This is a genomic window from Vibrio sp. MM46 (assembly GCF_027587135.1).
Taxonomy (GTDB): domain Bacteria; phylum Pseudomonadota; class Gammaproteobacteria; order Enterobacterales; family Vibrionaceae; genus Vibrio; species Vibrio harveyi.
In genome coordinates this window covers 1-57,671 of record NZ_JAPPTO010000028.1, presented here as the reverse complement: position 1 = coordinate 57,671, position 57,671 = coordinate 1, and the positions used below count along the sequence as shown (strand labels likewise).

The window sequence follows — 57,671 nt, the reverse complement described above, 5'->3', positions numbered from 1 at the left end:
TTATCAAGCTCTGAGCCTAACTCTCCTTGAAGCATGATCCAGGTATAGATTTCTGGCTCTTGGTTTCTTAATTGATGAATCAACCCCGGTGCTAATCGATAAAACGATAAGTAAACCTGCTTGAGCTCAGCAATTTGGCGCTCAATGAGCTTGAGATACTCCAATTCACGACTTGGATAACCACGTTTATGAATTTGGACTCTTTGCCTAATTAAGAATCCGAGGCTCTCTGAGGCGATAGAAAGCTTTTCGTTGCAAAAGGTCAGCCATGTTGCTGGCAGTTGGGAAAGGTCGCTCACTGCACGTTCGGCTTTCGCCAACGCACCTTCAACGTCTTGATTGGTTATAGGTGCCTTTAGGTGCTCGACACCGATTCTTTGTCGCATCTACTTATCCATTGTTAGCGTACGAGAACGCGATAGCAGTCAGCTAGTAGCAATTAGTTAGTAATGATTAGTTATTAACAATCAGCTCGTTGTGCTCAGTTAATTGCTATCGTTCCACCTTGAATTTTTTGTGCTTTTTCTGCTTGAGAGGTGACGTACTTAGCCTTTGTGGTGATACGACCATCGCGCCCGCTATAGCGAGTTTCTGTCTCTCCGCTTTTAACGATCAGCTCCTGTTCTGTCTCAATCACCATCTTTTTGGCTCTTAATACAAATTCGTCAGAATCATCCAAAATGGAAAAGAATATGTCCGTCACAAATGGCAAGCTTAAGTCTTCGTTCAGGAATTCAATTCGACAACTTAACTGGTTATCGATGGCCATTTGTAACTCAGAACGACGAAAGCCACGCCCTAACCTTGCGGTAAGTGGCTGGTTAAATGGATTTCCATCAAAATTAACTCGAACACTGCCTGTGGATTCGTTGATGGCGACTATGGTTCCAAAGCGCGAAAAGCAAGCCGGAGTATCGGCTTGCTGTTTCGTGATAGTTTCTGTAGTAAGTGGTTGTTTTTCCATCATTAGTTAATCGCTACGTTACCACCCTTCACGACGACTTTATCGCTGCCCTCAATGGTGATTGAAGAGCCAGACAGCTTGATTGAGCCATCACTGTTCATCACTAATGAAGAGCCGCCTGTTTTCAACACAATCTTGTCACCACTGATGATTTGCGTCGCACCGTCGGCTTTGTATGATGTGTTACCTTTGACCGATACCGTTAAATTGCCGCCTACGGTTTGATTGTCATCGGCACCGATGTCCGAACTCTTAGACGCCCCTACCGTCAGGTTACTGTTTTCACCCACGTCCAAATCGTCGTTTTTACCGATCTTAGTTGTGCGGTTATCGCCAATTTCTAAATCAGAGTTATTCTTTACATACTGAGTTTCGTTGGCGTTGTAAGTGACGGTTACATCTTGCTCTACGGTCTCGGTAAATGTGCTGTTTACTTGCGTAGTCTTATGACCATCAATGGTTTCTTTGTGGTCACCATGCACTTCGTTGGTTTGATGACGCGCTACCTTTAAGAACTCATCCTGACCGATATCGCGGTAACGGTTGTTGAGTACTTTAGTCGACATATCTTTTTGAGCATGAATGTAGACTTCTTCTTGGTTTGCTTCGTCTTCAAAACTCAGCTCGTTGTAGCCTGTCCCCTTGTGTGTTTGGGTACGGAACGTAGTACGCGTTTTGTTCTCAGGTAGCGCATAAGGAGGGAAATGCAGACCGTTGTACACAGCCCCAGTCACTAACGGACGATCTGGGTCACCCTCAAGGAACGTGACGACCACTTCATGACCAATACGCGGCAAATACACAGCCCCCCAAGTTGGCGCTGCCATCGATTGACTTACACGAATCCAACAGCTTGAGTGCTCATCGTTATCACCATAGCGATCCCAATGGAACTGAACTTTAATTCGTCCGAGTTTATCGGTGTAGATCTCCTCACCAGCAGGACCAACCACAACAGCGGTTTGTGGACCATCAACAACAGGTGCAGCCAATTTAGGCGCTCTAAATACCACATCGCGTGGAATACAAGAGAACTGGTTGTAGTAAGTGGTTGGCATACCACTCGTTTCGTCTTCATGCACCTGTGGATCTTGCCCTGTGTGCATGACAGATAACATGAGGTAGTCACGGTTGATTTCAGCGCGAGGATGTTCACTGACATTAAAGCTGTAACCAGATGCTAAACGCATCACATCACTGCTCGCTTCAACCTGTTGATTATCAACAATATGTTCAGACATCCATTCCGTCGTTCTTACCTGCCCCATCGCAGGGTCCACGTAACGACCTGGGTAATCAAACTGCTTCAAGTCTTGGTCAAGATCGCCCGCATGCGTCATCTCTTGCGGGATCTTTGGTTGCTCATAGTTATAATCCGTGTACGTAACCTGACCCGTTCGCACCCGGTTAACTAACTCTAGATCGGAGATGTGCTCACGATCGGCAACGCCACCACCATCAGCATGATAAACAATCGGTCCAATGTAAGAAGCATTGATTGGCGAAGTCACCAAAGGTGCAATCGCATCATTACTATCCACTATTACCATGGTGTGATTTGCATCAGTATGGTCGAAGTAGTACCACATACCGTGCTCAGCCATCATGCGCTGAACGAAATGCAAGTCCGATTCACGATATTGAAGAACGTATTCTTTGGGAGGATATATGCCTGAAAGCTCGAAGCGATAATCGGTGACAGCCCCATCATCCAGCACTTCAGTAATAATATCTTGCGCAGACTTCTGCTGGAAAATTCGACAATCTTGACGCTGAGATAAAAACCAAGCTTGCGGCACCAAAACCAATTGGTATCGAGAGAAACGGCGCCCAGTCCCCAAATAGCGAACTTCATTCACGACACCGTTAAATACACGTGCAGCACCAACACCTTGTCCATAAAGGGTTAATGTGCCCGCTTTTCGTATTAACGCATCAAAAGAGATATCTGGATCAAGTGAAAGTAATGAGAGACTGATGTGAAAAGGTTTCGAAAGCTCTTCATTCACTTGAAAACTTTCTACTCGAAATTCATGCCCACATCCAGGCACTTCAAATTTAAATTCTACGTCATTCACCATATCTTTTACCTGATACAAATAATCGGATTAGGGCCAACAATTGTTGGCCCTGAATCTTTACGCAAAGAGCAATTAAGCTTCGCGTGGAGCACGCCAGTCGTCGTTACCCGCTGTACCACAGTTTTCGTGAGTCACTTCAATTGCACGGTAAGTGAACTTAAGTACTTCTTCTGTCACACGGTCTGCGGTTGCTGCGTCTTGACAGTGGTTCATACGAGTTTGGATATCTACAAGTAGCGCATCAATCAGTTTGATTGAGTAGTAGTGCTCTTGCTTACCTTGAACTGAAGTGCGGTAGAAACGAATCACACATTCAGGAAGTTTTTCACCAGATACTAGTGCGTTGAATAGTAGTGGAGAAGAACGGTCTTGAACTTTAGTTACAACAAGTGGGCGGTGTACACGCTGACCAGTTGGCTGACCGCTTTGTGGGTCACGTGGAACAGTTAGCACGTGATCAAGCTCTTGCACTAGGAACTCATCAACGTGAGCTTCTTGCCATGTGTTACCTACAGAGTCCGCAGAGTAAGTATCTTTTGTAATGTGACCTTGAGTTTCACCGTTGATAGACATATATGCTGGAGTTGGCATCGCTATTTCCTTTTCTAAAATCTGTTTTGTTTAATCACCAAATCGCTTATCACCGCGACTACTTGGTATATTCAAACTCCATGCCAACTAAAATAAACAATAAAATACAATAACTTACAAGAAATCAGCCATTATTTACCTATTTGTTAAGTACAATTTATTGGTTGAAAAACCAAAAAATTGGATTCAAATAATAATAAATTGTTTCGAATATAAAAAGTGGAAATAACCATATAACAACAAGACAATAAAGTTAATAAACCTAGCCTTTTGGTTATATTCACTATTAATTAATTCAAAATAACAAAGTATGATTCGCCACGATAAATATTACCACTAATACTCTCATTAAAATCACCAATAAACGCTAGTTAAAACATCTTGATAAAAAAAGAGCATTGTCACTTTTAGTATAATAGCCATTACATCTTTTCCTCTAAAGAATTAAATGGTCATGATAAATATAAACCTTTCTTCATTAATTCAGCGTCTACACCCGATAGCAAAAGTTGCACTAGAAGACGCAGCTGCACTTGCAGTTTCTGAAAAAGCAAACGAAGTTCAAATTGAGCACTATTTATTGAGTCTATTAGAAAGACCAAATAGTGATTTTGACGTCTTATTAAGTCATTTTGATTGTTCAGAGAACTTATTAAGACAATCGGTTCTATCTACTCTCGATACCAACGCCAAAGGGAATGGCAGCAAACCCGTTTTTTCTGCTTTATTAATTGAATGGTTACAAGAAAGCTGGCTGGTTTCTTCTTTAGATCTGTCTGAAACACAAATCCGCTCCGGTGCTCTGCTCCTTACTCTTGTTAGCAACCCTCTACGTTACGGTCAACACGGTTACGCCTCTATCCTTGAAGCCCTAAATCCTGATAGTCTCAAACGCAACTTTGCAGAGCTAACGAGCCACTCTATCGAAGCGCAAGTCGCCACGTCAGAAAACACTCAAGCTCGTGAAGATGGCTCAGCACTGAGCAAGTTCACGACCGACTTCACTGGTAAAGCACGCAAAGGCGAAATCGATCCAGTATTCTGCCGTGACCAAGAGATCCGCCAAATTGTGGACATTCTTGCCCGTCGTCGCAAAAACAACCCTATTGCGGTTGGTGAGCCTGGCGTTGGTAAAACAGCCGTCGTTGAAGGACTAGCACTTAAGATCGTGCAAGGCGATGTGCCTGACAACCTAAAAGGTGTCGAGCTTTATGGCTTGGATATGGGACTTCTACAAGCCGGGGCAAGCGTAAAAGGTGAATTCGAGAAACGCCTAAACGCTGTATTGGATGAAGTGAAAAACTCGCCAACCCCTATCATTCTTTTCATCGATGAAGCACACACACTTGTTGGTGGTGGTAACCAAGCAGGCGGCAGCGATGCTGCAAACTTGCTAAAGCCTGCACTAGCCCGTGGTGAAGTCAAGACAATCGCAGCAACAACCTGGTCGGAATACAAAAAGTACTTCGAGAAAGATCCTGCCCTTGCGCGTCGTTTCCAACTTGTGAAACTCGACGAGCCTTCTCCGGAACAAGCGGCATTGATCATCCGTGGTTTGCGCCCTGCTTACGAAAAATCACACAATGTATATGTTCGCGATGATGCCATCACCGCAGCTGCAGCGCTCTCAGCTCGTTACATTTCGGGTCGCCAACTGCCAGATAAAGCCATTGATGTTCTAGATACAGCATGCGCGCGTGTGAACATCAGTCTAAATGCCATTCCTGCGTCTGTAGAAACACTTCAACAAGAGCTTGCTGCACAACAGCGCGAGCTCGAAGCCCTTGAGCGAGATGCGCTACAACAAACAGGCGATAAACACAGTCTTGCTAATATTCCAGACCTAAAACTGGCAATGGAAGCAACAAAAGAAGAATTAGCAGAACAAGAAGCACAATGGCACAAAGAGAAAGAGCAAATCGAAGAAATGATTGCACTACGTTCTCGTTTACATGAGTTAGTGTCTGGTGAAACCGACGAAGAACAGCAGATTACTGATGAAGAATCAGAACATGAGCAAGACATTTCTCCATGCGCAGAAATGGATGAAGAAGCGGTTCGCATTGCAATTTCAGCCTGCCAAGAACAGCTAGACGCAATCCGCAATGACAACCCACTGGTTCACTTTGAAGTGGGTCCAGATGAAGTCAGCCACGTGATCTCGGACTGGACTGGTATCCCAATGGGTAAGATGCTTCAAGACGAAGCAGAAACCACTCTTAAACTAAAAGAAAGCCTAACACAAAGCATCAAAGGTCAAGAATACGCTATCGATGCACTGTCTGAAGGTATCCAAACTGCAAAAGCCGGTCTAGGAAACCCAGACGCACCGACAGGTGTATTCCTGCTCGTTGGTCCAAGCGGTGTGGGTAAAACCGAAACCGCTCGTGCAATTGCCGACCAAATGTTTGGTGGTGAGCGCTTCATGACGACCATCAACATGTCTGAGTTTCAAGAGAAGCACACGGTATCTCGCCTAATCGGTTCACCTCCGGGTTATGTAGGCTACGGTGAAGGAGGCATGCTCACAGAAGCCGTTCGTCAACGTCCATACTCAGTTGTACTGCTTGATGAAGTTGAAAAAGCCGATCCAGAAGTATTGAACCTGTTCTACCAAGTGTTCGATAAAGGCACACTGAACGACGGTGAAGGTCGTACTATCGACTTCAAGAACACGCTAATCATCATGACTAGCAACCTTGCAACGCATGAGATTGAATCTTTGGTTCATCAATCAAAAGACATTGATGCCAACATCATCGCAGAGGCTATTCGCCCTACTTTGAACCAGCATTTCAAACCAGCGCTATTGGCACGTATGTCGGTACTCCCGTTTGTGCCTCTGTCTGACGAGGCAATGACAGAAATCATCCACCACAAACTCAACAAAGTCTCTCAGCGTCTACAGAGTCATCATAAGTTGTCTTTGAGCTACGAAGATAACTTGGTTGAGTTCGTACTTGGTAACTGTCGTCTTGCTGAAACAGGCGCGCGTAACATTGATGCGGTCATCAACCGTCAACTACTGCCTCAGCTATCGACTCAGCTACTAGTGCATGACAAGGATGATTCACATACGCAAATCGAAGTGTCTGTCGATGAGCAAGGAACACTAACCTATGCGTTCAGCTAACCATAGCGAACTTAGCAGCGCCCTACTTGCGATCAGTCAATCTTTGGCTGATCGCAGCCAGCTTACCCAAACCTTAGATGCCGTGTTGACTGCTGCGAGACAAATGACCCTCGCAAAGCACGGCATCATTTTTGTTTTGGATCAGACTGGCCAGGCGTTAATTCCAAGTACCGCTCACCATAACGATAAAACGATTGTTTCCCACCCTTGGGAGGCATTGCAGATAGATTCCGCTAGTGAGAACGACCCATTTAACTTTGCCATTCGCAATGGTGAGGTGGTGTTGATTAACGAGTTGTATAAGTACAACGGCTATGACTGTGACAGTATCTATCAAACTGAGCAGACGCTGGGATTAAAAAGCGAGAATTTACTGGCTTGGCCGCTGATCGACAGCGCAAGTAAGACCATTGGACTCTTGGTCTTGCTCGATTTGAGCGTTATCGACAACGAAGCCGCACTCACCGAGTTCTGTCGCATGGCCGCAAGCAATATTCGCCAAGCGGTTTGGTTAGAGCAATATGGGCAAGTGATCAAAAGCCTGAGTGCCGATAACCAAGCACTGCTTCGTGAGAACACTCAACTCAAAAAGCGTACCCAAAAAACCTATCAGGGTCCTATTGCAGAGAGCGAAGAAATGCTCAATGTCTTGAATCGACTTGATAAGGTGTTATCCCTTCCTGTCGATGTGTTATTGCGTGGTGAAACGGGCGCTGGTAAAGAAGTGATCGCGAAATACATTCACGAAAACTCTAACCGAGCAGAGCAGCCTTTGATCGTTCAGAACTGTGCCGCAATCCCAGAGCAATTATTAGAATCGGAACTCTTCGGTCATAAGAAAGGCTCATTCACTGGTGCAGATAAAGACAAAGTCGGTCTGTTTGAAGCAGCCAATGGTGGTACGCTTTTCTTAGATGAGATCGGCGATATGCCAATGCTACTGCAAGCAAAGCTTTTGCGTGTGCTACAAGAGCGTAAGGTTCGCCCTATCGGTGCTAGCAAAGAGATTGAGGTAGACGTTCGCGTAATCGCGGCCACCCACTGTAATCTCATGCAGCGAATCAAAGATGGTGGCTTCCGTGCCGATTTGTTCTATCGTTTGAATGTATTCCCGATTACCTTACCAGCACTGAGAGCACGTCAGTCGGACATTATTCCACTTGCGGAACATTTTGTTCAGCACACGACTAACACGTTAGGTTTACCACAGGCACCAGGCTTAAGTGCCAACGTCCGTAAACAGCTTCTTGCGTACCCATACCCGGGTAACGTGCGCGAGCTTAAAAACATCATCGAACGCTCAGTGCTACTGTCAGATTTTGAAACCATCACTCACATTGAGTTTGGTGAACAAATACTAGAAGATGTGCCAAGCTTCGAAGTTAATGCTGTCTCCCCTGTTACCGAGCAACCTGGACAGCCAGTTCAAGAACCAAGGCGTTCTGATTCTGACGATGGCTTGATGGGTCTTAAGGAAGTGGTCAGTCAGTACGAGCGCACAGTGATCATCGACTGCTTAAATGCCTGCAACTGGCACACCAAGAAAGCCGCCGAACAGTTGGCTCTACCAATGAGTACCCTCAACCACAAAATGAAAAAATACGATATTTCTGCAGCGGGTTGATTGGAGAAGCGAAAACTCCTACTTCAGTTTTCATTGATAAGAAAAGAAAAACCGCCCGAAGGCGGTTTTTTATTTGTTGAGAATCGACGCTTCAATTATGGTTGCCAAGTATGGGTCTCTAATCCAAGTTACCAAACGTTCTGTACGCTCGTCTGGTTTCAGTTTTGCCCAGTTGATGTACATATCTTTATCAACTTTATAGCTTGGGTCTTCACAATCAGAAAAATAAGATAATTCATCTACATTTTTGTACTGCCTGCCTAACGACATCTCAAAGCTTCCAAGTTTGAACGGCGTCTTTTCCGCTGTATTGCGTTGTGTTAGAGAGGACACCTTTAGAACTGCTTCTTGGAATCTACCAGATGTCGAAACAACGGGGCCAAATGGTCGAAGTCCCTTGATTTCTTGCCCGTTCAGCGCTTTAAATGCGAACTCGAATCGAGACGCGTAGACGACCTTACCACCGAAATCTTCTTCCATGTCTATGTTGGATAGAGCCTCAGAGACAAAATCTGCGCTTATATTTTTGTTAATCACATCGCTGTCATCTAGCATCCATTTAGAACCGTCCTTCTTTAGTATCCCAATATAAGTAAGGTTACTTAGATGCTCAGGACCAGAGGTAGTTTCAGATCCAAATACGGCTTCATTATCAAAAGTGGTTGAGAGCTTTAGTGAAACTGGAACACTCTGCCATTCAAGATTTTGACCCTGATACGACTCTTTTCTGTGCTTGCCACCAATGAGCATAACTTCCATAGCGAATGACTTATTCGAAGTCCAATCAAAGCCTTTTAGCTCATCTGCAGTAGTGAACATACTGTCCTCGTTCATAAACTGTCGTTTATTCCCGTAGTTGACCGCAATCGCACTGTGCTTAATGTCATCGATAACAGGCTTTGTCGGGCCTTTATGAACTTTACTATGTAAGACAAAATCTAGCGTTAACAAATCTTTCTCTGACACACTATTTCCGTTCGCCAAAAAGCCCGATTTAGCAGAGAGTGTATAGTTATGGTTTGTATCAACCCCTACAGGAATCTGTCTAGGTGACGTAATAAATCGTCCGACTGTCTTGTCCACTCGTACTGGTAGCTTATAGTTGCTTCCAGAGAGAGTGAACTCATAGGTCATATTTTTGAAGCCACCGCTGTTTACATATTCTTTGAGTACATCTTGTTGGGAGTCAATTTTTATCACCGGCCCAAAAATCGGACCGAGAGCAACTTTAGATAAGTAGCCGCTATAATCGACTAAATCATGCTTGGCGATCAAAGGCTTCACTCCAGAGAAGACATCATCACCAAAGTAAAAATACGGCTCAAACTCACAACCAATAAGGACTTTGCTATCTGCTTTTTCCGCCTCAAAAAATTCGGCCAACTCACCTTTGGGGTCTACACTAAATTCCTCGTGTTTCATCGGTTTGAACATCAAATTAAACTTAGGCCCACTGGTATTAAGTAAACCGTCAGTGCGCTGATAAGACATCTCACACTGAAACACATTTGACGTCATCTGTTTTAGACTTTGTTTACCTAACACCATTTGCCACTTCAAACGGTGGAAAGGCGATAATCGCACCTTTTTATTTGCTTTTAATCGTGCCTTCTCCCACTCATCAAAGGTGACCCATTTAGAGTTGTCATGAGGCTCAGAGACTAATAACCTAACGAACCCTAGGTCCTCTTCTGATAATTTTTTAGACTCAACATTAAACTGTGTCGCAAACTCCACTAAGCCTCGTTGTTGATCACGATTATAGAGCTTGTCTTGCACTGGAAACGCGACATTAAACGCCCCAGAAACGTCTTTCCTTTTTGGAGCAATATAGTTGGCTTTGTTACGAGTGATGATTTGTTCCGCTATTTCTTCACCGTAACTTTCAACTAATTGCTTGTGTCCCTCACGACGCATGAGTTCTTGGAGCCACAAGTTACACAAGTTTTCTTTTAACTCTGTGTTTAATATCCAGCCATCGGTTTCAATATATCGCTGAATGTATTCATCAATGGCTAATACTCGCCACTGCTTTGTGAACTCTTGTTCGCCCTCAGCACAAGCTCTTTGAATCAAAAGCACCAAACCATTAATAGCAAGTGCACGGCGTTGATAGCGCTTAATCAACTCCTTTGCACCCGTTGCTTTTCCTAGGTGCTCAACTAACGCCTCTGAAGACGTAAAATACATCTCGGTCAATTGAGTATTAATTTCAGCCAATGAATCAATAATCTCTGTGGTTTCATGGCTAAGTTGTTCAATCGCAGATATGCTTTTTCTAACTTCGTTGTAGGAAGACAAGTAATAATCGAAGAGCGCAGAGTCTAGCAACTGGGCGCCACTCATCAGCATTTTCCCGCCTTCTTTGACAACGAAAAAGCCTCTTGCTGCCTGTCCTATTATCGGAACATAGCAAGCCATACCAACGATCATCTCGAAGATAGCTAGCTTGAGCTCTTTTGCAATTGCTTCTTCTCCCAAGTTCGCATTTAACTGAGCTAAACGCGCTTGCTCCATAGCCTTAAAGCCGAGTCGACTCGGTGGAATTCTCGCCGCAAACTCTTGTAGGTAGATTCGAACCTCAACACGTCGGTTAATATTAAGTTGAGCGTTTTCGCGTTTGATTTCGTTGTTTGGTACCTCGACTATCGGTCGACGTTCGCCAAAAAATCGAATGTCACTGACTGAAGAAAAGAACTCAGCAACATGCTGCGCTCGCTGTTGCGAAAGGTTTTGGTTATATTCTGAATCACCGTTTTGACAGGCATGCCCTTCGATTTCAACAACGGCATTTGGAATCTTGGATAATTCTTTATCAACAGCAGCCAAATATGACAAGTGAGGGGCTTGAACCTGATTGTTATCAAAAGGAAAAACCAAGCGTAAACCGGCACCTTTATGGTCTTGAACAAACATTGCACTGTCTTCAGCAACGTCATTCGGAATGCTGTCAGTAAACGTTACATTGTCGCCTAACTTATCTATGATTTGCTTAAGTAGTAATTCCCCGCTCTTCAGACTTTCTTTCCAGACTGGTACCCAGTTCAGATAATCACGTGATACCTGCTCAAAATAACTTTTCCTGAGTTTAGCTTTCTCTTCTGCTAAGCGTAATTGCTCGGTTTTGTCAGTGATCTCTTTTATCTCATAGAAGGTGTTAATTGCATTGAGCCCGGCACCAGCAAAGGGCGACAAAAAGCTTTTGACACTGCCGTTACCTGTCAACCACGTTCTAGCAGCACTCCCCGCCACAACGTGGGCATTACCATTTCTCGCAGGTTCAATAACCTTGGTAAAGAACTTACTTTTATCAAACCCTTTCTCTTTGAGAAGCGTTTTTAAGCCCACTTGAGCTGCACGCTCAGATTCCGATGCTGCTTGGCGTAAATCTTGAAGAGTTTGGTAAGCTGCTGCAGTCGCCGATACCCCAAATGAAAACTCCAATGCCGAAATCATGGCTGGGGGTAAAGCGCCCTTGTCTACTTGCCCCCAAAACGTATTTGCTAAACTTCCAATCACGTCGTGTTTACTTGAGGGATTTTGATGAATATTAATGCCAGCATTAACCAAACTTGGTGTAACTTTTGTTCCAATCTCCCACAGCGCTGCACTCATACTGGCAGTCGTTCCGCTATTCTCTAGGTTTTCAAGCTCCCCCATCCGGAAGGCTTGTAGAGCTTTAAACTGCGTAGGAAATTGGTATATCAAAGACTCTTCAAGTGAGATCATGTCGCCCGCAACAACCGCGATCTTACCAAACGGTGTCGTTTGGCTAAGCGTGATGTACTCTCGTAGCTCGTAGGTGACTCTGGAGATAAGTCCAAACTCATCATACTCTTTGGTTACATTAGTGGCATTCTGGGCAAATTCGGGAATTTTACCTGCAGACTCTCGGTCGAAAACCACTTCAATGGTGTACATGCCATCAGTAAAATCCTCTGACGCCAACGGAAACAACGCGATTGGACGATGCGAACCGCTGATTTTATCAAGTTTAGCCTGCGTTACAGTGTCCTCTTCTTGTAAGCTTTTATGTGTACTCGTTGTCTCGTCGAAACGCTTTACATCAACAATAGCGAGGTCATAATCATCGGTTGAAAACGCTACAGCGAGAAATGAAAAAGTTGGCACGATAAAACCACGAATGGGCTTATCTTCAGGTACAGAGTCATACCATTTGTTATATGTAACTTGCTCATCAGTTAGCGCTTGAGTACCTACTTCATATTTTGGTGCGAGCTGTGAACGCTTTACTTCTGTAACAGCATATTCCACTTTTTTTTCTAGCGAGTTAAGCGTTTGATCACCGCCATACCCCTTTAGCTTTTCTAAGATAGAAGCGAGGTCTGCGCACGCCTTTTTGATTGGGCGAGCCTTACTCTGCGCACCAATCGCCAACTCTGTAAGCATTGACCATTCAGGAAAAGACAGCTTATACGTCTTCTGTGTTAGTTCATGTACGGGCGAACGCAGTGCCAAAACCTGATTGACGTTGGTTTTTGGGTTTTTCTGCGTTGAATCACCGAGTACATGTAAACGGCCTAAATCGTCTGTCGCCCAAAGAGCAGCGCTTTCCTCACCTAAATTTATGGCAATAGGAATACGTGACATAGGGCGGATATTTTTCAACTCTTCTAATGAGGTCAGATCTTTTTCGATATTAATCGCTCTATATTGAGGGTTCTGTGCATCCCCAATATTAGGAAAATCGACACCGAACAAATAGACATCTGTTGGTAAATACTTAAAGTTATTACTCATCGTTATCTACCTCCAGAAAGCGTCCATAATTAGCATCGGCATTATATAACACTGGTGTTATCGTGTTTTGACCAGATTGAATCACCTTCCATGACTGAGCACCATTTCCATTCATTTCATAACGGAGATCTGGCCCATAACGTCTTATGGTTATTATTGCTGCTCCTCTTTGTGTTTCATTACCGTTGTTACTGATATTGCCCACTTTAGCATAAACGTTCTTTTCATCGCCTTCCTTAGAAAACGCAAGCCACGTTTTTTCTTCAACGTTGATCAGCACCTTACGATACGAGTTTATTCCCCATACATACTTACCATTAGGGCTGATCGCAATTTGGCGGTAGATACGCTTTTCAATATCGACGGAGTCTTCAAACTCTTTTTCAGGTAAAATAGTGTATAAGCGTTTGAGTGTCTTGGCGTCATAAACCCCAACCCCCAAGCCCGCGGCATTGATTAATTTGCCGTCTACAATGACCGTATTTTCAGACAACGGTACGTCTACCTCTTCTTTGATTCCTGTCGCGAGTGTGTATTTATAGCGCTTAAAACCGTCTGAGAAATAGATGTAGCTAGAGTCATCCGCCCAGACCAAATATGGCTTGGTGCGCGCACTGCCCAACTGAATGGTCTGTTGCGTTTTTAAGTCAAAGATCGCTTTTATCAGAGGCTCGCCATAACTGTATGCGTATGCCACATAACGATTATTAGGGGAACGGCTCGTCACAAAGGTCTGAGGTGACGCCATACTTGGCATATCATCCGTAACTAAACGTAAATCTGTCCCATCAATTTTCACGCTCCAAATTTTGTAGCCATTTTCGTAATCGTTTACGAGAGGGTCTCGTGAGCTGACATTATTCCACCAAAACTGAATTCGAGGTTTGTCATAAGAGCTCGCATCAGACAAGTCTTCACGAGGCCACTCTTTTGCTCTGCGAACAGCATAGCCTGGTTTTACGGGAAGTGTACCTGGGTATTCAGGCTTGGACAGATCTTCAGAGTAAACAATAAAGTTGTGCTCACTTTGCCATTGGCAGCGTGGTCCGGTTACATCTTTGCGATCGAGTGACGTTGTTTCACCGACATCGTAACAAGCCTTCTGAGTAGGTTCTTTTTCTACGGATTGTGTAGTTGCAACATTCGAAGCTTGATTACTTTCGTCACCACAGCCTGCTAATAACATAACTGTCGAAAGAAGTGTGATACTTAACGTTGTTCGTTTCATTTTATAATAGTTCCGTGAGTTCAATGTCTTGATAAATTACTGACATTAAGACCGTTTTATCTGAGTTATGAGATCTACAATGACGGGTTAGATTGGCCCTTTTAACTTCTGGTAACCAACCACTAAACACGACTTCTTTACAATACTGATCCACAAACTCAGCCTCGCGCAAAAAAATCTTTTGGCTCCATGTTTCATCAACACACGTCAGTTGGAAATAATCATCCGGTTGATCGCACTGAGGGTTGCTTTTATACGTGATTACAATGCCTTCACTTGGGGAATTAACAACAGCAGCAGCAACACCCTGCTCTTTTTGACTGACGACATTGTAATCTGATTTGCTTAGCACTTGAGTATCTAGATTCGGCAGCGAAATCACAGGTTCGGAGCTCGCATCAAAGTTATGAGCAGAAGAATAATCACTGAGGTCTACTTTAATCGCTTTCTCGTTATTCCCGCTCTTTAATTCATTGAGTTGCTGAGTATTGAGTTGAGCCCGAGAATAATAAAGAGCAACATCACTTTGTACGCTGCCGTTTATTTTGTATGGAAGCCAAATATGAGGCAAAGGAACACCAAGCGGCTCTCTCTTAGTTTTACTTCCAGCCTTAAATGGACTCAACTCGGTTTGAAGTAATTCTGTGTATGTTTCGCCTTCGTTAGGCCAATCAGCGACCACTACCTCAACTTCTTCTGCAGTAAGACCAAAAACACGGGCGCAAGCATATTCGTCCAACACACCCTCATAGACTTTTTTACCGTATTGGTACAACTGAAACGCTTCCCCTGACAGAAATGCTTCGGAGTCTTCGTCATATAAGCTAATATCGACTGATCTTTGAGGCGAGGACTTAGTGCTTTGGTAGAGTGATAGATCGACATCAGAAAAGCGTCCGTCGTTTTGAACTTGGATTTCTCGCCAAACTTCTGATTGCCAAACGACATAAATATAACCGCTTTCAATAGATACATACCCTGAATCACTTTTATGAACTGCAACCACAGGCACCAACACGTTATCCCACTCATCCATCTGAGTTTCTTTATCAACGGGCTGAAGGTCTTCGGCGAGTTTAAGCAAGATTGGCTGAGGCTGGTCGGAGCAAGGAATTTTGATATAAAGCGTTTTACCTTCAGCATCGAGATCTTTAAACGTCGCGAGGCTGCGGTGTTTGTTTTCGGTATCGGCCTTGCCTACAGTCACTTTTTCTTTTTGAGCTTCGGTTTTTCCCAACATCAAACATGCTGCATTGCTAGACCACTGCCCCGCAAACTCGACAACGATTTTTTGATCTGGGCTTGGCTCAGAAGGTACATGCGTGTAACTGCGAACTAGAGCAACATCATCAGTAACCTGCTTATAACCCGCTTTGAAAACTTTGCTTTCATTCGAAGCAGAAACAGAGTCAACGAGTGTTTTAAGCCTAGGGAAACTTTGCAACTGAGAATCCGTTAATGGCGACCTACGAGCGAAGGAAGATAATGGAACCCAGCTACCTTTGCCCAATTCGATTCTGATCGCAGCTAACAATCCGCTGGTCGTTTTCTTGGCAGAGAGAGAAATCTTTTGTGCAAACTCTTTAGGGAGGTTTCTAAGAATATCATCTGAATTTCGCAAACGCGAAAGCTGCCCTATACACTCGTCTGGCGTAAGAACATAAGATAGCTCGTTGGAGGATAGCTTCGAGCTAGGTATAAATTTGCAAACTAAATGCATTTGGATTCTCCACAACCAACATCGTAAATATGGTTGCGGTGACATTTAAGCTGATAAGGCTTACAAGTACGATTTGGTGGCTCAATGCTACTAATTAAATTTATAACATTCAATCAGATAGAGAAAACGACGAAAAGGTTAAAACCATTAAAAACAACAAAAAGACAGGCTTATTGGTAATTATCACTAGCAATAAAGGCACAATAACCACCCAAACCTTTCAAAAGTTATATTTTCAGAAATCGTTTTTTTTTCGTTTTTGGGCAGAAGTTAACAATTTCAATAGACCAAAATATAGCGGCAAGCCAAGGCTCTAAAGGGAGCAGCTTCCCCAGTAACAATACGTTGGTTAATTACTACTGAGAAAGCGTGAATAAAAAGGTGAGTGCTTATCACACCCACAAAAACGCATAACCGTTTTGACGTGATGCTAGGTTGGTGTCACTTCAATACGATTACACAAGTGATAGGTTGTACCCTATCGTTTGCAGAACTCTATACTTGGGGTATAGCAATCAGCCGTAACTATATAATATTGCGACATATTCTCAACGTGGCATATTCACCATTACATATCTAAATTGACCACCACAATCACACCAACACCATCTAAAAACAAAATACTTATAGGTATTCTAGATAATTCACCTTGTAGAAAGACCATTGAATCATCCGGTTAAATTATTATAAAAAGCGAATCGTTTGATTTAGATCACTTAAATCTAGGTAAAAAAAGCGAGCTAAGAGCTCGCTTTCAATTAGGCTGCATTAAGCAAGGGGATATCACCATGATGTTTATCCCAAGACTTTGGAATAACAAGAGCCGTCGTACTGTCGTAATTGAATGTTGTGCTCTCCTCATCAGCTGTCGCAGATAACGCGTTAGTGCCTTTTGCGGAGACAGTAATGACACCATCTTTTAGGGTTGAAAGGTCTAAATCGATCGTCCATGCTCCGCCGACAAGCACAAGTGTATTCCCTGTTACTTCTACGCCAACACTATCAACAGCTTTGATTTCGATTGTGTCATCTACCTCAAAACGAGTACTGGTACCATTGACGGTTACCGTTGTCGCACCTGATACATCATTGATGGTTTCGAGCATAATAGTTGGCGTGATAGCTAACGCTTTGCTTGATGTGAACGATTCACCAGCATTGCCAGTTGCATCCTCAAAACCTTGCAGCGTTAACGACACGCTCTTCACTGAATCGGCTACTGCTGCCACTTGGGCAGAGCCTACCCATTGGGTGTGAGAGCCAACCTGTGGTGTCCAATTGATCGCCGCAGTACCTAAAGTTGAACCTGTTGGTGTCGTCACTTCTTTATCGAATGTAGCTGTCACTGTGACGGTCTCACCCGCCGCAGCGTACTCCGGTGAAATAGTCGTTTGGCTATCATCAACCGTTGGTTTGGTTTGCGTCAAAGTGAACGTTGTAGACACCTCTTTCGCCACAGCTTTCAAATCGTTCGTGCCATTAACAGTCACGGTAATGCTGCCATCTTTTAGACTCGTGACATCCAAGGATGTATTCCATTGGCCTAGAGCATTCGCAGTGGTGGTTTTCGTGACTTCTTTACTGTCCGTATCAACCGCTTTGATGGTTAATGTGTCGGTGGTTACGAAGCGCGTGCTACCGCCATTGATTGTTACTGTCGCAGCGTCAGTTGAATTGACATCACGGATATTCTCAACCGTTAAGGTTGGCGTGATAGCTAACACTTTGCTTGAAGTAAACGATTCACCAGCATTGCCAGCTGCATCCTCAAAGCCTTGCAGCGTTAACTCTACGCTCTTCGCTGAATCGGCTACCGCTGCCACTTGAACTAAACCTTCCCATTGGGTGTGAGTGCCAACCTGTGGCGTCCAATTGATCGCCGCAGTACCTAAAGTTGAACCTGTTGGTGTCGTCACTTCTTTATCGAATGTAGCTGTCACTGTGACGGTCTCACCCGCCGCAGCGTACTCCGGTGAAATAGTCGTTTGGCTATCATCAACCGTTGGTTTGGTTTGCGTCAGAGTGAACGCTGTAGACACCTCTTTCGCCACGGCTTTCAAATCGTTCGTGCCATTAACAGTCACGGTAATGGTGCCGTCTTTTAGACTCGTGACATCCAAGGATGTGCTCCATTGACCTAGAGCATTCGCAGTGGTGGTTTTCGTGACTTCTTTACCGTCCGTATCAACCGCTTTGATGGTTAATGTGTCGGTGGTTACGAAGCGCGTGCTACCGCCACTGACTGCTACTGTCGCAGCGCCAGTTGAATTCACATCACGGATATTCTCAACCGTTAAAGTTGGTGTCATAGCTAACGCCTTAATCAATGTGAACGGCTCACCAGCATTGCCAGTTGCATCCTCAAAGCCTTGCAGCGTTAACTCTACGCTCTTCACTGAATCGGCTACCGCTGCCACTTGAACTAAACCTTCCCATTGGGTGTGAGTGCCAACCTGTGGCGTCCAGTTGATCGCCGCAGTACCTAGAGTTGAACCTGTTGGAGTCGTCACTTCTTTATCGAATGTAGCTGTCACTGTGACGGCCTCACCCGCCGCTGCGTACTGCGGTGAAATAGACGTTTGGCTATCATCAACCGTTGGTTTGGTTTGCGTCAGAGTGAACGCTGTAGACACCTCTTTCGCCACGGCTTTCAAATCGTTCGTGCCATTAACAGTCACTGTAATACTGCCATCTTTTAGACTCGTGACATCCAAGGATGTATTCCATTGACCTAGAGCATTCGCAGTGGTGGTTTTCGTGACTTCTTTACCGTCCGTATCAACCGCTTTGATGGTTAATGTGTCGGTGGTCTCGAAGCGCGTGCTACCGCCACTGACTGCTACTGTCGCAGCGTCAGTTGAATTGACATCACGGATATTCTCAACCGTTAAGGTTGGAGTTATTGGCAATGCGTTTGAGGCATTGTTTTCGCCCACATTACCCACTAAGTCTTTATATTGACTGACAACAAGACCAACGCTAGCTTCCGGTACATTCGGAACCTCAACTGTGCCTGTCCACACCTTCTTATTTGCGGTCACCGCTAGTGATGTAACGTTATTACTTCCTAGTGATGCAGTCGCTTCTTGCAACTCTTTGTCGAACTCAAGCTGGATGTTGACAGATTTGCCGATTTCCTGATGTATCGGGTCAAACGTCACCTTAGTCAGTGTTGGCAACACACCTTCAACCCCTAGAAGCAAACTATCCCCAATTCCGGGGATAGTATTGACGCTCTCATAGCTACCATCATCGACCCGTATGGTTATATCTTTATCCGCCCTTTCTGGAGTTAAGTAGTTGACAGTCCATGTTTTGTCATCAGTTTTGTTCCAAGATAGAAGCTTCAGCTCTCCAACATCACTTCCATCACTTGCTTCGAGTTTTACATCAGAGAACTCAAAGTTTTTGACGTCTTCCGTAAACTTAAACGTAAGCTGAACTTCAACACCACCAGCTAATGGAGCACTCCCAGAGCTCGATATTGTGAGTTCTGGGACACTTGCAGCTTCCACTGTCGGCGTTATCGTTTCTTCAGCCTTATGGTTGACGAGGTCCGACGCCACTACTTTTATCGTGTAGTCTCCTTTTGATAATAGGTAGTGCATTACATACGGGTCGCTATCGTTGGCAGGCTGTGTGATTGATTGTGGACCAACAATTACCCCTGCCCCATTATCAGCCGTTGATGTGACTGAACTTAAGTTTTTATCTGAAACATAAGCGGTTACATCCAAATTGTATTTATCACCTGTCGGAGTCATAGAAACTTGATCAGCGCGAACACCCGTGATAACTGGTATCTCATGGTCAACAACAGAGTCGAGACCTTTGGCATCATAAGATTTATCGAAAAGCTCAAAGTCTGTAATCGAACGTCCTATGGAATCTATGACAGTGACTTTGTACGTGTACTCAGCCTGGTCATCGGCATCAAACACCATAGTGCCTGACGCCGTTGATGACGTTATATTTCCCTTGAAATTAAGCGTATCCCCAACCTTCGGAATCATATCTACAGAGTAGCTAGAAGCCTTGACGTGCTCACTATCTTTAGAGGTAATCGTAAATGATTGATTCTCATCTACAAACGCTAGCTTGTTTCCTTGCAAGCCAGCAATGCCATCAAAAGCAAGTGTTACTGTTGGCGCTTTTAAATAAACAGTTTTTGTTGCGGACTCAAAGTTTTCGACAGCATCAGTCGCGATAACCTCAACTCTGATTTCATCACGACCTGCGATCTGATCTTTAGGCAACTCGAAATAGGTCACATTCTCCGTTTTTTCTTCTTCAAAGTTGAGCACACGCACTGTGTATTTAACCGTAGCGAGTCCACTGACTTCATCTCTCATCTCATCAAAAGTGAACCTAACCTTATCGTTTGGTTGCTCTGAAACCGTGATCACATCCCCAATAATTGGGGCAGTATTATCGAATCGAATGTCTTTAACTGCTGCACTTCCACGGTTATCCCAAACATCTGTGGCAGTCACATTTACAGTCAGTGCTTTGTTTTCTAGAGAGCTTTCTAATTGGTCACTATGGAAAATAGAACAACGATATTCTCCATCAACACCACAAGGCTTGAACTTTTCAAAGTTATCATCCGTTTTGAGATTGTAGGACTCGTCACCAAAGGTGACTTCTACGTTTTCTAGTTCTGAATTTTTACTCAGTTTCACTCTAAACTCTACATCAAGAGTTTTACCATTTAGAACGTTGCCTTCACTTGGGCTGATAATTTCAACGATTGGATCTTCAGTCGGTAACAAAAATTCAAACTCATGATCTAGGGCTAAATTACCTGCATTGTCTTTAATGTTTGTTACTTTGTAATCATGTGTAACTGCGGTCTTTTGGATAATGTCGGAGTACTTTTCCTTGTAGCGACACACAACCTGACCATCCGCATTTAATACACAACTTTCTGCGCTAAAAGGAATCGCTCCCGCTTTCCGAATTATTTTAGGGTAGTTGTCTTCATTGGTGATGTTCACTCCTGATAATTCATCTTTAAACATAAGCTCGAACGCTAGAAACTTCGTGTCATCACCAGGGTTGTGGGTTACTTCACCACCAGAGAATTGATAAGTATCAGTAGCTGGTTGAGTGACTACTGGGGAGTCTGAGTCCATCATTTTAAAGTCAAATTTCTGAACCGCTACCGCGCCATTCGTGCCCTTAGTTTGAACAATCAATATTGCCGGTGACAATGAGGTACTTTCAGAGTCAACGGTACAACTAGGTTCTTGTCCTGGAGATATATTCTTCTTGCCAGAAGTTGGCTTTTCGTTCTCATCAGGGACTTCATTACCATCGTACTCTTGACGAACCCAGCACTGAATTTGCTGCGCTTTAACTTCACTTAGCGTTATGAATGTGACATCCAGCACACCATTAGAGACATAGTTTTGAAAGTCTTGAGTTGGTTTTAATACATCAAGAGCAACACCATTACGCTGAACACTAAGCGTGTGGTTTATCTTGCTGACTAATGGATTATCGTCGCTGTTATGCTGGACATTGTTGTAAACACTAATACTGAGTTCATAGTTACCATCAGCTTTTAACTCAGACTCTTTCAAGGTAGCAGTCCACGTACCCTCTTCACCCACAACTTCATCGAACTGAAAGTCCGTAGCTTTGCTCTCACCGGAGTATTTATAAGTAGAAACAATGTTCTTTACACCACTCACATCCGTTACTTTTAACGTCAGCTTGATGTCACCTTCGTCATATACGACGCGATCTATTGTTTCACCGTTCGCAATGTTAGTGATTTTTAAATCCAGTTGAGGAACCTTGTTACTTACATTAAACCGGAAATCTTTTTGGGAAGAGTTACCACGAACATCAAGACCTTTGATCCTAATAGTATGCTCACCATCACTCAAACCACCTAAAGGAACCTTTAGAGTTTCGGCATTAACTATGTCCGTACCTTGCGTACCAAAAGGCGGCTCTGCATCCTCAAATATCCAGAACTCTAGATTTTCTCTATCAACACCTTCAACAGAAACATTGCCGCTTGCGCCCAAGTCAACGGCTCTCAGCTCAAACACATAATCGTTGACGTAATAGCTACTTTCATCGTGACCAACCAAGTTAAAATCTGGACCTTGATTGTCAAAAATGACGCTATTTGTGTTGGATTGACTCTCAAAGCCATGAATATCTTTCGCTTTGACGTAAAGGCTGACACTGTTCCCTTCACCCGGCATATCAATTTTGTCAGTATCACTCTCGACAAGTGGCATGGGAAACTTTTGGCTTGGTTCTGCGGGTTTGAATGTTTTCAGCGCATCTGCTTGTCCAACTTGGAATAACGAGACCTCCGTGATTTTCGAATCATCTGTCACTCCATCAAAAAGCACGTTGAAATTACGACCAACGACTGCATTTTCCTTTGTTAAAGCGTCTTCAACCCAAGGGGTAGAAAGTAAAATAGTTGGCCCTTCGTTATCAACTTTGAAGGTAAACGTACCTTTTCTACTTTCGTTTTTCGGATACGCTGTATCTGTCGCCGTCACGTAGAATTCATTGGTAGCATCATAACTAAAGGCATTTGCAACCAACTGAACTTTAATATCTGGCTGCTCGCCAATAAGGTACGGTTCATCACAACTACTTGCTACAGGGTCACACGCCTCTAATGTCTGGGTCTGACCCGAACCTTTGCTCAACTCAATCTTTACGTTACTTCCCTGACTGAGTTCGCCCCAATCAATGATCGGTGTCCAAACACTGTTGCCACCCAATCGTTCAACAATATTCGCATCATTAACAACTGGAGCTTCAGAATCGATGTAGATGCGGAACCTTGGCGCACCGCTATCGGCATCAGATACGGCATTGCCCAAATTATCTTCTGCGCTAGCGACTGCGAACCAGTTACCATCCCCTGGGTTGATGGTGACTCCTTGACCCGAACAGTCTTTCTGGCTGCATAGTCGTACTACAAATCGTTTTGTTTCATTCTTATAAAACTGCTCATACGAAACTGGATATTTTTCGCCTGAACTTTTGTAAAGTAGAAGACTACGCTTATCGAGCTTATCACCAACGACATCATCTAAGATAAAAGTCAGATCGTGAATGTTACTCTTAACGCTTAGGTAAACACCATCTTTGATTTCTTCATCATTGATGTCTTTGGGAGGCTCATAACTCGCCTTCGGATAATCGTTATCTACATAAAGGCGTTCTAAATGTGGGTTGGACTCAGAATAACCATTGCCTTTGGTATCAAACGCACTTATCTCCAGTGCAAATTCAATAATATCCTTTAAGTCTGATGACTCTGAGTTAAGCGTAAAGAAGTACTCTTTTTTGAACTTCCCACTCTCGCCTGACTCTTCTATGTTTAGATCCAGTGGAATAGCCGTATTTGGATTGCTTCCCGCATACCACATACTTTTGAATTTAGGTGCATTATCGCCCTTTTCGACAATACCTGATGGGTCTTCCAAAACGACTTGGGAAACCACTTCCCCCGCGACATAACGTTTGTTACCAACCATCGTTTGGCGACCAGTTACTATCTTCAACGTTTTCTCCGGTGGATATACATCAATACTTCCACCTTCACTATCAAAGATACTGTCACTGCCAAGTTTTGGGTTTGCCTGTGAAATATCATCAGCATATAGCTGAGCAATATTATCAGGAATCTGATACTTACCCGTCATGATGTTGTAATACGACTGAGCAAGGTCTTTCCTGTAAGTGTCAGAACTGAACTCATAATCATCTAGTTTGATTTTGTTACCACCAGCTCCAAGACCATTTGCTTTACCATCGTAGCTAAGATCATCATAGATAGCAGAGGCAAAATCAGAAGAGTTGTTCCTCGGCAGGTTTTGCGCCAAACCATCGATGGCCTCAGCAAGGAATCGATGTAAGTAGTCATTGGTCAAAACATTAGGTATTGGTTTCTCTAACATCTCGTTCGTGGCATAAGCCGTCACGGTCGGGTCAAAGCCAAAGAATGAGCTGTTGTTACTGTTGGCACCCGATAAAGCGTATTTCACATCAGTAAGAATTTGCGATGCACGTTCTGACGTTTTATCTCCTGCTTCTACTTGGTTCCAACGATAATCAAACAAACCCGTTTGGTAGGTTGCAAGCTCAGTGATGTAATAAGTGTTTGAGCCATCAAGCTCAAAATATGCACCTATATTGGCGTTATTTAAGTTTACACTCGCCTTTTTACCCTCATCATCTTTCCATTGGTAGTAATGAGGATCCGTCCCTTCTACACCGATTAAACGTACGCGCATGAATTCGTAATTCACCACATCAGTTGTGGTTTCACACACCGCGACGTCAAGCGCGGTTGTCTGATCACTTTCAGGTTGCTGGATGGTGGTACAACTAGCTAAAGATGTGAATTCGCCATTGGGGTTCAACCCTTCTAATTGCACTCGCGCACCAATAAAAGGCGTCACGACAGTCATTGTCGGCAAGTCAAAACTGCTTCTGAAGTAAACGACTTGCGCAGCACTCACGTTTTCAGATTCATCGATGGTTTGGATTTCCAGCTTTTGGCTCGCATTTTCAGAAACGTTCTTAAAGCCTTCACCAAGGATTTCTCTTACGAAAGGAACATAATAGATAACTTCGCTGACTCGACCGTTGCTGTCCATGATCGTTTCGTGAGGAATATTTGCGGTAACGTCTTCTGTTGAGGCTACTGTTTGTGTTCTCTCTTGGAAGGCATATTGACCATCATTGTTTGGGCTTACATAGTACTTGACCACTAGCTTCAGTTTGTCAGCACTCGTTCCCAAGACAGTGTCTGAACTCACATCGGAAACTCGAACCTTTACATAAGGAATTTTCTTTTCTTTTAATAAGTTAACGTTAAAGTTTGCGAAGTCGACACCATCAAGAGATTTCAAACCTGAGCTTGCGTAGACGTAGTCGATCTTCAAGTAGTCACGACTCGACTGCACGTTATCAGAAGTATAAGTATCTTGTGTGTAAACCCCCTCGTATGTCGATCGCTCCCCATCAAGGTTTACATTGACGTAGTTCATCGACGCCCCTTCAGGGTAAGCAACGATCTGAGCTGGAGCTTGGTCATCGCGACTGACGGTAAATGTTAGCTTACCGACATTATCTTTTGTGTCCTTCGCCGTAATATCAAACGTAGTCGTAGATAAGAATTCTTCTGTCGAATAAGGTTTACTGGTGAATTCACAAGCACTGCCTGACTCAGTGATAACCGGAGTACAACTGAGCTCTTCTGGTAAACCGTTTTTGAAGGAGACGTTAACCGATTTAATGTCTTGAGATGCCTCTTTAACAGTCCCTTTTAACACATATTCGGGAAGCTGCTTGTTGATCGCGCTCGCTGAACTCACCGTAATAACAGGCGCGTCATTATCCCAATAAAAATTAACGTAGTGACCTTTGTTACTGCCAGGAACAAGTTCATTACCTAAAACGTCTGCAGTGTAAAAGACCAAACGAGCATCCGATACATTAGAAAGACCAGTATCCGAATCACGCTCTACAGCATCAATCGCATTGGTATCAATGCTTACTTTGATGTTTGTTTCACGAACACCAACTTCAAAGCCGCTAGCATCTACCGAACAGAACTCACTACCGGAAGTTTGCTGGTCACTACATTTAAATTCTCCTGACCAAATGCCGTTTAGTTTGTATTCAACATAAGCAGAAATAGATTGAACGCCAATATCGTCGTTGATTCTGAGATCGACGTTATCTGTGCCAGCTAAAACGTCACTATCTGTGCGAGTAACAGTTGGCGGAATTGTGTCAATTTCCGTCTCGTCGCGAGGCGGAATAACGCCATCAGCCTGACCATGAGTCCCCAAATCATTGACTTGTTGGCTAAACGCCACGTAATCATCAGCATCGGTTCCAGAAACATTGAGCTTGGGATCGTTCACCACAATTAAAATTTGCTGCGAAAGATCTTGCGTATAAACGTCACTGGTGACTTTCTGCTGACCAAACGTAAGTGGAGTAACAGCACCTGTAGACTCACTAATTTCTAAGCCATCTAAAAGACCGTCTGCAATAACATCGCGGAATTGAATGTCTGCAAGATGCATTGAGGTATATATATTGTCTTTAGACTGACCGTATTTCTCTATCAAATCATAAGAGTAAGAAGAATAAGCCGTTAGCAACGCACCGTACTGATGTCCGGGTGTAGCAAAGCTACTCTGACCGCCTTTAGTTATGTCAATCGGTGTGGTTTCATTGACATTGAACCCATACATACCATTGATACTACTCAATGCTTTAGAAATAGCATCCGCCCCAGATGCCCCTTCTGCAATTTTGTACTTTGCCAAACCAGAAACAATATTAGTTAAAGGCGTCAGCATTAATGTCTGGTTGCTGCCTTCACTAAAGTTGACGACACCTTCTAGGCGCAAAGTCTTACCTGCACTTGACGATACGATCTCTTTCGTAAGCGGATCGGTATAGCTTCCTTGTTGCGCAACTACATACAAAGGCATCGATGAAGATTCGAATTCAAGCTTGTAATCACCGAAGGCGTTAGAAGTCGTGTTGGCAAGCAACCTGCCAACTTTTCCGTTCTTGTATTCAAACACCTCGATCTTCGCACCATTGACGGGAGCGTCAAAAACGTTTCCTGAGATACTTCCTGTCTTCCTAGCTGGCGGCGTGCTGTCACCCCCACCCCCACCGCCACATGCACTCAATAATAGTGAAGCAGCCATGAGACCTAACGTTGGTTTTAGCGTATTTTTAGTGATCATAGTAATTTGGCAGAGTATATTTTGCCGCGATTATATTATTGTCTAGAATTTTCTCAACGTGACAAAATAACCATAAAATCAAACATAAACGCTAAGGAAATAGGCAGTTTTCAATCTCTTTAGCAGCGCCACTTCACATCTATCGTTATTTAATTAGTAAAAACACAGGAATTGCCCTTAACGGCGTGTAAGATTTTATTTTAAATATTATACTCCCCTCAATTTTTCGCCTATAAGCATAATTTCGATTTAATGACAAGTTTAATATTAAGACAGCAGACTCAGCATATTGCTTTACCCCTTGTTCTTATTGCACTCGTTATCATTGCTGGCGTATCTTTGACTCATTACTTTCTCACCCCAGAACTTCAGACTACTCCCACAAAATCAACTGCAAAAACAGAAAGTTACAATAAGATAAATAGTAATAGTATCGAGCAGACTTATGAAGCACACTTTCAACGCACCAAGATCACCACAGGCATTATTGATTACTCCTTTGTTGCCTCTTTAATTAATTCCGGATTATCCCCGCATGAGATCAAATCTTTGTTCAGGTTAATCGAAGATGAGTTCAACATTATTGGTTCAGCACAGAAAGGCGACCGATTTTCAGTAAAAATCAAAACCAATAGTTATAATGAAAGATACATTAGTTCTTTTTACTACTCAGGTAGTAAAAGAGACTTTTTCATTATTAATGATGGTAAAGACAATGCTTACGATGAATATGGAAATAAGCTAATTCAAAAGCCTTATTATTCATTTCCACTAGCGAAAGCTTACAAAATTAGCTCCGGCTTTAATTTAAAGAGAAGACATCCAGTAACCGGTTTGATTGTTCCTCATTTAGGGACAGATTATGCAGTCCCAATTGGAACGCCGATAAAAAGTATTGCAGACGGTGTCGTCATCAAATCACGCTACAATCGTTTTGCAGGCAACTATATAAACATCCGTCACACAAATGGCTCTATATCCCGCTACTTGCACTTATCACGCAGCAACGTTCGCGTAGGTGACCACGTAACGAAAGGACAAGCTATTGGTCGCTCAGGTAACACAGGCAGAACAACCGGACCTCACCTGCACATAGAGTTGATCGTTGATGGCGTTCCTGTTGATTACGCACAATACATCAGAAAAGCACCCTCTCCTCTGGTGAACATGCAAATGATGTTAGCAGCAAGAACTGAACGCGCAGAGCTGATCGAAGAATTAAACAAACATGCCTCATAACGCACCTTGTTGGTCTGACGCTCGAATCACCCGGATGTCATTTTCTTTATCGTGATAAGGCACATCATTACCGAGGCATTGATATTCGATTCGAAACTAACCAAAGCGAAGCCAAAGCAACGCTCAAGCCCTTAAATATCGCGATGTCAGCTTGCTCTAACATTTCCGCCCATCCAATAAAGTGTTAAGATCCTCACATGACTCGCTGTAGTGGTATTGAGTGGGGAAACATACCCCGCTCCCCTTAACATCCTCGTTAGTGATGTAGGTAAATTGATTAACCCACCAGCATAACCATGAAACAATAAGGCGATTTTTCAGATGGTTAACAACTCTATCCAGTGGTTTCCTGGCCACATGCACAAAGCGCGTAAAGAAATCGAAGAAGCAATCCCGCAAGTGGATGTGATCATCGAAGTACTGGATGCTCGTATTCCTTTCAGTAGTGAAAACCCGATGATCTCCCAAATTCGCGGTGATAAACCAGTAGTAAAGGTACTGAATAAACGCGACCTTGCTGATCCGGAGTTAACTCAAGTGTGGATTGATCACCTTGAGAAAGAGCAAAACGTAAAAGCAATGGCAATCACTACGTCAGAGACGAGTGAAGTACATAAGATTATGGAGCTTTGCCGCAAGCTAGCGCCTCACCGTGAAGAAATTGGTAAGAACATTCGTACCATGATCATGGGTATTCCAAACGTTGGTAAATCGACCATTATCAATACTCTTGCCGGTCGCACGATTGCCGTAACAGGCAACCAACCAGCGGTCACTCGTCGTCAGCAGCGTATTAACCTACAAAATGGCATCGTACTTTCAGATACCCCAGGAATTTTGTGGCCAAAAGTTGAAAACCCGCACAGTGGTTTCCGACTCGCAGCAACAGGTGCGGTGAAAGATACCGCAATGGAATACGATGAAGTGGCATTTTACACGGTCGAATACCTAGCTGCTCATTACCCAGAGAAGCTTAAAGAGCGTTATCAAATCGAAGAGCTTCCAGAGTCTGATATCGAAATCATGGAAGAAATTGGTCGTCGTCGTGGAGCACTTCGTGCGGGTGGTCGTGTAGACCTACACAAGGTATCTGAAATCCTTCTACACGAACTTCGTCAGGGCACCTTAGGGCAAATCACCCTTGAGTTGCCAGAGATGATTACTCAAGAGCTGATCGAAGTAGAAATCGAAACCGCTCGTAAAGAAGAAGAGAAAGCAAAACGCAAAGAAGAACGTCGTAAGCGTTACCTACGAAACAAACGATAGTTCCTATTCAATCACTGTTTTAAAGCGCGTTTTATACGCGCTTTTTTTCGCCTATTTTCCAGGTTTATAACAATCTGAAAAGAGCTTGATACTCCACTTGGTTGTTGTACTTGCTCTCGAATCTATGACAACACTCTGAAATCCTCACCTTGAAGACATCATCTCGAAGTCACGTGGGTATATCTTTTTTATCAGCTTGAAAATCCACGGACTCGTTAACCACATTAAATGGAACGAACCACGCTAAAACGCCACAAAATGGCGTTGTGATTTGACATCTATTCGTTAATTTTTGTAGAAAAAACCAAACAAATTCATAGTGATTTACTATGTATTTTAACGGTTATTTTCTAAGCTCCATCATAGTTAGACTCCCGAAAGGTAAGGAATTCCAAACCGCACCCAACCCTTAAATACCGAGTTTGCAAGCGTACGCAAACTTATGCAACATTGGCAATGACACATCTCTCATATCAGTTAAAACTATATAACTGTCAGCGCTGGCGTTTTTCGTATTACTAAGAGAAATTATTATGAGTGATAAACTGAAAACGAAACCTCTTCCTTCTTTTGTTGAGGAACGCCTAGACTTTTATATTCAAGACTTGATCGAACAAAACGAGAACCAGAAGCACTTGGTTTTGGGTAAGCGACCGCAATCCGGAGCGGTGGTCATGCAAAGCAACGACTACTTATCGTTATCCCACAACCAACTGATTCAAAAGGCACATCGTGATGCAATTACCGAGCATGACGACAACGTAGTAATGTCTGCAATCTTCCTGCAAGATGATACTTCCAAGCCTGCATTTGAAACCCAACTCGCCGATTACGTGGGAATGGGAAGCTGCTTGCTCTCACAATCAGGATGGGCGGCAAACATCGGGTTGTTGCAAACGATTTGCCCACCAAATACGCCCGTCTATATCGACTTTTTTGCGCATATGTCGTTATGGGAAGGTATTCGAGCAGCGGGAGCACACGCGCATGCATTTATGCACAACAATATGAACCACTTGCGTAAACAGATCCAACGTCATGGTTCCGGTGTGATTGTTGTCGATTCAGTTTATAGCACGATTGGTACTATCGCCCCACTTCACGACATCTACGAAATGGCACGTGAATTTGATTGTGCATTGGTCGTCGATGAATCCCACTCACTTGGAACTCACGGTCCAAATGGCGCGGGTCTTGTAAAAGCGTTGGGGTTAACCGATCAAGTTGATTTCATTACGGTAAGTTTGGCTAAGACATTCGCATACCGTGCGGGGGCTATTCTTGGTCCTGAAAAGCTAGCTAAGACACTCCCATTTGTCGCGTATCCAGCGATTTTTAGCTCGACGGTATTGCCGCAAGAAGTGATTCGCTTAGAAAAAACGCTTGAGGTGATTAAGGGGGCTGACGATAAACGAACCTTACTGTTCAACCGAGCTAAAGAGCTAAGAACAGGATTAAAACAAATTGGCTTTAATATCCGTAGTGAATCTCAAATTGTCGCTTTGGAGTGCGGTAGCGAGAGAAATACGGAACGTGTACGTGACTTTCTTGAAGAACGTAATGTGTTTGGTGCAGTATTCTGTCGCCCAGCAACAGGTAAGAACAAAAACATCATCCGATTTTCAATCAATGCAGATATGACTTCTCGCGATGTGGACCACGTACTTACCGCTTGTCAGGAAGCATTTAACCATCCAGAACTAGAATTCGCATAACGAATCGATAACGGCACAATTGAATGGAAGCTTGTCGCTGCCGAAAAACAAAGAGCTCAGCACAATGCTGAGCTCTATCGTCATTCCGTTCTTCAATAATGATGCTAGGCAATGAGTACGTTAGGCGATGGAATTAAATCCAGTTCGCTATCTTATCGAACAGTCTGTTTTTATCTGCCGGTTTGACAATAAAATCTGACATGCCAGACGAGCCAATTTTATCGAGAGTCACTGGTGAACTGTCTCCCGTATGGGCAATGATAGGCACGGAAGCATAAGGTTTGTTTGACGCTCGAATTCGACGAGATGTCTCTACCCCATCCATCACTGGCATTTCGATGTCCATTAAGATGAGATCAATGTCATTTGTATCTAATGCGCTTATAGCTTGCTGACCGTCTTCGGTTTGGATCACTTCAAACCCTTGCTTCTCAAGTAACATTGCCGTGAACTTACGCAAGGATTCGTTATCATCAACGACCATAATCGTTCGTTTGTTCGTTGCATCTAGCGGCTTCGTTGATACCTGAGGAACCACATAGTTGGCGTCGTATAGCAAACGATCAATGGTTGCTTTTGTGTTGAGTAACCACGCTTGTGTTTCCACCCAAATCGGTGCAAAAGATGCCTTTCTGGCTCTCTGAATTGGGTGGTGCTCAAACAGATAAACAATACGAGCTTCAGTGAATGAAAATAGTGACTCCACTTTGTCCATATGACTGCCTCGGGCGTCTAGGCTTTCGATATCGACAAAAATCAAATCGTATTCAAATTCATATTCTTTCTTCTTGAGCAGAGCATCAACGTCTAACACCGTAAGGCTAAAGCCCATAAACCGAGCAATGTCCGTCATTTTAGACACTAGAATGTTTTGCTCACTAACAAAGAGTGTGGTTTTTAGCTTGGTTAACTCACTTTTGATCTCTTTGACTTCATTTGAGTTAATCGCCGGGAAGGTCATCGTAAATTGCGACCACTCGCCCACTTCTGACTGACACCGAATGTCCCCCCCAAATGAACGCATCACCTTTTTACAGAAAGGCAAACCTAAGCCGTAACTACCCGATTTGCCTGTAGTGTAGAAGTCTTGGAAAATGCTTTGCAACACATCAGGCGCGATGCCTGAACCATTATCCGTAACCACAATTTGATTGCTGAAATCGTCACTGTACATGGTGACGTGAATATGAAAATCTTCCGAACTTCGGTGATGAAATGCATTCTTAAACAAGTTGTACATGACGTACTTCAACAGCGTATCACTGCCCAAGAAATCAAATTCACTACGCACATCCAACGAAATGGCAAAACGGTCAGTCGCTCGTTTGTAGCTAAAACTTTCAATTGCACTTTCAACGACAGATTGAGCCGAGTGTTTCTGGAACGTCGAACGCGACACTCGGTTTTCATCAATTGAAGTTAGCAGTAAATCAATGGTCTCGTTACCTGAGTGAATGATTTTCATTGCATCGTCACTGACTTCACGCAATAAGGTCACATCTTCGTCACTCAGCTCGTATTGCGCTTTTCTTCCCTCTTTCGGGTTGGGCAACACTGATTGAATCACATCAATTGAAGTCAACAAGCCGCTGAGTGGGTTTCGCATTTCATGGGCGATGCCCGCACCAAAAGACTTAGCCAAGGAAACTTTTGCTTCGTGCTCCACTTGATTTCGGAAGTAGAACAAGTTACCAAATAGATAAATGAACAAGAAGATTGGTACATGCGTCCAATCCATGGTGAGCTCAATATGAAAGCCTTGAGCTACCCAAGCGAAAAACGTCGCCAAGCCAATACCAGCAAAGGTCTGGGCAAACATAACCCAAGTAATATGAACCAACAAAATATGAAGGAATATCGCCGACATAAACGACATTACCCAAACATTTGACCAGTTGTTCATCAACAACATATAGAAGAAGAAACAAGGTAAACAAAGGGTAATTGCGACTTGATAAAAAGCCGGCAGATACTTTCGCCACTCGAATGGTAGGCGGTTACGATAAATGATACCAAAGAACAAGAAAGAGCAGAGAATTCTCAGTGGCAAGTTTTCATACGGTTGTGGGAACATGAATTCCCATACCACGTAATAAATTGGGAAGCCCACAAAGCCCATCCACCCTACTAAGGTAAGGTTTGGCTCTGCGTACTGATAAACTTTGCGAATCGCGTCCATATTATTACTTAATTAACTCAGCCCTAACGTTTAACTGTCTATTACATTGTTTTCTTATAATTATATATTAGTTATCGCACATAAACAGCGAGGTGTTGTTCAAAAGTTTATGACGGTCTGCTTTAAATTCAATCCGTTACATTCATAAAGGTGATAATTAGTCAAATAACATCGAAAAGTATTTGAAAAACCGGATTATACGCAACAATTTTTACATAAACATATTGCAATTAAGATATTACCGGAATTTGAACACGTACCTAATCAAATTAACCCAAGGATACCTATGCAAGCTAACTCAATTAAGAATGTCGTATTTGATATCGGCAACGTCATGGTGAGATGGTCACCTTTAGAAATCGTCAAATTGACATTGGGCAATCACGTTGATGCTGAGGCAAAAGCTAAAGCACTATTCGCAAACGATATATGGTTAGATTTAAACAAAGGCTTAATCACAGAAGCTGAGGCGAAAGAGCGTTACCAGTCAGAGAAACAGCTGTCTCACAACGAATGTGAGCGATTCTTTTACTATGTTAAGCAAACACAACTTCTGATCTTTGGCAGCGTAGAACTCCTCACACGCATCAAAAGTGCTGGTTATTCCGTGTATGCATTAACCGATAATGTTGTTGAGATTGTTGAACACTTAAAAACAACCTATGAGTTTTGGCCTTTATTTGATGGAACGACGGTTTCCGCCGAGCTTGGTTTGCTAAAACCTCAGCCTGAGATCTATCAGAGCTTGCTTGATACTCATCAACTTATCGCTGCTGAGACGGTTTTTCTTGATGATATGCCTTATAACGTAGAAGGCGCTCGAAAACTTGGAATCTCTGCGATTCAATTTGAGAATGCTGAACAATGTGAACAAGAACTCAAAGCACTAGGACTCACCTTCTAAGTGGTATCCCTATGCAGACAAAAAAGAGCAGCGACGTGCTGCTCTTTGTATGCTTGAAGGAAACTCAATCTAAGTTACGAGTAAATGACATTCTCTTCAATGCCACTCACTAGTGATTGCGCGTTAGACCAACGAAACACTTTTTCGAGTACTTCATTTCCGCCCGGAGTTTTCCAGTTTCGCTCCTGACACTCTTGCCCGCCAATATGTTGATAAAACTCAACCGCAGGTTCATTCTGAGAGACGACTTCAAGATACAAACCACTGTCCTTAAAGTATTGCTGGTGCCATTCCGCTACCGCAAGAAGTAGCTGTTTGCCTATACCTCTTCCGCGATAACTGTCATCTACGTGCAATGCTTCAATAAAGCTGCCACGTTCAAAATCATGATTACCAAACACACAAACAAAACCAAGAAGAAGACCACCCTCTTCGGCTAAAACAATGTGTTGGTTGAATGGTGGATTGGTTAAGCGCGTTTGCCATATCAACAGTTTGTCGTCGATGGCTTCGCTATCCAAATAGCCATCACTCAACACACCACGGTAATGGCGCTTCCAACTGTCTGCGTGTAACTGCGCGATGCGTTCATAATCCTTATATTCCGCTAATCGTAATTCCATTACGTATTCCTATGTTCTTGTATTGCTTCTCTAACGAGCTTTGGCATTTTCCACCTCATTAACTGCATATTATTGGCAGATTTTACAAATCTATAGCCACAGCTCATTGATTAATACTACTCATTATTCGTTTAAAAGCAAAATATCCCACCAACGAAACCCAATTATTGCGAGTTTTCGCTTAACGATAGAAATGTCACAACTCGAAACAAAGTCATCGAACTTTAGTTTGACTTACACGTGTACGCTGATATTCTGGCGTACAGTTGTTAGCTCAAAGTTAGGGACACATTGTGAAGCATAATAAACCACCACTTATCTGGTTGAATATATTGATATTTTCCGCCAGTTTTATTCTCACCTTTATTGTACTGCCTTGGTATGCATACCACTTCGGTTTAGGCTGGGAGCATCTGATCTGGGGCATTATTGCCTTTAGTTTCACCAACCTCTCTATTACAGCGGGCTATCACCGCCTTTGGAGTCACAAAACCTACGAAGCTCACCCAGTTTTACGATTCATCTTTGCCATCGGTGGTGCTTTCTCTCTTCAAAACAGTGCAATGCATTGGTCATCCGATCATCGTGTTCACCACAAACATGTCGACGACAACGACAAAGACCCATACTCAGCAAAACGTGGGTTCTGGTATTCACATATCGGTTGGATGCTTCGTGATTACAACAAATCAAAAGAGAATGAGTACACTAATTGTCGAGATTTGAAGCGAGATAAAATCGTCGTGTGGCAGCACAAATATTATGTCCCTTTGGCTATCGCAACGAACATTGGTTTCCCACTGGCTCTTGGGCTTCTATACGGTGATATCTGGGGAATGTTCCTAATTGTCGGTGCTGCTCGTCTGTTCTTGAGCCATCACACCACTTTCTTTATCAACTCATTGGCGCACGTTTGGGGTAAACAAACCTTCACCGATAAAAACACAGCTCGTGACAATGGCATTTTGGCATTCTTTACCTTTGGTGAGGGCTACCACAACTTCCATCACATCTTTGAGAACGATTACCGTAATGGCGTTTACTGGTGGCACTACGATCCAACCAAATGGCTGATCAAATCTTGTTCTTGGCTGGGGTTAACAACGAAGCTTCGCACGACGTCAACGTTTCGCATAGAAAAAGCACGCGCGACGCAGTTATTGAAGAAAGCCAAAGAAAAACTAGAGAGTAAGCCAAACAGCCAGTCGATTCGCGATCAGCTTCAGAAGGAGTTCGACGCATTAGTGCATCACATGCAGGAGTACTACGAAGCGCGCAAAGAAGTACTTGGCGAGAAAACGGCAACAGTAGTGAAAAAGTATGAGCGATCCGTTTCCAAATTAAAATACCAACAAATTAAGGAAGAATTTGAACGTCAACAACGCAGTTGGAATCTCTTAGTGCGTCGCTACGCGTAACGTGTAACTCGCGCTTCAATATAAAGACGTCAAAACAAATGCTCCGTTAATTCGGAGCTTTTTTGTTCAACCAAGCCCCTTTAACGTGATCTAGCTCGAACTATCGCTTTTCTCACTTTTTAATCATTTAGTACGATTTTTATTCGATTGAATGTTCATATTTTCGTTTCTTTAAAATCCAGAAAACTAGTACATAACACCTAAAAAACGTAATTTAAACAATATAATCCAATGCAATTATTTATTAATCTATTATTTGTTTTAGATCATGCTAGCTCTAATTTAGTCTCGTGCCACAGGAAAGAATTCTGTAAATTCCCAGACATAAACTGAAACAGTTTCTTTCTTTTTTTCATAATATCTGGAGACAACCCTATGTTAGAGCTCTTAATTGGCTTGGTAGTGACCATTGCTGTGGGTTATTTCATTGTCAAAGGCTACAAAGCTGCTGGCGTGTTATTAACCGCAGGTATTAGTTTGCTTCTTATGACTGGCATTCTTGGCCATGACGTTCTGCCATCAAAAGTAACCTCAACGGGTAATATGGTGACGGACGCACTAGAGTACGTAAAATACATGCTTCAATACCGTGGCGGCGGTCTTGGTATGCAAATCATGCTACTTTGTGGTTTTGCGTCTTACATGACACATATCGGCGCAAACAATGTTGTTGTAAAACAGTTCTCTAAACCGCTTTCTGTTATCAAGTCTCCATACGTCCTTTTGGTAGCGGCTTACATCGTGGCATGTTTGATGTCTCTTGCAGTGAGTTCAGCAACAGGTCTGGGCGTGCTATTAATGGCGACCCTATTCCCTATGATGACGGCAATGGGTATTTCTCGTCCAGCAGCAGTGGCAGTGTGTGCTTCACCAGCGGCAATCATTCTGTCGCCAACATCAGGCGACGTGGTTATCGCAGCAGAAAAATCTGGTCTCGCGCTTGACGTATTTGCGGTTCAAACCGTACTTCCTGTTTCTATCTGTGCAATCATCGTAATGGCGGCAGCCGCTTTCTTCTGGAACAAATACCTAGATAAGAAAGACAACACACCAATGGAAAGAATCGACGTATCTGAGATCAAAGCAGATGCTCCAGCATTCTACGCTGCGCTACCTTTCCTACCTATCATCGGTGTTTTCCTATTCAACGGTCGCACAATCCCTGGTCTAAGCCTAGATATCTACACGATCGTGGTTGGCTCGATTTTCTTAGGTGCGGTTATTCATTACGTTGTTAATAAATTCGACGGTAAGAAATCTCTTGAAGATCTAGACTCGTGCTACACAGGCATGGCGGATGCGTTTAAGGGTGTAGTAATGCTTTTGGTTGCTGCTGGTGTGTTTGCTCAAGGTCTTATGTCTATCGGTGCGATCGACAACCTTCTTCACCTTGCGGATAACGCAGGCGCAGGCGGTATCGCACTAATGCTTATCCTAACAGGTCTAACCGTGGCGGCAGCAATTGCAACAGGTTCTGGTAACGCACCATTCTACGCGTTCGTTGAACTTGCTCCTTCACTGGCTGCGAAAATGGGTTTGAACCCAGCGTTCCTAATCATCCCAATGCTACAAGCTTCTAACCTAGGTCGTACTATCTCGCCAGTATCTGGCGTAATCGTTGCTACTTCAGGTATGGCAAACATCAGCCCATTTGAGGTAGTAAAACGCACATCAGTGCCAGTTCTAGCGGGTCTGATTACTGTGATCATCGGTACTATGGTTCTTGTACCAATGTCAGCGTAAGCGCTAATCACAATCACTAGTTCGTAAAAGCTCGGCAGTTTTGTCGGGCTTTTTTATTTCTATTCCACAGACCTTGTCACCACCTTTCCTCTCTTTGACACCTCATACTGAATACGCAATACGTCCCATAATTACAAAACATTGCACATTATAAGTAAGTCTAATTTGCTTAATATCTCAACTACTTATATAAAGTCCAAATACATTCACAAAATGGAACTTACTATGACTTCACTTATTGTTTTCATCGTCATCATTTTGCTTATCGCGGTGTTTGCGGTCAGTATTTACAACAAACTAGTGACGCTGCGTAATCGCTTTAAAAACAGCTTTGCTCAGATTGAGGTTCAGTTAAAACGTCGTTACGACCTGATCCCAAATCTTGTCAGCACAGCGAAAGGTTACATGGAACACGAAAAAGAAACCTTCGAGCGAGTCATCCAAGCGCGTAACCAGGCAATTTCGGGCTTGAAAGCAGCAAGTGACGCGCCAGACAGCGATGCGGCAATTAGCCAACTGGCACAAGCAGAAGGCATGCTACAAAATGCACTAGGTAAGTTAAACGTCGTCGTTGAAGCTTACCCAGAACTGAAAGCCAACGAAACCATGACTCAGTTGCAAGAAGAACTAACCAGCACGGAGAATAAAGTCGCTTTTGCTCGCCAAGCTTTCAATGATGCTGTTACCAGCTACAACACTTACAAACAGACTTTCCCACCAGTCTTGTTTGCCAATATGTTTGGCTTCCAAGATGGTAAGTTGCTGGAGTTTGCAGACAGCGAAGCAATCCAAGAAGCGCCAAAGGTTGAGTTCTAATGGATTTTTTCGACCATCAAGATACCGCACGTCAGCGTACCGGGCTTTTGGTGTTTCTGTTCTCCTTAGCAGTATTAATCATCACAAGTTTGGTCAGCGTACTATCCATTACTATTTATTACGTAGTAACCGGCGAGCCATTTGATCAACGCACCGCTATTACTTACACCTTGCTGTGCTTTGCAGGTGTGGTACTGGTCGTCGCAATCAGCTCTATGTTCCGCCTATCTGAACTTTCTTCCAATGGCGGTAGTGGCGTCGCTGAAAGTATTGGAGGTAAGCTTATTTCCTCAAATACAACGGACACAAAACACCGCCAATTACTTAATGTGGTAGAGGAGATGGCGATTGCTTCTGGCATTCCTGTCCCCCCTGTTTATGTGATGCCAGAAGAGCGAGGCATTAACGCTTTTGCTGCAGGTATGAGCATTGATGATGCCGTTATAGGTGTCACGCAAGGTGCGCTCGACAGCTTTTCTCGTGATGAACTGCAAGGCGTCATTGCCCACGAGTTCAGCCACGTATTGAATGGCGACATGCGCATGAACACGCGCTTGATTGGCGTCTTGTTCGGCATTACTTGTATTGCGCACTTGGGTCACTTGGTTCTCGACAATACACACTACACTAGCCGTTCATCAAGAAGCTCTTCCGATTCCGATAAAGGCTTCGCTGTCATCATGCTGATCGCGGTTGTGTGTTTGGTGCTCGGTTGGGTTGGTACTTTATTTGGCTCAATGATCAAAGCAGCTATCTCACGACAACGTGAGTTCTTGGCGGACGCGAGTGCAGTTCAGTTTACTCGTAATGACCAAGGTATTTCAGGTGCGTTGAAAAAGATTGGCGGTCACGCATCTGGCTCTAGCTTGGATGCACAAGCGAGCAGCCAAATGAGCCACATGATGTTTGGACAAAGCAGTTTGTCTGGCTTCACCGGCTTCTTTGCTACTCACCCGCCTCTCGAAGAACGAATCCGTCGCATTGAACCCAACTGGGACGGCAGTTTTTCGCGCAGAAATCATAGCCAAGCTTCGACGTTTGCTCATGAACAAGTCAGCGGATTTGCTTCGGATGCCGATTTCGGCTCTCAAGACCATGAACCACAAAGTGTCACTCCAACTTCCTCAGAACTAAGTGACACAGGAAAACAACTGATCAGCCAATTGCCCCAAGACTTGGTAGACATTGCCCGTGAACCCTACAGTTCGCGCTTTATTGCATTGCTCCTGATCTTTGATGGCAGCGATGTGCAACGTGAGATGATCAAAGGTCATATTCCAATGGTCTCGCACGCAAAGCTGTTACCATGGCTGGATTACGATTTGCCCCTGCACTTAAGGCTTCCTCTGCTAGAGCTCGCCATCCCAGCACTTAAATCAATGAGTGAAGGTCAGAAAAACAGACTTTGCCAAGTGTTGCGAGAGTTGTCTCAAACGGACAATCACTACTCACTGGGTGAATGGTGCGTCATTAACTTGCTGGAAAAGCAGCTTCTTGCGCCTTTTGGCTCTACTCGCCAAAACAAGACATTCAAGCAACTCCAAGAAAGCGTGCACTGGTTGCTACGTGAATTGGCGTGGGTCACGCATTCAGAACGAGAAGGTGCACAAAGCGCATTCAACGCTTCGCTCACCTCGCTAGGATTTGCAGAAACGACATTGGAAGCGCCAAACAACAACTGGCGTTTAAGTCGCGCTGCATTGGAGCTGTTGTTGCAACTTAAACCCCTTCAACGGCGACAGTTCGTTAAAGCGTGTCGTTTAGCAATTGAGTCTGATGGTAAGATCACCGTCGCGGAAGGCGAATTGTACCGCGTGATAGCGTGTTTCTTGGAAGTTCCAGAACCGCCGCTTACCGTGACGCTTTAACTGCAAAAAGTAAAACGCCAGCGATGATCGCTGGCGTTTTTGTATTCGGCTATAAGTGACGCTGATTAAGCAGCTTTAAAGCGCTCTGGAATCTTAGTGATGCTTTGACGATAGCTGAACCACAAGTAGGTTACCGCTAATGAGAAGAACAAGTAAGACAAAGCAAACACGATTGGAGATGTAATCAGCTCGGCTGACATACCCCACATTACGCCAATTACCGTAATCGTCAATTTAGATAACATGCCACAGATCAGTAAGAACAAAGCAAGCTGTGGGAAACGCGAACTACGGAATGCGAAGAAGTAGCAGCTACCTACTGCAAGCGATGCAATAGAAAGACCTAGCATGAATGAATGGATGTGATCTGCTGATGCGACACCTGCAGAAACAGAAGCCATAAGTAATAGGAACAATTTCATAAGTCACCTCACTACGAGTAGAGAAAAGCATCCTTTCATTAATGAAAACTCATTTTGCGCCCTATTTTGCTTATCTATTTAGCAATTACAAGCACATTTTTTGCTCAATTTATGTTCACCCCCTCCTTTTGAATCAAGTTATTACAAGCAGTTAACATTCTCTAATTTATAAACCCTTTAGATCCTGCACTTACAGAAAACAGTCTCTATTTTGCCCACTTTTGTTACAGAACATTAACACTAAAATATTTTGAAACTTTTTGCTTAAACTGTGAGCCAAATACCCATGCTCTAGCTATAAACCTTGTTTCACTTAGGATCTCACTACCAAACCAACGATTCTTTACGTTAGATCAACATTTCCTTCATATATAAAACGCTCTCATTACAACCATTTTTAATGCTTCGAATTATTTTTAGTAATAGGGGTAAAAAGAGATTCCAATCACACATTTATTGGTTATAATCCGCGCTCATTACGTTATGCGTTGAAAAATGCAAACTTATTTTGAGTAAACCCTATCTTTAAACCGACTCCTCTTTGCTATCTGCCAAGAGGTATTACTGAGAACAAAAATGAGCAAGATTGATAAAGCTATGCGCATCCTGCTAGCAGGATTCTGTATCAACCTTTGTCTTGGCATCCTGTATGCTTGGAGTGTATTCAACAAAGCACTAGTGACTGAGTCAGGCTGGAGCGCAGCAGAAGCATCTGCACCTTATGCGACTGCAACTATTACTTTCTCTATCTGTCTTCTTGTTGCAGGTATTCTTCAAGACCGTATGGGTCCACGTTTGATCCTTATTCTAGGTACTGTTCTAACAGGTCTAGGCATGATCGCGTCTGGTTTTGTTAACTCACCACTAATGCTGAACATCACTTTCGGTGTGATCACTGGTGCAGGTATCGGTTTTGGTTATGCGTGTCTTTCTCCTTCAGCAATGAAGTGGTTCCACGCATCTAAGAAAGGTATGGTTAACGGCATCATCGCAGCAGGTTTCGGTCTAGCAGCTATCTACCTAGCTCCTGTGACTTCTGCGCTGATTGACAGCATGGGCATCCAAACGAGCTTCCTAGTTCTTGGTGTTGGTATCCTTGCTATCGCAGTTCCTCTAGCTGCAACAATCAGCAACCCACCATCGGATTACACGCCAGCAGAGCCTAAAGTAAAAGAAGGTCAAGCGCCTAAGGTTGTGAAGAAGTCTGACGACCTAACTTGGAAAGCAATGCTTAAAACGCCACAGTTCTACTCTCTATGGATCATGTACGCGTTCGCAGCTTCTGTTGGTCTTATGATCATCGGTAACATCACGACTATTGCAAGCGTTCAAGCGAACCTACCAAACGCGGTTTACCTAGCGTCTATCCTTGCGGTATTTAACTCAGGCGGTCGTGTAGCAGCAGGTATGCTTGCAGACAAGATCGGTGGCGTTCGTACTCTTCTTCTAGCGTTCGTTCTACAGGGCATCAACATGGTTCTGTTCGCAACGTTCAAAACTGAGTTTACGCTGATCATCGGTACAGCAATCGCAGCAGTAGGCTACGGTACGCTTCTAGCAGTATTCCCTACTCTAACGGCTGAATTCTACGGTCTGAAGAACTACGGTACTAACTACGGCGTGCTATACACAGCATGGGGTATCGGTGGTGCAATCGGTGCTGCTGTTGTTGGTTTCTCAATGACTAACGGTGACGGTTACACGCTTGCTTACACTATCTCAGCGGCAATGATGGCGGTATGTATCGTACTGGCGTTCATCACTAAGCCACTGACTGAAGCGAAAGTAGCACAACTGAAAAACGCTTAATTGCCAGTCCAGTTCTATTTATCTAGTAGATCTGCAGAAATTGATTCGAAAAAGGCTTAACCTATGGGTTAAGCCTTTTTTATTGTTAGTTGGTTATGGAAAACACCGTCGAACTCGCACCAGATTACTATCTCGATAACTTCTTTAAGCTCACACAGCACGCTACCAAGTGGTACAGCGATTTACTTAGCCAAGATGAACATCAATGGCTATCCGCGTTTGAGAGCTTAAGCAAGCCTGCGCAGTGCCTTCTTGTACGCCTATACAGCCGTAAAGGGTGTTGGTTTCGCAGCGACAAACTCAACTACCAAGAAATTGAGAACATCCAGTCGGCTTTGGATGAATTGGCAACTCATGATTTTGTCTCGCTCTCCCCTGACCTAACAACGCAAGAATTAGCAGCGAATCTACTGACCAAGCCAGAGATCGTCATGCTCTATCCTGAGCATCCTAAATCCCTCAAGAAAGAAGCATTAGTAGCATGCCTGAGTGAAGAGCGTTTTGAGCTATTTGAGGCTCTGGATTTCACGGTGATTAAGCTTAACTCCGCGCACATGATTGATGTTTTGCTGACGCTGTTTTTTGCTAATACCCATCAAGACCTCAGTCAGTTCGTGCTCGACGATTTAGGCTTACACCAATTCGAACAATACCAGTTAAGTAAAGCGCGCCGATTCTTTGAGAGCAGAGAGCAAATCGATCGCCTTATTGAACTCAACGAACTTTCCAATCTCTATTGGCAATGTGACAAAAAACAAAAAGCGAATCTCGACATTCTTGTCGAAGCGATGCCAAAGCAGGTAGAACATCGCTACGTCGACCGTAAGCGTGAGCACATAATTAACGACATTGCGCGTGATTACGAACGCATAAACGAGCTTGAGATTGCAATTGCATTGTTTGAAACAACCACACTCGCCCCAAGTCGAGAACGTCGTGCTCGCATCTACGACAAGCTGGAACAAAACGATTTATTTTGTGACATTGTCACTGACATGCTCGCTCACCCTATTGATGTTTCCGAGCTTGAAGTGGCACAAAAGCTTGAACAACGCGTTAAACGTAAACAGGGCTTTAAAGTCCCGAGAACCACCAAGCCTAAATGCAACGAATACCACATCGAATTGGATCTATCACAGCAACGTGTTGAACTGGCAACCAAAGCACATTTCGAAAGTTTAGGTTGGACCGTTTTCTATTCTGAGAATACCCTACTCAACGGCTTGTTAGGCTTAACTTTGTGGGATGCGATTTTTGCACCAATAGAGGGGGCATTTATTAACGCTTATCAACATCGACCATTGGATTTGTATCACGCCGATTTTGCCGACAAAAGAAAACAACTTATCGACAATGCGCTTGAGCAAGTTCAACAAGGGAAGACGCAGGCGTTGTTTGATACATACCGAGATAAAGTTGGGGTCAGTAATCCCTTCGTCAGTTGGGCGTACGTGAACGAAGAGCTGATATCCCTAGCTCTTGAACATATCCCTAATGACCTGTTGGTCGAACTGTTTAACGTGCAGTTAAGTGATCTGAAACTCTATCGAAACGGCATGCCGGATTTGATTGCATTTAAAGAAGGGAAATTTGAATGGATAGAGGTGAAAGGTCCAGGCGATAAACTCCAAGATAACCAATGGCGTTGGATCAAGGAGTTCAATCGCCTCAATGTACCGTTCTCAGTCTGTTATGTATACCCAAGTGACTTCAAGATGCAGGATTCAGAGCGTTGTCATTGATTCGAGGTCAAGGAAAACGACGCCGCGTAATAGCCAGCTCTTTCCAAGTTGTTTGACGCAGAGATCGGGGCAATGACACGCTCCCGAAGGGCGAGCTGTCTTGGCTTGTATACTTTGTTGTCGATTCTTGATTTAGAGTGACTAGATCTTTAAATCGCCACCGCGTCTACAAACCAAGTCATTCTCGCTGAACCTAGCATCTTGAGGTTACTTGGGTATAACAGCACAAGCTTAGAAAAGAGCCAGAATGGTCTTAGCTACTTACTTTGGCGTTCTTCTGCCCTTTCTTCTCTTTCAATTGATCAATCACGTAGCTTGGTGCGACTTTCTCTAGTTCGCCCAAGCACTCGTCTGTTTTCGGGTTGTCGTAGCGAACATAAATGTCACAAACCGCATAAAGCTGCTCCGGCGCGCCAGAAATCAAATACGCTTGCTCAAAAGACTTCACCGATTTGTCTAGGTTGTACTCTTCTTGCAGTACACCATTGAGGTACCAGAAGTAACTGTTATCTTTCGCCATGTTGGCTGCTTTCTCAATCTCTAAAGCTGCACTCTTCTTGTCATCAAGACGCACAAGCGTTAACGCTTTCGAGTAATGCAAAGATGCGTTGTCAGGATGAAGCTTAATTGCAGAATCCAGCGTCTTTACTGCATCGGCATCGCGTTGCTGCGCTCGGTAGTTGTCCGCCAAGCTTAACCAGATCTGTGAATTCTCCGGCTGATTGATCACCAAAGCTTGATAGATTTTATCCGCTTTATCCCATTCATGATGCCAACGATAGACATCCGCCAATAACAGTTTGGAACCGTTATCTTGCTTGTTCTCTAAATAGCTGATCAGTTCAGCAACCGGGGCTTCAAGCGTTTGCTTTTGCTCGCTGCTCACGTTAGAAAAATCACGCACTAAGTTGGTCGCCGCAGTAATGCGAACCATGGTTTCTTGGTCACTCAATAATGGCTCAATCATGCGCCAACGATGTTCAATCGTATATGGCTCTGCTCCAACAATCGCGGCTTCACGAACCGCAGGGTCTTGGTCTTGAAGGCTGCGTGCAACCGCTACCAGCGCGTTTTGACTTGGGTAGTTCGCCAACTCGTGCAGTGCTTCAATACGCTTTTCAACGGGTTGTTTGATGTCCTGCGCTTGATAAGACAGCTTCGCAACCATTTGCTGTGGCGACATCTGCGCTGAGTTTGCTTTTTGAGCGCTTGTCACGCTCGCTGATGAGACTTGGTCTGGTGCGAGCAAGGTTTCATCTTGTGCAATGACAGATTGGCTTGCGGTGATACCTAAAGCGACAACTAACAGTGTTTTTGAGAATGTCATATCAATCCCCTTAAAATTTGGTTTCGAATACAGGACGCTTCACCGCTTGTTGGCGTAACACTGCATCACTGTATTTGCCATGTGCCACAGGGTTACCCGTTGCACGAAGAATGTATGCCATTGCCTTATCAGCATGAGAGAAGAACTTTTTCCAACCTGCACACAGGTAGTTCAACCCGGGTTCACCGTCTTTGGTGCGGATGAAACGGTTTTTCGGACACTCACCGTAGCAAGCAAATTGGTAATCACACTGTTGGCACTGCTTGGTTAACGAGCGAGTCTTGGCAAAGCCAAACTTTTGCTGATCAGGACCATAGGCCAACTTGTCTAATTTTTCGTGGTGGATGTTGCCAATCTTGTACTCTGGATAAACGTAGTGGTCACAAGCAAAAACATCACCGTTTGGTTCCATTGCCAAGCCTTTGCCACAAATCTCGCCCAGTGTACAAAGTGGGTTTTTGCGCCCCATCCAAGTCTCGACACTCGCTTCAAAGTACTGCACAAACACTTTGCCAATGTCGTGTTGAATCCACTCATCAAAAATCGCGATAAGGAAGTTACCCCACGCCTCGTCTGCCACACACCAAGGCTCTACTACAGAGTCTTTGTGACCAGGAATAAGACGCTTGTCACCTTGTTTCAGCTGCTCTTGCGGCTGCCATGTTTGAGGTGCGGTAGTACGGAACGTTTTTTGTTCCACGATGGGAATGAACTGCATTTGCGGTGAGCGTACTTCATCACGCAGGAATCGGTATACCTCAAGAGGATTGCGGCTGGTTAGATTGTTTACACAAGTCAGCGTTGCGAACTTTACTTCGTGTTTGTGCAGCAGTTCAACAGCCTTCATCACTTGGTTAAAGGTACCACGACCTGCGCGGTTGGTTCGGTAAGCGTTGTGCATCATTTCTGGGCCGTCGATACTCAAACCGACCAAGAAGTTATTTGCTTTCAGAAATGCACACCAATCGTCGTTGAGCAAGGTGCCATTGGTTTGTAGATCGTTAGAAATGGCCACGCCTTCAGGCTTGTACTTAGATTGAAACTCAACAATCTTTTTAAAGTAATCCAAGCCCAACATCGTTGGTTCACCACCCTGCCAAGAGAAGATGATTTCCGGCGTGTTCTGCCCTTCAATGTACTGACGAATGTAGGTTTCTAGAGTCTCTTCATCCATCACAGGCGTGCAGCCTTTTTTATACTCAAGTAAGTCCTGCTTGCTGAGGTAATAGCAGTAAGTGCAATCAATGTTACAAGCCGCCCCAATAGGCTTTGCCATGACATGTAAACGCTTAGAAGCTTTACCGTTGAACTGAGGGCCTTGAGTAATGTGCATACGTCACCTTTTTCGTTATGAAATTCAGCTGAGAACACTCATAAGCGTGCCATTCTCACCTTGATGACCTAATCATAAATCTCATTAATACAAGAGGCTTGTTATACCGTTTATAACCTTTTTTCATAGCGTTTATTGCTAATATTTATCGCGACTTTTTTGGCGAGAAACTATTGATGAAATCATTTAAAAGCAAATCGTTAACCGCACTTTCTATTCTATCATTCAGCGTATTAATGAGTGGTTGTGCAACTCAATCATCGCATCCTATCGCGCTCAACATTGATCAAGACATGGTGTTGGTTGAAGGCGGTTCATTTGTCATGGGATCGGACAGCGACTCCGCCAAGAAGGCAGAAACCCCAGCACGCGAAGTAAAGGTAGACGACTTCTACATTTCCAAATTCGAGGTCACTCAAGAATTGTTTGAATCTGTCATGGGTTCTTCAATGAGTTACTTCCAAGGTGCAAACATTCCGGTTAATAACTTGAGTTGGCAGCAGGCGAATTACTTCATCGAGAAGTTGAACGAACTCACAGGTGAAAACTACCGCTTGCCGACAGAAGCGGAATGGGAGTTTGCCGCGAAAGGCGGTAAGAAGAGCCAAGGTTTCACTTACGCAGGCTCAAACAACATTGCTGATGTGGCGTGGTATGCCGACAACTCTAAAAACCAAGCTCACCCCGTTGGTCAGAAGCAACCCAATGAACTCGGTCTTTATGACATGACAGGCAACGTTGGTGAATTTGTTATTGATGCTTATGACGACACCTTCTACCGCTTTGGTCCAACCGAAAATCCAAACAACGCTAAAGACGAAAAAGCAGGCTTAGCACACAAATCCGTACGAGGCGGCAGTTTTGCCTATGATTCTGATGAATCAGAGAATTTCCGTCGAGACTTCGCCAGCCAGTCTATAATTATGTCGGACATGGGACTTCGCCTTGCGAAAGATGCTGATTAAGCACGATTACGCATGAGAAACGACGTGACGGCCCCTTTGCGCATTCTTACCAATTAAGACGTCTCTTGGTTAGGGAAATGGTTAGGGAAAGAGGCTAAACCTACGTTGTTCTCATTTAACCTCAAATGTATACAAACAATACATTCAAACTTAGGTAAATAATAATATGAAGAAACACATCTGTGCCCTTGCAGTCTTATCTGGTTTATCATTCTCAGCGATGGCTTTAGATTGCGATCCAAACTTACTACCTTCTTGGAAACATGGCACAAGTAAATCTGCGATTGTTAACTATGTTGATCAATCTACTGATGCTTCGAAAAAAACCTTCATTGCAGAACAAGACCGCATCGCGGTGTTCGACAATGATGGTACGTTATGGTCAGAAAAACCGTTTTACTTCCAACTGGCGTATGCGCTAGACGAAGTGAAACTGATGGCAAAAGACCATCCAGAATGGAAGACACAAGAACCATTTAAATCTGTACTGAATGACGATATTGAAGGCGTCTTCAAAGGCGGTGAAAAAGCACTACTTGAGATCGTCAAGGTCACTCATAGTGGTATGACGGTAGAGGAATATCAGCAAAAAGTCGCCGATTGGCTGAAAGTCGCGAAAGATCCACGCTTTGGCAAAGCTTATACCGAACTTACATACAAACCAATGCGCGAAATGGTCACCTACCTGCAAGAGCATGGTTTTAAGACTTACATCGTATCAGGTGGCGGTGTAGACTTTATGCGCGTTTGGGCACCAGAGGTGTACGGTATTCCCGAAGAGCAAATCATTGGCAGCGCGCTAAAATACAAGTACGACTACAACGACGGTAAGCCAACCGTGACCAAGTTAGGTGAAATCCTCACGATTGATGACAAAGCCGGTAAAGTTGAGAACATTCAGCACATCATCGGTAAGAAACCCGTTCTCGCGATTGGTAACTCAGACGGTGACCACGCGATGATGCAATGGGCAACCAGTCAACCAAACTCTATGGCGATGATCGTTCACCATACCGACGAAGAGCGTGAGTGGAAATACGACCGCAAGTCCAGTGTGGGTCATTTAGATAAAGCAATGGATGAAGCCAATCAGCGTGATAACTGGCACCTCATTGACATGAAAAATGAGTGGTGCACGGTGTATTAACCATACCTTTGCAACTGACAAACTCCTCCTTAGTGAGGAGTTTTTTTATTAATTTTCAAACGTTAGTCTTTTCTTCACGAACACTTCACGACTCTTCACACAAAATGCCTCCCATCGAAACGAAGAGGTAAATATATAATGAAAAAAACAGTCCTGACGATTCTCACAGCAAGCTCATTTTCGGTTGCAGCAGCACCTTACGTGGGTTTGGAATACGGATTCGGCACCACAGATCACGATTTTGAACCATCTTTTCAAGCTGACGGTGTGAATCTGAACCCTGAATTGGAAGACGGTATTTTTGGTGGCTTCATTGGCTACTCTATCAATGATTCTTGGGCTGTAGAACTGGGTTATAACCAATTTGATCTTGATGATGGTCGTTCCAAAAATCTTGGAATTGTCGATATCAAGGGTCAAAAATACCATCATGAAATGGATTGGGACGCTTCAATCAAAGCCAAACAAATTACGTTAGCGCCTGTGTTTAGCTATGCGTTAAACGAAAAGTGGACAACAAAAGTTAAAGCAGGTTTGACTTACACTCAGTACGAATCCAAAGCAAGCAAATCAGAAGAACATGAGCTTGTTATGAATGACGACGTCGAAATGAACAACACCTTGTTCCACCGTTCTGAAAAAAATAATGAGCTCGGTGCAATGCTATCTATTGGTGCGGAATACAAAATCTTCCCTCAATTGACCATCGGCGCGAACGCAAAATACCAGCTTGATAGCTACGCAAACACAGCATCAATCAACGTAGGCTCTACTTACTACTTCTAACTTAGGAAGCCATTAGCATGAAAAAACTGATTATTACGACAACATTAGCCCTAATTTCTGGCTCTGCATTGGCTGCCTTCAACGGTCCTGAAACCGCAGCAATCAGCACTGTAAAAGCGGCGCAAAATGCATCTGATGATAGCTATGTACTGTTGACAGGTAACATCGTTCAAGCACTTGGTAATGAGACTTACCTATTCAAAGACAACACAGGTGAGATTCAAGTCGAGATCGATAACGAAGACTGGATGGGTCAAGACGTATCACCGCAAGATCGCGTTGCCATTCGTGGTGAAGTAGACTCTGAATGGACAAAGACTCAAATCGACGTCGATACGATTCAAAAGCTATAAGCCACACGTTCAAACGAGATCCTTACTCTTGTTAAGTACAAAGCCACCGCATTGGGTGGCTTTTGTGCGTCTCTTAACAAACGCTCAAGCATGGGCAATTGGGCGGTAGGACCAAGCGAATACTTTTAGATCTAACATCAAATCGAATTTTACGGGAACGATAAGGCTCACCATCAAGATTTAAAGGCAGTGCTTTAGGGAAATCGATCTCCAACCAACTCGCCTGAGTATGCTTAACAAACTGCCCAGTCTCAGTTGGATTTTGAATTTCATCAATGACCTGAGGTAGCTCATGGGCCAAGAATGGATGCACCAAAGTAATGTCCATTAAGCCATCATCTATCAATGCATTTGGCGCAAGCTCTTGACCTCCTCCCGCAAGGCGACTATTACAAAACGCCCCAACCAAGATCTCCCCTTGATAACTGCCCTGCTCAATTGTGAGGGAGCCATCATAAGGTTTAAAGCCAAGCACCTTCACTAGACCGGTTAATGTGTAGGCACCACCACCCAAAAAGTTTTTCAGTTCAACTGGTGTTTCAGCGGTAATTTCTGCTCCAAAGCCAGCTGCAGCAATGTTAATAAAATAGCGATCATTAGCTTGAACGCAGTCTACCGCAACAGCGTCACCATTGACGGCAAGTTCGATGGCTTCTCGAATCATGATTGGGATTTTCGTAGCAGTCGCGAAGTCATTCGCCGTACCCATTGGGATAATGGCCAATTCTGGACGAACGTTCGCCTCAATCTGATTCAAAGCTGTTACCGCTTCGTTAACGGTGCCATCGCCACCAGCAACAACAATACGTTTCATTCCTTGATTGACCGCTTCACTCACTAAACGAGTCATGTCTTGTGATTCCCAAGTGACCCGAACTTGCAGATCCACACCTTGTTCTCGCATTCGCATGATCTCACTGCGAAGCTCAGGCGTTCCGGCTTTCTTACCGTTTAGAATGGCTCGTATTGTCTTCATACTGGTCCTTTACTCTTCGATTGCTTTCCCTGCTTGCTTGAGTTGAGCTCTCAACCATTGATGCGCACTTTCATTGTGACGACTAGAATGCCAGATTGCACAAAGGTCATGAATTTTGTCACTAAAAGGAAGCGGGACGGCTTTAATATTATACGTTTTTGAAAAGTGTTGAATGGTCGACAACGGCAGCATACCGATGTATTCACTACCATTAATGACTGGCAGCATTTCCATTGCACCAGATGCGCGATACACGATATTCCTTTGCGCTAGATCTGCAATATCTTCCTCATTCATCAAACTTTTACGCGCATGCCAACGCGAAACCACGACGTGCTCTTCCGCCAAAAATTGTTCTACAGAACAAGAGTCATGAATTCGTGGATGCTCGGCACTGCACACCACCATCAAACGCTCGGAAAACACAGGCTCTACTTTGAGGACAGTACGACCACGCGGTGGCATATCGATAATCAAATCATATCGTTGTAAACGCAGATCGCTTTCGTAATCTTCCGTGAACAAAGGATGCACTTCCAAACCGACACTCGGCGCGTTTTTACGGATTTGGCGCAGGAGCTGCGGCATTAACTCATAACTGGCAACTGAGACGCAGGCGATGGAAAAAATACGATTGGATACTTTAGGATCAAAACTGCTCGAAGCGGATAAGGTAGAAGTAAAGTTTTTCAGCGCAGCGACCATCGCAGGATAAATATCCATAGCAAAACTGGTCGGCTCGACACCCGATGTGCTACGGTGGAACAGTGGCTCATCATAAATGTCACGCAAACGAGCGAGTGCTTTGCTCACCGCAGGTTGGCTGATATCAAGACGAGCAGCAGCCTTAGACAGGTTCTGCTCTTCATAAATCGCCACAAAAATGGGGATAAGGTTTAAGTCGGTGCTCTTCATTTTGCAAACATAAAACAGGACATGACCTTATTTTAGCTAACAGTATGATAGTTAACGACTCAGAACTCTAGATTTGAGCGTCTATGCATGTTTTCGCGAGTTTTAACCTCGCATTGACGAAGAATATTCTGAAAATCACTCAGGATTTTCCTAGGTAAGGGGTCAAGAATGCACTCGCCTCTTCACCGCATAAGCCAACTTCTACTTCAACGCCACCTTCTTTTAGGATTTCGATACCGCGACCAGCATTACGGGGATCAGGATCAAGCATAGCAACCACTACTTTTCTGATACCACAAGTCACTAAGGTTCTAGCGCAAGCTGGCGTGCGACCCACAAATGAACATGGCTCTAGTGTTACGTACGCGGTGACGTCACTTAGGTCTCCGTTGTATGCGTTTAGGGCTTCCACTTCTGCATGATTACCACCAATCGCTTGTGTGTGCCCTTCTGATACGATTTCACCGTTTTTGACCAGCACACATCCGACAGGCGGGTTTGGCTGACAGGCAGGCAGCGCGTTGCGTGATACTTCCAACGCACGAAGCATAAATTGTTGGTTCATTTGAATTTGATACTCGTTATTCAGAATTTGGGTGATGGATTCTAACGCCAGCATGCTTTCCTCGCTATATAAAAGTGTTTGCAATACTGATACGTCTTATCTCAACAAACGACTCATTGCTAAACCTAATCCCCATAAAAAAACGGGGCAAACCGTAGTTGCCCCGTTTGGTTACCCTTCAGACCGCATTCCGAAGTGTTGACTAACGAATTCTCATCGTTAGTTCAACTGCACGAAGCTGAGCCAATGCTTTGTTCAACTCCATGTGTGCCTGTGCAAAGCTGATATCGTCTACATGAGCACGAATGTTTTCTTCCGCAGCTCTACGAGCTTCTTCAGCCCTTGCTTTGTCGATATCTTTACCGTGAAGCGCAGTATCCGCTAATACAGTAACCACATCAGGTTGGACTTCGACCAAACCACCAGAGACATACAGGATCTCTTCAGGCTTGGACAAGTCACCAGTAATACGAGCAACGCCCGGCTTGATTTTACTGATAAGCGGTGAGTGACCCGGACGAATACCTAACTCACCATCCGCACCCGCTACCGCGATAGCATGCGCCGGACCTGAGTAAAGAGTGCCCTCCGCACTTACCACATTCAGTTGAAACGTATTTTGTGAAACCGCTATGGCCATATTGCCTCCCGCGCTTTACAGTTTTTTCGCTTTTTCAAGCACTTCGTCGATGTTGCCGCAGTACATAAATGCCTGCTCTGGGATGTCATCGTACTGACCATCAAGCAGCGCTTTAAAGCCTGCAATGGTGTCTTTTAGTGGAACAAATACACCCGGTTGGCCCGTAAACACTTCAGCTACGTGGTAAGGCTGAGTTAGGAAACGTTCGACTTTACGAGCACGAGATACCAAGCGCTTATCTTCTTCAGACAACTCATCCATACCCAGGATAGCGATGATGTCTTTTAGCTCTTTATAACGTTGCAGCGTTTGCTGAACTTTACGCGCCACATCGTAGTGCTCTTGACCAACGACTTGAGGGTCAAGCTGACGTGATGTCGAATCCAATGGGTCAATCGCTGGGTACAGACCCAAAGCAGCGATGTTACGAGACAGAACGACCGTCGCATCCAAGTGCGCAAACGTGGTTGCTGGCGATGGGTCAGTCAAGTCATCCGCTGGTACGTAAACCGCTTGGATAGACGTGATAGAACCATTTTTAGTCGACGTGATACGCTCTTGAAGCACACCCATCTCTTCTGCCAGTGTTGGTTGGTAACCTACCGCAGATGGCATACGACCAAGCAATGCCGATACCTCAGTACCTGCCAATGTGTAACGGTAAATGTTATCCACGAACAACAGTACGTCACGACCCTCATCACGGAAACGTTCTGCGATGGTCAAGCCTGTTAGCGCAACACGTAGACGGTTACCCGGTGGCTCGTTCATCTGACCGTAAACCATGGCTACTTTGTCGAGAACGCCCGCTTCCTTCATTTCGTAGTAGAAATCGTTACCCTCACGAGTACGTTCACCTACACCGGTAAATACCGACAAACCTGAGTGAGCTTTAGCAATGTTATTGATAAGCTCCATCATGTTTACCGTCTTACCTACACCCGCACCACCGAACAGGCCGATCTTACCGCCCTTCGCGAACGGACAAATCAAGTCGATAACTTTAACGCCGGTTTCCAGTAGCGCAGTGCTGTTAGATTGCTCTTCGTAGCTTGGTGCATCACGGTGAATTTCGTAAGACACTTGCTCACCGATTGGACCACATTCATCGATTGGGTGGCCCAACACGTTCATGATACGACCTAGGGTTTCTTCACCCACTGGTACCGTGATTGGGTTGCCCGTAGATTCCACTTCTAGACCACGTTTCAGACCATCCGAAGAACCCATTGCGATACAGCGAACCACACCGCCACCCAACTGCTGCTGAACTTCCAACATCAGTGAGCCGTTGCTTCCATCGTTGATTTTCAGTGCGTCGTAAACTTTCGGACCTTTGCCTTGTTCGAACTCGACGTCGACCACCGCACCGATGACTTTGACGATTTTGCCAATACTCATAATTTAAACCTCAAATTCTCTCTCTAAACCGCTTGTGCGCCGGATACAATTTCACTCAACTCTTGAGTAATCGCCGCTTGACGCGCTTTGTTGTAAACCAGTTGTAGGTCTTCAATCAGTTGCGCTGCGTTATCCGTCGCGGCAGACATTGCCATCATCCGCGCGGCTTGTTCACAAGCGATACTCTCAACCACACCCTGATAAACCAGTGATTCCACATAGCGTTGAATCAGGTGGTTGAGAATGTCTTGAGGAGACTGCTCGTAGAGGTAATCCCAACGAGCCTCTTTATCACGTGAAATGTCTTCTTTAGGGAACGGCAACATCTGCAATACCGTTGGTTTTTGCACCATGGTGTTTACAAACTGGTTGTAAACGAGGAACAAGCGGTCGATTTTGCCTTCGGAGTAGTGCTCCATCATGGCGTTAACCGCACCCAACATATCTTCCAGTTTTGGTGCATCACCAAGCCCAGAAGTCTGTGCCATTACTTTCCCTAGGGACTGGAAAAAGCTGATTGCTTTCGAACCAATGAGCGTCGTATCTACTTCAACGCCCTTCTCTTGCCAGTCCTGCATTTCTGCCAATACTTTTTTGAACAAATTACTGTTCAGGCCACCACACAAACCTCGATCGGATGAGATGATGATGTAAGCCACTCGCTTCACTTCGCGTTCTTGAAGGAAAGGATGGCTGTACTCCAGCGTACCGGACGAGACGTGACCGATAACCTTACGCATGTTCTCCGCGTAAGGACGGGACGCCTGCATGTTCTCCTGCACTTTGCGCATCTTGCTGGCGGCGACCATTTGCATCGCACTCGTAATCTTTTGCGTGCTACTCACGCTAGCAATTTTGGTGCGAATCTCTTTGGTATTTGCCATAACGGACTCCTGTTAGTGGTCCTACGATTGCAGCGCAGTGAACTCTTTCAGCAAGCTGTGTAGCTCACTCTCGATTTCGTCGTTGTAATCACCGGATTGGTTGATCTTGTCCAATAGCGGCTGCGCGTTTGTACGACCAAATGCCATCAACTCATCTTCAAAGCGAGATATTTGGTTTAACGCCACATCAGTGAGGTAACCCTTCTCTGCTGCAAAGATCGCCAGTGCTTGCTCAGCAACGGTCATTGGTGCGTACTGCTTTTGCTTCATGAGTTCCGTTACTTTCTCACCGTGGTCAAGCTGACGACGTGTCGCTTCATCTAGGTCAGAAGAGAACTGAGCAAATGCTGCCAATTCACGGTATTGCGCCAACGCGGTACGAATACCCCCCGACAGCTTCTTGATCACTTTGGTTTGCGCTGCACCACCTACACGAGATACCGAAATACCTGGGTCAACCGCTGGACGTAAGCCTGAGTTGAATAGCTGAGTCTGTAGGAAGATTTGACCATCGGTAATCGAGATTACGTTGGTTGGTACGAATGCTGATACATCACCCGCTTGGGTTTCGATGATTGGCAGTGCGGTTAGAGAACCGGTTTTGCCTTTCACTTCACCGTTAGTGAATCGCTCTACGTATTCTTCGTTAACACGTGCTGCACGTTCTAGTAGGCGTGAGTGGAGGTAGAAAACATCACCCGGGAAGGCTTCACGACCTGGTGGGCGTTTTAGAAGTAGTGAGATTTGACGGTAAGCCACCGCTTGTTTTGATAGATCATCGTATACGATCAACGCATCTTCACCACGGTCACGGAAGTATTCGCCCATGGTACAACCTGCGTATGGCGCTAGGTATTGCAGTGCTGCCGCTTCTGATGCTGACGCAACCACCACAATGGTGTTTTCTAGTGCGCCGTGTTCTTCAAGCTTGCGAACCACGTTGGCAATCGTCGATGCTTTTTGACCAATTGCGACGTAAATACATTTAACGCCCAGTTCTTTTTGGTTGATGATGGCATCAATCGCCATCGCGGTTTTACCTGTCTGACGGTCACCGATGATCAACTCACGTTGACCACGACCAATTGGCACCATGGAATCTACCGCTTTGTAACCGGTTTGGATTGGTTGGTCGACAGATTTACGGTCGATAACACCAGGGGCAATGACCTCTACAGGGTCCATACGATCGAATGACACTGCGCCTTTACCATCGATTGGTTGACCTAGCGTGTTCACGACACGACCTAGCAGACCGTTACCAACTGGCACTTCGAGAATACGACCGGTGCCTTTTACTTTCATCCCTTCTGACAAGTCCGCATATGGGCCCATCACAACAGCACCAACTGAATGACGCTCTAAGTTCAGAGCCAACGCAAAGCGGTTATCTGGCAGTTCTAGCATCTCGCCTTGCATAACGTCTGCAAGACCGTGAATTGTGATGATGCCGTCACTAACGGAGACGATAGTACCTTCATTTCTCGCTTCACTTTCGAGGTTGAAGTTAACAATTCGCTCTCTGATTAATTCACTGATTTCATTTGAATTTAATTGCATTTCTATACCCCGTTACACATGTAGGTTGGTCGCCAATCGGCTTAGGTTGGTGAGGACACTGCCGTCATACACGGTCTGCCCTGCTGTGATCACCACACCACCTACAAGGGATGGATCCAGTTGTGTTTCTAGTGTGATGGCTTTACCGTACTTTTCGGTTAACGCTTGTTTAAGCCTTGCCATCTGTTCCTCATCCAGAGGTTCTGAAAC

Annotated in this window: 37 protein-coding genes (1 of these 37 running past the window's edge); 16 read left to right on the top strand and 21 right to left on the bottom strand. The window is 44.3% G+C overall.

The window, feature by feature from the left end; translation table 11 throughout:
• The 4 genes from OH459_RS23535 to OH459_RS23520 form a co-directional block, all read right to left on the bottom strand.
• Nucleotides 1-386, bottom strand: partial view of a hypothetical protein gene (locus tag OH459_RS23535; RefSeq protein WP_053052226.1) — the 5' end (the start) only. Its footprint begins 934 nt before the window's first position; only the first 386 of its 1,320 coding nucleotides appear in the window; its start codon is at nucleotides 384-386; its stop codon lies beyond the left edge, outside the window.
• 95 nt (nucleotides 387-481) lie between these two features.
• Complete coding sequence (locus OH459_RS23530) at nucleotides 482-967, bottom strand: hypothetical protein (RefSeq protein WP_017188924.1); 486 nt, start codon at nucleotides 965-967, stop codon at nucleotides 482-484.
• A complete protein-coding gene (tssI, locus tag OH459_RS23525) occupies nucleotides 967-3,045 on the bottom strand; it encodes a type VI secretion system Vgr family protein (protein ID WP_239967802.1) in 2,079 nt (692 codons plus the stop codon). The genes OH459_RS23530 and tssI overlap by 1 nt, the downstream gene beginning before the upstream one ends.
• A gap of 72 nt (nucleotides 3,046-3,117) precedes the next feature.
• Nucleotides 3,118-3,636: an Hcp family type VI secretion system effector gene (locus tag OH459_RS23520; protein ID WP_005449492.1), complete on the bottom strand. Its 519-nt coding sequence runs from the start codon at nucleotides 3,634-3,636 to the stop codon at nucleotides 3,118-3,120.
• A gap of 454 nt (nucleotides 3,637-4,090) precedes the next feature.
• Here OH459_RS23520 and tssH point away from each other — a divergent pair, with 454 nt between their 5' ends.
• Nucleotides 4,091-6,769: a type VI secretion system ATPase TssH gene (tssH, locus tag OH459_RS23515; RefSeq protein ID WP_239212160.1), complete on the top strand. Its 2,679-nt coding sequence runs from the start codon at nucleotides 4,091-4,093 to the stop codon at nucleotides 6,767-6,769.
• Nucleotides 6,756-8,393 (top strand): sigma-54 interaction domain-containing protein, encoded by a 1,638-nt coding sequence (locus tag OH459_RS23510; protein WP_269989024.1) that lies wholly within the window; start codon nucleotides 6,756-6,758, stop codon nucleotides 8,391-8,393. Before tssH ends, OH459_RS23510 begins: the two co-directional genes overlap by 14 nt.
• 69 nt (nucleotides 8,394-8,462) lie before the next feature.
• Here OH459_RS23510 and OH459_RS23505 read toward each other — a convergent pair whose 3' ends face one another.
• The 4 genes from OH459_RS23505 to OH459_RS23490 form a co-directional block, all read right to left on the bottom strand.
• A complete protein-coding gene (locus OH459_RS23505) occupies nucleotides 8,463-13,154 on the bottom strand; it encodes an OmpA family protein (RefSeq protein ID WP_269989023.1) in 4,692 nt (1,563 codons plus the stop codon).
• Nucleotides 13,147-14,382, bottom strand: coding sequence for a TolB family protein (locus tag OH459_RS23500; RefSeq protein WP_253649602.1), 1,236 nt, complete (start codon nucleotides 14,380-14,382; stop codon nucleotides 13,147-13,149). The genes OH459_RS23505 and OH459_RS23500 overlap by 8 nt, the downstream gene beginning before the upstream one ends.
• Nucleotide 14,383: 1 nt before the next feature.
• A complete protein-coding gene (locus tag OH459_RS23495) occupies nucleotides 14,384-16,102 on the bottom strand; it encodes a hypothetical protein (protein WP_269989022.1) in 1,719 nt (572 codons plus the stop codon).
• A gap of 758 nt (nucleotides 16,103-16,860) precedes the next feature.
• Nucleotides 16,861-26,826: a tandem large repeat gene (locus OH459_RS23490; RefSeq protein ID WP_269989021.1), complete on the bottom strand. Its 9,966-nt coding sequence runs from the start codon at nucleotides 26,824-26,826 to the stop codon at nucleotides 16,861-16,863.
• 291 nt (nucleotides 26,827-27,117) lie between these two features.
• Between OH459_RS23490 and OH459_RS23485 the strand changes: the two genes are divergently transcribed.
• The 3 genes from OH459_RS23485 (at nucleotide 27,118) to cqsA (ending at nucleotide 31,085) form a co-directional block, all read left to right on the top strand.
• Nucleotides 27,118-28,104, top strand: coding sequence for a peptidoglycan DD-metalloendopeptidase family protein (locus OH459_RS23485; protein WP_269989020.1), 987 nt, complete (start codon nucleotides 27,118-27,120; stop codon nucleotides 28,102-28,104).
• A 321-nt stretch (nucleotides 28,105-28,425) separates the two neighbouring features.
• A complete protein-coding gene (gene ylqF, locus OH459_RS23480; RefSeq protein ID WP_005447133.1) occupies nucleotides 28,426-29,370 on the top strand; it encodes a ribosome biogenesis GTPase YlqF in 945 nt (314 codons plus the stop codon).
• A gap of 533 nt (nucleotides 29,371-29,903) precedes the next feature.
• Nucleotides 29,904-31,085, top strand: a complete 1,182-nt coding sequence (gene cqsA / locus OH459_RS23475) for an alpha-hydroxyketone-type quorum-sensing autoinducer synthase (protein WP_026000191.1) — start codon at nucleotides 29,904-29,906, stop codon at nucleotides 31,083-31,085.
• Between the two features lie 133 nt (nucleotides 31,086-31,218).
• Here the strand turns inward: cqsA and OH459_RS23470 are convergent, their stop codons facing one another.
• Entirely contained in the window at nucleotides 31,219-33,264 is a 2,046-nt protein-coding gene (locus OH459_RS23470; RefSeq protein WP_005447137.1) for a hybrid sensor histidine kinase/response regulator, read from the bottom strand.
• Between the two features lie 286 nt (nucleotides 33,265-33,550).
• Here OH459_RS23470 and OH459_RS23465 point away from each other — a divergent pair, with 286 nt between their 5' ends.
• Nucleotides 33,551-34,168 carry an HAD family hydrolase gene (locus OH459_RS23465; protein WP_038899140.1) on the top strand — a complete coding sequence of 206 codons (618 nt, stop codon included), beginning with the start codon at nucleotides 33,551-33,553 and terminating at the stop codon, nucleotides 34,166-34,168.
• A gap of 74 nt (nucleotides 34,169-34,242) precedes the next feature.
• Here OH459_RS23465 and OH459_RS23460 read toward each other — a convergent pair whose 3' ends face one another.
• Nucleotides 34,243-34,791 carry a GNAT family N-acetyltransferase gene (locus tag OH459_RS23460; protein WP_005447141.1) on the bottom strand — a complete coding sequence of 183 codons (549 nt, stop codon included), beginning with the start codon at nucleotides 34,789-34,791 and terminating at the stop codon, nucleotides 34,243-34,245.
• Between the two features lie 293 nt (nucleotides 34,792-35,084).
• Here OH459_RS23460 and OH459_RS23455 point away from each other — a divergent pair, with 293 nt between their 5' ends.
• The 4 genes from OH459_RS23455 (at nucleotide 35,085) to OH459_RS23440 (ending at nucleotide 40,636) form a co-directional block, all read left to right on the top strand.
• Entirely contained in the window at nucleotides 35,085-36,209 is a 1,125-nt protein-coding gene (locus tag OH459_RS23455) for an acyl-CoA desaturase (RefSeq protein ID WP_017188909.1), read from the top strand.
• A 375-nt stretch (nucleotides 36,210-36,584) separates the two neighbouring features.
• Nucleotides 36,585-37,952: an anaerobic C4-dicarboxylate transporter DcuC gene (dcuC, locus tag OH459_RS23450; protein ID WP_005447145.1), complete on the top strand. Its 1,368-nt coding sequence runs from the start codon at nucleotides 36,585-36,587 to the stop codon at nucleotides 37,950-37,952.
• Between the two features lie 225 nt (nucleotides 37,953-38,177).
• A complete protein-coding gene (locus OH459_RS23445) occupies nucleotides 38,178-38,768 on the top strand; it encodes a LemA family protein (protein ID WP_005447146.1) in 591 nt (196 codons plus the stop codon).
• Nucleotides 38,768-40,636 carry a M48 family metallopeptidase gene (locus OH459_RS23440; protein ID WP_269989019.1) on the top strand — a complete coding sequence of 623 codons (1,869 nt, stop codon included), beginning with the start codon at nucleotides 38,768-38,770 and terminating at the stop codon, nucleotides 40,634-40,636. The genes OH459_RS23445 and OH459_RS23440 overlap by 1 nt, the downstream gene beginning before the upstream one ends.
• 65 nt (nucleotides 40,637-40,701) lie before the next feature.
• On the opposite strand, the gene OH459_RS23435 is transcribed toward OH459_RS23440, so the two are convergent.
• Nucleotides 40,702-41,058 carry a hypothetical protein gene (locus tag OH459_RS23435; protein WP_005447150.1) on the bottom strand — a complete coding sequence of 119 codons (357 nt, stop codon included), beginning with the start codon at nucleotides 41,056-41,058 and terminating at the stop codon, nucleotides 40,702-40,704.
• A gap of 576 nt (nucleotides 41,059-41,634) precedes the next feature.
• Between OH459_RS23435 and OH459_RS23430 the strand changes: the two genes are divergently transcribed.
• Nucleotides 41,635-42,867 carry an L-lactate MFS transporter gene (locus OH459_RS23430; protein WP_269989018.1) on the top strand — a complete coding sequence of 411 codons (1,233 nt, stop codon included), beginning with the start codon at nucleotides 41,635-41,637 and terminating at the stop codon, nucleotides 42,865-42,867.
• A 95-nt stretch (nucleotides 42,868-42,962) separates the two neighbouring features.
• Nucleotides 42,963-44,609 carry a VRR-NUC domain-containing protein gene (locus tag OH459_RS23425; protein WP_269989017.1) on the top strand — a complete coding sequence of 549 codons (1,647 nt, stop codon included), beginning with the start codon at nucleotides 42,963-42,965 and terminating at the stop codon, nucleotides 44,607-44,609.
• Nucleotides 44,610-44,862: 253 nt separating this feature from the next.
• Here OH459_RS23425 and OH459_RS23420 read toward each other — a convergent pair whose 3' ends face one another.
• Nucleotides 44,863-45,936, bottom strand: a complete 1,074-nt coding sequence (locus OH459_RS23420) for a tetratricopeptide repeat protein (protein WP_050903261.1) — start codon at nucleotides 45,934-45,936, stop codon at nucleotides 44,863-44,865.
• 10 nt (nucleotides 45,937-45,946) lie between these two features.
• The gene (locus OH459_RS23415) at nucleotides 45,947-47,269 is read right to left on the bottom strand and encodes an anaerobic sulfatase maturase (RefSeq protein ID WP_009697236.1); all 1,323 of its coding nucleotides are present in this window, start codon (nucleotides 47,267-47,269) and stop codon (nucleotides 45,947-45,949) included.
• A gap of 176 nt (nucleotides 47,270-47,445) precedes the next feature.
• Between OH459_RS23415 and OH459_RS23410 the strand changes: the two genes are divergently transcribed.
• The 4 genes from OH459_RS23410 to OH459_RS23395 all read left to right on the top strand — a co-directional run bounded on the left by OH459_RS23410 (nucleotide 47,446) and on the right by OH459_RS23395 (nucleotide 50,520).
• Nucleotides 47,446-48,234 carry a formylglycine-generating enzyme family protein gene (locus OH459_RS23410; protein WP_017188903.1) on the top strand — a complete coding sequence of 263 codons (789 nt, stop codon included), beginning with the start codon at nucleotides 47,446-47,448 and terminating at the stop codon, nucleotides 48,232-48,234.
• Between the two features lie 166 nt (nucleotides 48,235-48,400).
• On the top strand, nucleotides 48,401-49,381 hold the full coding sequence (locus tag OH459_RS23405) for an HAD family hydrolase (protein ID WP_269989016.1): 981 nt from the start codon (nucleotides 48,401-48,403) through the stop codon (nucleotides 49,379-49,381).
• Nucleotides 49,382-49,519: 138 nt separating this feature from the next.
• Nucleotides 49,520-50,167 (top strand): AcfA family outer membrane beta-barrel protein, encoded by a 648-nt coding sequence (locus OH459_RS23400; protein WP_269989015.1) that lies wholly within the window; start codon nucleotides 49,520-49,522, stop codon nucleotides 50,165-50,167.
• Between the two features lie 17 nt (nucleotides 50,168-50,184).
• Entirely contained in the window at nucleotides 50,185-50,520 is a 336-nt protein-coding gene (locus tag OH459_RS23395) for a YgiW/YdeI family stress tolerance OB fold protein (protein WP_005447161.1), read from the top strand.
• 73 nt (nucleotides 50,521-50,593) lie between these two features.
• Here the strand turns inward: OH459_RS23395 and yegS are convergent, their stop codons facing one another.
• From yegS to OH459_RS23355, 8 genes are all read right to left on the bottom strand, one after another.
• Nucleotides 50,594-51,496 carry a lipid kinase YegS gene (gene yegS, locus OH459_RS23390; RefSeq protein ID WP_269989014.1) on the bottom strand — a complete coding sequence of 301 codons (903 nt, stop codon included), beginning with the start codon at nucleotides 51,494-51,496 and terminating at the stop codon, nucleotides 50,594-50,596.
• A 9-nt stretch (nucleotides 51,497-51,505) separates the two neighbouring features.
• Complete coding sequence (locus tag OH459_RS23385; RefSeq protein WP_017188901.1) at nucleotides 51,506-52,411, bottom strand: LysR family transcriptional regulator; 906 nt, start codon at nucleotides 52,409-52,411, stop codon at nucleotides 51,506-51,508.
• Between the two features lie 139 nt (nucleotides 52,412-52,550).
• Entirely contained in the window at nucleotides 52,551-52,976 is a 426-nt protein-coding gene (locus tag OH459_RS23380) for a bifunctional diaminohydroxyphosphoribosylaminopyrimidine deaminase/5-amino-6-(5-phosphoribosylamino)uracil reductase RibD (RefSeq protein ID WP_029789899.1), read from the bottom strand.
• A gap of 202 nt (nucleotides 52,977-53,178) precedes the next feature.
• Entirely contained in the window at nucleotides 53,179-53,616 is a 438-nt protein-coding gene (locus tag OH459_RS23375; protein WP_005431788.1) for a F0F1 ATP synthase subunit epsilon, read from the bottom strand.
• Nucleotides 53,617-53,631: 15 nt separating this feature from the next.
• Nucleotides 53,632-55,017, bottom strand: a complete 1,386-nt coding sequence (atpD, locus tag OH459_RS23370; protein ID WP_017188899.1) for a F0F1 ATP synthase subunit beta — start codon at nucleotides 55,015-55,017, stop codon at nucleotides 53,632-53,634.
• Nucleotides 55,018-55,040: 23 nt separating this feature from the next.
• Nucleotides 55,041-55,901: a F0F1 ATP synthase subunit gamma gene (atpG, locus tag OH459_RS23365; protein ID WP_005431811.1), complete on the bottom strand. Its 861-nt coding sequence runs from the start codon at nucleotides 55,899-55,901 to the stop codon at nucleotides 55,041-55,043.
• 21 nt (nucleotides 55,902-55,922) lie between these two features.
• Nucleotides 55,923-57,461, bottom strand: a complete 1,539-nt coding sequence (gene atpA / locus OH459_RS23360) for a F0F1 ATP synthase subunit alpha (RefSeq protein WP_009699258.1) — start codon at nucleotides 57,459-57,461, stop codon at nucleotides 55,923-55,925.
• Nucleotides 57,462-57,473: 12 nt separating this feature from the next.
• A partial coding sequence (locus OH459_RS23355; protein WP_269989013.1) for a F0F1 ATP synthase subunit delta occupies nucleotides 57,474-57,671 on the bottom strand: 198 nt, incomplete at its 5' end.

What these genes read in the sequence shown, in the direction of transcription:
- yegS (WP_269989014.1), bottom strand. Translation starts at nt 51,496, where the DNA reads ATGAAGACAATACGAGCCATTCTAAACGGTAAGAAAGCCGGAACGCCT.
- OH459_RS23470 (WP_005447137.1), bottom strand. Translation starts at nt 33,264, where the DNA reads ATGGACGCGATTCGCAAAGTTTATCAGTACGCAGAGCCAAACCTTACC.
- tssH (WP_239212160.1), top strand. Translation starts at nt 4,091, where the DNA reads ATGATAAATATAAACCTTTCTTCATTAATTCAGCGTCTACACCCGATA.
- OH459_RS23465 (WP_038899140.1), top strand. Translation starts at nt 33,551, where the DNA reads ATGCAAGCTAACTCAATTAAGAATGTCGTATTTGATATCGGCAACGTC.
- ylqF (WP_005447133.1), top strand. Translation starts at nt 28,426, where the DNA reads ATGGTTAACAACTCTATCCAGTGGTTTCCTGGCCACATGCACAAAGCG.
- OH459_RS23520 (WP_005449492.1), bottom strand. Translation starts at nt 3,636, where the DNA reads ATGCCAACTCCAGCATATATGTCTATCAACGGTGAAACTCAAGGTCAC.
- tssI (WP_239967802.1), bottom strand. Translation starts at nt 3,045, where the DNA reads ATGGTGAATGACGTAGAATTTAAATTTGAAGTGCCTGGATGTGGGCAT.
- cqsA (WP_026000191.1), top strand. Translation starts at nt 29,904, where the DNA reads ATGAGTGATAAACTGAAAACGAAACCTCTTCCTTCTTTTGTTGAGGAA.
- OH459_RS23425 (WP_269989017.1), top strand. Translation starts at nt 42,963, where the DNA reads ATGGAAAACACCGTCGAACTCGCACCAGATTACTATCTCGATAACTTC.
- atpG (WP_005431811.1), bottom strand. Translation starts at nt 55,901, where the DNA reads ATGGCAAATACCAAAGAGATTCGCACCAAAATTGCTAGCGTGAGTAGC.
- OH459_RS23500 (WP_253649602.1), bottom strand. Translation starts at nt 14,382, where the DNA reads ATGAAACGAACAACGTTAAGTATCACACTTCTTTCGACAGTTATGTTA.
- OH459_RS23435 (WP_005447150.1), bottom strand. Translation starts at nt 41,058, where the DNA reads ATGAAATTGTTCCTATTACTTATGGCTTCTGTTTCTGCAGGTGTCGCA.
- OH459_RS23420 (WP_050903261.1), bottom strand. Translation starts at nt 45,936, where the DNA reads ATGACATTCTCAAAAACACTGTTAGTTGTCGCTTTAGGTATCACCGCA.
- atpD (WP_017188899.1), bottom strand. Translation starts at nt 55,017, where the DNA reads ATGAGTATTGGCAAAATCGTCAAAGTCATCGGTGCGGTGGTCGACGTC.
- OH459_RS23530 (WP_017188924.1), bottom strand. Translation starts at nt 967, where the DNA reads ATGATGGAAAAACAACCACTTACTACAGAAACTATCACGAAACAGCAA.
- OH459_RS23485 (WP_269989020.1), top strand. Translation starts at nt 27,118, where the DNA reads ATGACAAGTTTAATATTAAGACAGCAGACTCAGCATATTGCTTTACCC.
- OH459_RS23505 (WP_269989023.1), bottom strand. Translation starts at nt 13,154, where the DNA reads ATGAGTAATAACTTTAAGTATTTACCAACAGATGTCTATTTGTTCGGT.
- OH459_RS23415 (WP_009697236.1), bottom strand. Translation starts at nt 47,269, where the DNA reads ATGCACATTACTCAAGGCCCTCAGTTCAACGGTAAAGCTTCTAAGCGT.
- OH459_RS23410 (WP_017188903.1), top strand. Translation starts at nt 47,446, where the DNA reads ATGAAATCATTTAAAAGCAAATCGTTAACCGCACTTTCTATTCTATCA.
- OH459_RS23375 (WP_005431788.1), bottom strand. Translation starts at nt 53,616, where the DNA reads ATGGCCATAGCGGTTTCACAAAATACGTTTCAACTGAATGTGGTAAGT.
- OH459_RS23400 (WP_269989015.1), top strand. Translation starts at nt 49,520, where the DNA reads ATGAAAAAAACAGTCCTGACGATTCTCACAGCAAGCTCATTTTCGGTT.
- OH459_RS23490 (WP_269989021.1), bottom strand. Translation starts at nt 26,826, where the DNA reads ATGGCTGCTTCACTATTATTGAGTGCATGTGGCGGTGGGGGTGGGGGT.
- OH459_RS23460 (WP_005447141.1), bottom strand. Translation starts at nt 34,791, where the DNA reads ATGGAATTACGATTAGCGGAATATAAGGATTATGAACGCATCGCGCAG.
- OH459_RS23440 (WP_269989019.1), top strand. Translation starts at nt 38,768, where the DNA reads ATGGATTTTTTCGACCATCAAGATACCGCACGTCAGCGTACCGGGCTT.
- dcuC (WP_005447145.1), top strand. Translation starts at nt 36,585, where the DNA reads ATGTTAGAGCTCTTAATTGGCTTGGTAGTGACCATTGCTGTGGGTTAT.
- OH459_RS23395 (WP_005447161.1), top strand. Translation starts at nt 50,185, where the DNA reads ATGAAAAAACTGATTATTACGACAACATTAGCCCTAATTTCTGGCTCT.
- OH459_RS23380 (WP_029789899.1), bottom strand. Translation starts at nt 52,976, where the DNA reads ATGAACCAACAATTTATGCTTCGTGCGTTGGAAGTATCACGCAACGCG.
- OH459_RS23405 (WP_269989016.1), top strand. Translation starts at nt 48,401, where the DNA reads ATGAAGAAACACATCTGTGCCCTTGCAGTCTTATCTGGTTTATCATTC.
- OH459_RS23495 (WP_269989022.1), bottom strand. Translation starts at nt 16,102, where the DNA reads ATGCATTTAGTTTGCAAATTTATACCTAGCTCGAAGCTATCCTCCAAC.
- OH459_RS23385 (WP_017188901.1), bottom strand. Translation starts at nt 52,411, where the DNA reads ATGAAGAGCACCGACTTAAACCTTATCCCCATTTTTGTGGCGATTTAT.
- OH459_RS23445 (WP_005447146.1), top strand. Translation starts at nt 38,178, where the DNA reads ATGACTTCACTTATTGTTTTCATCGTCATCATTTTGCTTATCGCGGTG.
- atpA (WP_009699258.1), bottom strand. Translation starts at nt 57,461, where the DNA reads ATGCAATTAAATTCAAATGAAATCAGTGAATTAATCAGAGAGCGAATT.
- OH459_RS23430 (WP_269989018.1), top strand. Translation starts at nt 41,635, where the DNA reads ATGAGCAAGATTGATAAAGCTATGCGCATCCTGCTAGCAGGATTCTGT.
- OH459_RS23510 (WP_269989024.1), top strand. Translation starts at nt 6,756, where the DNA reads ATGCGTTCAGCTAACCATAGCGAACTTAGCAGCGCCCTACTTGCGATC.